Consider the following 56,027-nt stretch of genomic DNA (forward strand, 5'->3'; position numbering starts at 1 on the left):
CAATAAAGGAAGTTTCTGACATTGGAAGAAAATATAACATTCCGCTAATAATGGATAACACAGCTGCACCAGTAATATGCAGACCGATTGAACATGGAGCTGCTGTAGTAATTCACTCACTTACAAAATATATAGGTGGACATGGTACAGCCGTTGCAGGAAGTATAGTTGATAGTGGAAACTTTGATTGGACCGCAGATCCCAAAAGACAACCTTTATTTAATGAACCTGATAATAGTTATGGTGGTGTAATTTGGGGAAAAGCTGTGCCAGAACTAACTGGTGCCAATGTACCATTTGCAGTTAGGGCAAGAGTTTGTTTATTAAGAGACTTAGGGTCAGCTCTGGCTCCAGATAATGCTTTTGCAATAATTCAAGGACTTGAAACTGTTGCTCTCAGAATGAGACAACATTGTGCTAACGCTGAGTATGTTGTAAATTTTCTCAAAAAACATAAAGAGGTTACAAATGTTATTTATTCTACAGAACACGATAAACCAATTGCTGATAGAGCAAAAAAATATCTTAAAGGTGGAAATGGACCAATGATTGGTATCGAGCTTAAAGGTGGAATTGAAGCTGGTAAAAAATTTATAGAGTCTTTAAAAATGTTCTATCACGTAGCTAATATTGGTGATGCTAGAAGTTTAGCAATTCATCCAGCAAGTACAACTCATAGTCAATTAAATGAGAAAGAGCTAGCTGCATCAGGTGTTACTCAAAGTTATGTAAGACTTTGTATCGGTATTGAACACATTGATGATATTATTGAGGATCTTGATCAAGCATTGAATAAATCTTCAAAAGGTAATTTAAAAGCTGTAAGCTAATTTGGCTTTTAATGTTTACAAATATGAACTAATAATTGGGCTCTTTATGTTTTACAATATAAAGAAAATACAATGTTGAAAGTATTATTAAGATAGAATTTATTTGGTGTAGAGATGCATAAATCATTTTTACTCCAGATAAAATTGTAAGAACTCCCAAAATAATTTGAAACAATAAAGAAATTCCAATAATGAAGATTGGAATTCTTAAATTTATATTTCCATTCTTTAAAACAAAATAAAGCATGTATAAATATATTATGACAATTAAATATGCTAAATTTCTATGAATAAATTGAACAAGTGATTGATCATCAAATACTTTGAGATTAAACAAATCATTGATTACACTGTCATCTGGGAAATATGATGAGCCCATTAAAGGCCAAGTATTATAAATTTTTCCTGCATCCATCCCGGACACAAATGCTCCAATTATTAATTGTAAATATAATAATAAAAGAAAAAATTTAACTGGGTTTAATTGAATATAAATATGATTAATTTTTATATCATTTAGATTTAAATATTTCCAAAAAACTATAGACAAAATAATAAAAGCTGTAACTAAGTGTAGTGATAATCTGTAATGACTAACATCAATTCTATCAACTAATCCACTTGACACCATGTACCATCCAATGAATCCTTGAAAACACACTAAGAAAAAAATAATTGAATATTCTTTCAAAATCCAAAAACCATTTTTAATTGTAAAATAGATCATTGGAAAAAGAACAGTTAGACCAATTAATCTCCCCAATTGGCGATGCGCCCATTCCCACCAAAAAATAATTTTAAATTCATTTAAAGTCATATTAAAATTTTGCATTTTATATTCAGGTATTGTTTTATAGAGATCAAAATATTCTATCCATTTATCATTTGTTAAAGGGGGTAATGATCCAATAAAAAGTTCCCAACTAGTAATAGATAGTCCAGAGTCTGTTAATCTAGTTAGACCCCCTACTAAAATAATAAGCACGATCATCACTAATAAAGTGATCATCCATATTTTTAATTGATAATTTAAAGAATAATTCTGACTGTACATGATTAAATAAATATAATAATTATTAATTAAACCAATAAATTAAATGTCGCCTAAAAACAAAAAAAAATTAGGAATAATAAGATCTAAATTAGATATGTTAGATAATAAGTTGTTATCCTTGATTAAATATAGAACAAATCTTGTAAAAGAAGTTTTAAAACTTAAAGAATTTAAAAAAGAAATAGTAGATAAAAAGCGTATCAATTTTATACTTAAAAAAATTCACTCAAAATCTAAAAAACTAAAGATTGATCCTAAAATTACTAATCGTATATGGAAAAATATGATTTTGTCTTATATCGATTACGAAAAGAGAAACTTTAAAAAAAAATAATTACTTACTGTGTGGTGGTAGCTTTTTTTCCACAAACATTTCGTGTTTTCTAGTATCCGGATTGTATTTCTTTGCTGAAAGTTTAACTTTAGCCTTCTCTCCTCCAGCAGGTTTTTTTACATAGTAGAAGTAAGGGCTATCTGGTTTGGCCTCTGGAACCATTCTTACTTTAACGTGCGTTTTTTTTGCCATTTTTTAATTCTTTTAATTTATTAGAAATTTTTAATAACTTATTTTTTAAATTTTCAGTTCTTATAGATTTATCTGCAATTTCGTCAAGCTTTAAAGAATCTTCATTATTTAATATTTTTTTTACACCCTTTATTGTCATACCTTGATCTTTAAGTAAAAATTTAACTTTTTTAAGAAGATTTATTGTTTTTTCATCATAATATCTTCTATTAGAATTTAATATCTTAGGTTTAATTTGTTTAAATTGACTTTCCCAAAATCTAATGACATGTGTCGGTAGAGCTCCTTTATCATTTGATTTAAGATTTAATATTCTAGCTACTTCACCAATAGTTTTGTATGCGCTATTTGATTTATCCATTATCTTTTAAATTAACAAATTCCTTAAATTCCTTTGATGGCTTAAACAATACGACATCTCTGCTTGAAATTACTTTTGTTTCTTTAGTTTTAGGGTTTCTACCAATCCTAGATTTTTTTTGTCTAATAGAAAAAGTTCCAAATTTAGATAATTTTAATTTTTTTTCGTTTTTGATGTTAGTAACTATAGTTGATAAAAAATCCTCAATTAAATTTTCTGATATTTGTTTTGAAAAACCAAGCTGCATATAAACTAAATTAACTAAGTCTTTTTTAGTTAAATTAATTCTCATATTAAATATTTTGCTTAATCTTTTCTATCAAATTACCTTTTACAATTCTATGACAAACATCTAGAGAGTTTGAAAAGCCAATATGGTCAGTGCCTCCATGACTTTTAACAACTGGAGAGTCTAAACCAATAAAAATTGCTCCATTATATAGTCTTGGATCTAGTCTTTTCTTAAATTTTGTTAAGTTTGATATATTTAATAAAGATGAAATTTTACCTATTAATGTACCTGTCATCGCATTTTTTAACTCACTAGTTATAAAATTCGCAGTTCCTTCTGCTGTTTTTAATGCAACATTTCCTGTAAAACCGTCTGAAACTATTACATCAACCTCTCCATCCATAAGATGGTTTCCCTCAATATAACCAGCAAAATTATAATTATCTGATTTTCTTTCATTTAATAATTGATAAGTTTCTTTGATAGTCTCATTTCCTTTTAATTCTTCTGAACCAATATTTAATAATGCTACGTTTGGTTTGTCATTCGGATAAAGTGAAGTATATAAAGAAGCTCCCATAATTGAAAAGTCTGATAAATTTTTAGAACTACATTCAATGTTGGCACCTAAATCTAATACAACACTCATACCCTTTTTATTTGGCCATAAGGCAGATAAAGCTGGTTTATCTATATTTTCTATCATTTTTAAATTCAATTTCGATACAACTAACAATGCACCCGTGTTACCTGCTGATATAACTATATCTGCTTCTTTTTCTTTCACACTTTGAATGGCAAGCCACATACTAGTATCTTTCCCTCTTTTTGCACCCTCTAGAGGACTATCGGTGCTTTCAATTTTTTTTTCAGTATGAATTAATTCAAAAAATTCTGTGGGTATTTTTCCTATAATTAATGGATCTATTTTATTTTTGTCCCCAAAAATTTTAAAAAAATTATTTTTATTAATAGAATGATTTAAAATAATACCATCTATTATTTTCTTTGGTGATCCATCACCACCCATTGCATCTACTGCAATTTTAATCAAATCTGACATTTTTATAGATTATAATATACTATTCTTTTGGGTCTAAAACTTGTCTTCCCTTATACATACCAGTTTTAAGGTCTAAATGATGAGATAGCCTGTATTCACCTGATTTTTTATCTTCAACTATATTTTTAGTTGAAAATTTCATTGTTTGAGCTCTTCTCATTCCAGTTCTGGAAGGGGTTTGTTTACGTTTTGGTACAGCCATAATTATGGGTTACTTACACTTTTTAAATAAGAATTCAAAGTTTTTTTTGATAAATTTTCATTAAATTCCTCAAAATAATCAAGTAAATGATCAATATTTTCAAAATCACTCAAAAAAATTGAAATTTTATTTATTTTTTCATTTTTAGAAAGATTGTCCCAAAAGTGAATTTCTGAAACCATAGAATGAAATAAATTAATATAATCTTTCATTTTCTTATTTATTGATTGATCACCATATCCAATTTCTCTGATACTTAATTCTAATTGTCTAAAATTAAAGTCATAAATTTCCTGCAAAATTTTCTTATTATTTTCATTTTTGAAGTTTTTTAAGAAAAAAGAAAAATGTAATAAAAACAATGTTAATCGATCGGAAAAGTTATCAGGTCTATTAAGATTTTTATATAAGTCTTTATTTCTAGTGTAATTTATAAAATTGTTATAAATATTAAGATAATTTTTAGTCATGATTAAAATATTATATATAATTTTATTCTCTTTAGTAATTTCAAATTGTTCATTTAAACCTGTTGTAAAACACCACGGTGTACCATTTTTAGAAAAAAAACAATCAAAATTAATTATAAATAAAAGCAACAAAAATGATATTATAAAAATTTTAGGTAGTCCATCAACTAAAAGTAAATTTGATAATCAGGTCTGGATTTACATTGAAAGAAAACAAACTCAATCCAAACTTAAAAATTTGGGTAAAATGAAAATTTTTAAAAATGATGTTTTAGTTTTAGAAATTAATGATTATGGAATTTTAAAAGATAAGAAATTTTATAATAAAGATGACATGGAAAAAATTAAAGTTGTTGAGGCAGAAACAGGTGCAATTTATAAAAAAAATTCATTTATTTATGATTTTATGTCTAGTATGAGACAAAAGATTAATGACCCTCTTGGACAGAGGGCCAAAAAGCGCGAAAAAGCTAACCAGCAATAACAGCTAATAATAATAAAGCTACAATATTAGTAATTTTAATCATTGGGTTTACAGCTGGTCCAGCAGTATCTTTATATGGATCTCCTACTGTATCTCCAGTTACAGCAGCTTTATGAGCCTCTGAACCTTTACCACCGTGATTACCGTCTTCTATATATTTTTTAGCATTATCCCAAGCTCCACCTCCAGCAGTCATTGATACCGCAACAAACAAACCGGTGATTATAACACCAAGTAACATCGCACCCACTGCAGCTAGAGCAGCAACTTGTCCACCAATAGATAAAATTACAAAATAAAGAACTACAGGTGATAAAACTGGAAGCAATGATGGTATAATCATTTCTTTAATTGCAGCAACAGTTAACAAATCTACTAACTTAGCATAATCAGGTTTTTGTTTTCTTTTCATTATACCTGGAAATTTTTTAAACTGTCTTCTTACCTCGACTACAACAGCTCCACCAGCTCTTCCAACAGCTTGCATTCCCATTGAACCAAAAAGATAAGGTAACATTCCACCAATTAATAAACCCACAACAACAAACGGGTTAGATAAATCAAAAGTTACAACAATACCTTCTAATGCAGATCCAGCTTCTTTTGAAAAATGCTTGATATCCTCTGTATAAGCAGCAAATAAAACTAAAGCGCCCAAACCAGCAGAACCAATTGCATAACCTTTTGTAACAGCTTTAGTTGTGTTACCTACTGCATCTAAAGCATCTGTTGTTTTTCTAACTTTCTTATCAAGATTAGACATTTCAGCAATACCACCAGCATTGTCAGTAACTGGTCCGTACGCATCTAAAGCGACAACCATCCCCGCTAATGCAAGCATTGTAGTTACTGCAATAGCAATACCAAAAAGTCCTGCAATAGAATTTGTTATAAGAATTCCTGCAACAATTATTAATGCTGGTATTGCAGTTGCTTCCATAGAAACAGCTAGCCCTTGAATAACATTAGTACCATGACCAGTTGTTGATGATAACGCAACAGATTTAACTGGTCTATAACTTGTTCCTGTATAGTATTCAGTAATCCAGATTAATAATCCAGTAATAACTAATCCTATCACACCACAATAATATAGATCCATTCCATTAAATGTTTGATCATTTATTGTATACTCATTTGTAAAACCAATTACATGATCTGTAACAGGCCATAATATTACTAAAGATGCTACTGCAGAGACAACAAATCCTTTATACAAAGCATTCATAACGTTATTACTTTTTCCAAGTTTAACAAAAAATGTTCCAACAATAGATGTTAACAAGCATGCAGCACCAATAGATAAAGGATAAATCATCATATTTAAATCTCCAACAAAGAAAATTGAGGATAAAACCATTGTTGCAACAATTGTAACAGCATATGTTTCAAACAAATCAGCAGCCATACCAGCGCAATCTCCTACATTGTCACCAACATTGTCTGCTATTACTGCAGGGTTTCTAGGATCATCCTCTGGAATTCCAGCTTCAACTTTTCCAACTAAGTCAGCACCTACGTCTGCACCTTTTGTAAAAATTCCACCACCTAATCTTGCAAAAATAGAAATTAGGGAGGCACCAAAACCTAATGCAACTAAAGCATTAACTATTTCTCTTTCTTCAACATTAGATTTTAATAATATATAATAATAAACAGCTATAGCTAATAAGGCCAAACCAGCAACCAACATTCCAGTTACAGCACCAGATTTAAAAGCAACTGAAAGACCTTGAGCTAAACCTTTTCTAGATGCTTCTGCTGTTCTGACGTTAGCTTCAACAGAAACTAACATTCCTACGTATCCCGCGATACCTGATAAGGCAGCACCAATTAAATACCCAAGACCTACTAGTGGACTAAATGCAATACTTACGATTACTAAAACTACAGCACCAACAATAGCAATAGTTTTATATTGTCTTGATAAATATGCCTTTGCACCGATTTGAATTGCAGATGCAATATCTTGCATTTTTGCATTTCCTGCACTTGAATTAAGAATATTTTTTCCAGTTAAAAATCCATAAACGATAGATAATAAACCAGCTCCAATTGTATATAATAGTATTGTTTCGACTGTTCCGCTCATATTAACCTTAAGTTATTGGTTGTTAAATTTTAAGCCCGCACAATACAAAAAAAGATAAAAAAGACAACGATTAACTTCTAAAACCGATGAATATAACCTTTTGATTTAGCTTGTATTTGCTTGCCTTTTTCATCGAATATCAATGATCTATCTTTACCAGATACAATTTTACCAATTTTAGTTATTTTAATTCCAGTTGCTTTAGATGCGTTTTGAATGATTCTAGCTTTCTTAATATGTGCAGTAAATAAAACCTGATAATCATCTCCATTAGAAATTAGATTAATTTTATTTAATCTTTGTTTTTTAATAAAATTACTCAATTTATTAGAAACAGGTATTTTATTTTCAAATAAGTGAAATGATAAGCTTTGTTTATTAATCATTTTTGTCAAATCATCAATTAATCCATCTGAAATATCGATAGAGCTATTAGCAAATTTAAATAAATATTTTGTTAAATTTAAAGCTAACTCTGGTTTATAATATTTTTCTACAAAGAATAATTTGTCTTTATTTTTAAATTTAGCTTTATCGCTTAATGCTTTAAGTCCTAAATAACTATCTCCCAAATTTCCAGTAACATAAATATCATCATTTAATTTAGCTTTATTACGATAAATTATTTTATTCGAATATCCCATTGATATGATTGTAAAACTTAGTTTGTTTGAAAAAGTTGTGTCTCCACCACATAAATCAATATTATATTTATTTTGTTCTGATTTAAGTGATTTTGAGATTTTATATAAATTTTTTTTTGTAAATGTTTTTTTATTACCAGAGCCAGAAATAAAATAAAACTTTGGTGAAACACCTTTACAAATTAAATCGGAAATTGATGATCTTAATATTTTTTTAATTACTAAATCTGGGTATTTAAAATCAATAAAATGAGTACCAATATTATATGTGTCAACAGATATAACAACACCTCTTTTTTTATCAAAAAACACATCATCATTAAGATTAAGAGCAAATTTATTTTTTTTTAGCTAATTTAAAAAAATAACTATTTATTAAATCAAATTCATACATTGTTAGATCTTAATTTTTTTCCAACATTATCTAATAAAGCATTAAGGTATTTTGTTTGTGAGTCTTCAAGAAAAAAATTAGATGAATTTAAATATTCTTTAATGATTATATTTATAGATAAATTTGGTTTGTACATAAATTCATAAGTTGCTGCTTTTAAAATTGTTTGAAAAACTTTATCTAATTTTTCAAATACAAATTCATCACCTAATTTATTATTTAATTCATCTAAAATAAGATCGTTTCTTTCTATAGTTCCTAAAACGATATCTTTGATGAATTTTTTAAATCTATGTTTTGGAAAATTTAAATCATCATCTTCATTATAAAATTTCCCATATAATTTCTGTATAATTATAACTCTAGGGTTATTTTTTGGGTTAAAATGAGTTCTCATTTTTGAGACAAAACTGAAATCACAGCTTCTGCAGCTTCAGCACCCTTTTTTCTTCTAGCTCTCGCTTGAGCCATATTTAGACAGGTAATTATTCCATTTCCAATAGGTTTTTTACTATCTATAGATAATTTCATTATGGCATCTGTTGATGCTTGAGAAATAAAATCAAAGTGTGGTGTTTGACCTTTAATTACACATCCTAGAGCTAAAAAACCATCAAATTTTTTTAAATTTTTGGAGATTGTAACTGGAATTTCAAAAGCACCAGGTACTTTAATAATTTTTATTATATTTTTTTTTGGAATTATTTTTAAAGCACTCATTATTAAGCCATCGGCAATTTCTTTGTAATAATCTGCTACAACAATTAAATATTTTTTTTTCATCAAATTAATTCCTGTTTTGTAATTTTTATACCATAACCATCAAGACCAATAACTTTTTTTGGTGATTTTGTAATTAATATCATGTTTTTAATTTTTAAGTCTTTAATAATTTGAGCTCCAATACCATAATTTCTTATTAACTTGTCATTCCCCTTTTTATAAAAGTCTTTGTTTTTATAATCCTTTAAAGTCTGAGTTACTGATTTTAGATTTGAGTCTTTAATAAAAACTAAAACGCAATTTTGATATTTTTTAAAATAATTTAAAGTCTTATTAAATGAATTTGGTAGTGATTGATTTATTAGATAGTTTTGGACGACATTAGATGAAATTACTCTTACTCTTGGAGTAATACCTTTTTTTATTTTGCCTTTTATTAATGCGAAGTGTTCTGAACCATCTAAAAGATTCTCATAAATTCTTATGTTATATTTTTGATTTTTTACATCAATCTTGCTTTGCTTTTTAAGTTTAATAAGTTTTTCTTTTTTAAGTCTATATGCGATCAGATCTTCTATCTTTCCAATTTTTAATTTATGTTTTTTTGCAAAATTGAATAAATCGTGGCCTTTAGCCATTGTACCATCTTCATTCATAATTTCACAAATTACAGCAGAGTTATTTTTTTTTGCTAATTTAGATATATCAACTGAAGCTTCAGTGTGCCCTGCTCTAACAAGCACTCCGCCATCTTTGGCTATAATTGGAAACACGTGACCAGGGGAAACAATTTCATTTTTATTTGCTTTTTTTTTTGAAGCAATTTTAATTGTTCTAGCTCTATCTTTAGCAGATATACCTGTAGTTATCCCTTTTTTTGCTTCAATAGAAATTGTGAAGGCAGTTTTGTTTCTTGATTGATTTACTGGAGACATTAAAGATAAATTTAATCTTTTTGCTTGAAGTGAATCAAGTGCTAGACAAATTAAGCCTCGCCCGTATTTTGCCATGAAGTTAATGTTCTTCGCATTTGAGTCTGATGTTGAAATAACTAAATCTCCTTCATTTTCTCTTTTTTCATCGTCAACTAAAATAAACATACCTCCTTTTTTGGCTACACTTATAATTGACTCGATTGATGCAAAATTATTTTTTCCCATGGAAATAATTCCTAACGTATTTAGACAAGATATCTATCTCTATGTTAACTAAACTAGATTTTTTTAAAGTTGATAAATTTGTCTCTTTGTAAGTATGAGGAATTATCCATATCTGGAAACCTTTTTTAGTTACTTTTGAAATTGTGAGGGAAATTCCATTTACACAGATTGATGCTTTTTCTATTAAGTGTTTTCTTTCCTTTTTAGATAAGACAAAGTCAAAAAGGAATGATTTATCTATTTTATTAATACTTAAGACTTTGCCCACAGTATCAACATGACCTTGACAAATATGTCCTGAAATTTTTGTCCCATATTTTAAAGGTAATTCTAAATTTATTTTATCTCTTATTTTCAAAAATTTAAATTTTGAACGAATTATCGTTTCTTTAGATAGGTAAAATTCCATAATTTTTGATTTATATGAGATTAAAGTTAAGCAGACACCATCACATGCAACTGACAAGCCCATATCTTTTTTGGAGACTTTAAGATTACTTTTTACAAAAATATTAAGACCTTTGGGTCTTTTAATAATTTTAGTAATAATACCTTGGTTATAAATTATTCCATTAAACATAATTTCTATCTATATAGTGTTATTCTGTCTTTTCGCAAATTCAGATTTAAATTAATTTTTGTTTGATACTTTTGATTTAATGTATTCAGACCACTAAATTTTAAATATTCTGAGCTTTTAGGAAGATTTTTAGGACTTTTGAATAAATAAAATTTATTAAAAATTTTATTTTTGATTAGAGAATTAGTTAGATCATTTCCACCCTCTATTAATAAATTCCTACAGCCAAAATTATATAGTTTTTTTAAAATTTTACTCATATCAAATTTGTTATCTCTATCAACTTTACATTTAATGAGAATAATCCCATTTCTTTTAAATTTAGAAATTTTTGATTTATCAGCTTTATTATAAAAAATTAAAGTTTTTTTATTTTTAGCTGTTTTAATTATATAACTATTTATTTTGCTATTAAGTTTACTGTCTAAAATAATTCTTTTTGGTGAAAAATTTTCTAAACCTTTTAAACGACAATTTAATCTTGGATTATCTTTGTTTAGTGTTTTATATGTAATCATCAAACCATCGTTTTGATATCTCAAAAGATGTGAAAACTGATCTGAATAAATATTTGTGATTTTTTTTTGATAATTAGTATAAATAATATTGTTTTTTGAAATTGCTATTTTGCCAGTAACATAAGGTAATTTTTTCTTTCTATTAATAAAATAAGGATGATAAAAGTTTTCTATTTTATTTTTTAACAAACCTTTTTTTACAACTATTTTATTTGAATTTAAAATTTTAAAACTTTTATTACTAACTCTTTTATCTATATCTGTTACAGAATATATAACCTCAGAAATTTTTGATTTAATTATCGAGTCAGTGCATGGTGGTGTTAAACCATGATGACAACATGGTTCAAGGGTAACATACATTTTTGAGCCTTTTAAATCTTCGAAACTATTTTTAATTGCATTAGATTCAGCATGTGGTCTTCCATTAAATGAAGTTTGACCTATTGAGATTATTTTGTCATTTTTAACAATTACACACCCTACTGAAGGATTTGATCCAGTAAGGCCATGCCGAGCTCTAGCCAGATCCAAGGCTATCTCCATGTAAAATTTATCTTTTAATGTAAATTTATGTTTTTTTGTAGACATTAAGTTTGTCCACGAATTGCACGAAATCTTTTTCTTCTCTAAAGTTTCTATAAACTGAAGCGAACCTTACATAACCAACAGGATCTAAATCTTTTAAACCATCCATAACCATTGTACCAATTGTATTAGTTGATACCTCACCTTGACCAAGTTCCTCTAAAGACCTTGATATATGACTTATAAATTTTTCTATTGTCTCAGTATCAATTGGTCTTTTCTTAAGTGCAATATAGATCGATTTAGACAGTTTATCGCGGTCAAAAACTGACTTTCTTCCATTTTTCTTAACAACCATTAATTCACGAATTTGAATTCTTTCAAAAGTAGTAAAGCGTTCACCACAAATACAAAGTCTTCTTCTTCTTATAGCTGTTCCATCTTCTGTAGGTCGTGAATCCACTACAGATGTATCACCCTTTTTTTCGCACGGACAAATCATTTGCTAAAGGTTCTTATATATCGGAAATGACGAAGTTAAAGAAATAACTTCATTTTTTACTTCTTCTTCTATTTTGCTATTATCTGACGGGTTTTCAGATAAACCTTTTAAAGTTTTTGTGATTAATTCACCTACAGTTTTAAACTCATTTAATCCAAATCCTCGTGTTGTAGCTGCTTGAGTACCTAATCTAATACCTGAGGTAATCATCGGTTTTTCTGTATCAAAAGGAATGCCATTTTTATTACACGTAATATTTGCTCTAGACAAACTTTCAGCTGCAAGATTACCTTTTACATTATAAGGCCTTAAATCTACCAACATCAAATGCGTATCTGTTCCATCAGAGTATATTTTGAATCCGTTATTTTTTAGTGTCTCTGCAAGCATTTTAGCATTTGCTAAAACAGATTTAATATAATTTTGAAATTCTGGCTGTAAGGCTTCCAAAAAACCAGCAGCCTTAGCAGCAATGATATGCATCAAAGGTCCACCCTGATAACCAGGAAAAACTGCTGTATTAAATTTTTTAGCAAGATCTTCATGATTGGTTAAAATTATTCCTCCTCTTGCACTTCTAAATACTTTATGTGTTGTTGAAGTAACTACATGCGCGTAATCACAAGGGTTTGGATATCCTTTACCTGCAACTAAACCTGAGAAATGTGCCATATCTACCATTAGATAAGCTCCAACTTTATCTGCTATTTCTCTAAATCTTTTAAAATCTATTACTCTAGAATATGCACTTCCACCAGCAATTATTAGTTTAGGCTTATGTTCTAAAGCAAGTTTTTCAACATTATCATAATCAATTAATTCAGAATCTTTATCTACATCATATCCTATCGCATTAAACCATTTACCCGACATTGAAATTTTTAATCCATGAGTAATATGACCACCTGAATTTAAACTCATACCCATGAAAGTATCACCTGGGCTTAACAAAGCTAAAAATACTGCGCCATTTGCTTGAGCACCTGAATGTGGTTGTGCGTTTGCATATTTACAATTAAATAATTTTTTTAATCTTTCAATAGCAAGATTTTCTGCAACATCAACATGTTCGCAACCATTGTAGTATCTTTTGCCAGGATAACCCTCAGCATATTTATTAGTTAAAACTGAACCTTGTGCTTCTAATACTGCTTGAGATACTATATTTTCAGACGCAATTAGTTCAATATGTTGTTGTTGTCTGATTAATTCATCTTTAATAGCTTTATAAAGGTCTGGATCTTTTACAGATAAACTGTCCTCAAAAAAACTTTTATAACTATCATTTAAATAATTTTTTTCACTAGACATAATTATATTTTTTTAACTCTTTTTAAATGTCTCCCACCATCAAATTTAGTATTTAAAAAAACACTAATAAACTTTAAAGCATTTTTTTTGGATATCAATCTTGAACCTAATGTAATGATGTTTGCATCATTATGCAATCTGGATAATTTTGTTGATTTTAGATTAAAACATTGCGCTGCACGCACATTTTTATGCTTATTTGCCGCAATATTCATGCCAATCCCAGATCCACACACTAAAATACCAACATTTCTTTTATTAAGTTTGACTTTTTTTGCAACTTTATGTGCATAGTCAGGATAATCAACACTACTATCATCTTTTGGACCAAGGTCCTCAAATTTTACTTTTTTATTTTTTAAATACTCTTTGATTGACTCTTTTAATATAAATCCAGCGTGATCTGATGAAATAAATATTTTTTTCAAATTAATTAAATTTGTAATCTAAAACACAAGCAACTAAATGTATTCTATTCTCTTCACCACCATTAAATGCATTGTGATACTTCGTGTTATTTGTGACCCATACTGACCCATCCGCAGGCATGTGCTTTGCGACATTATCAATAACCATGATGCAGCCAGGGTTAGTAATTATAGGTATATGTAATCTTGGCTCAGGATCTCTATGCCAACTCAAAGTTGATCTTGGTTCTTTTAAAAGAATTCTAACTCTTCCTAATTTATATTTAGATGACAGAGCATCATATACATCTTTAAAGTAAGTATTTTCATAATCTTTTATAAATTCCGAATATTGTGACTCATCAAGAGACTCATCTCTGACTACTTCTTTTCCCGATTTATCAGGTTTTGTCCAATATACTCCTCTAGCCTTGTTACCTTTGATTGAGTCTGGATCACCAGGTATTTGGGTTAATGATATCGCTCCAAAGTGAGTTACACCAGCATCTTCAAATTTTTTAATCTTAACTATTTGATGATAAGCTTCTTGCAACTTTTCAATATCAAACTTAATTTCTTGTTTCTGAAAATCGCTAAAGTCTAATACTCTATCTTCTTTTTTAATATTTAAGTCTATTACTTTTGAATTTTCTATTGTCATCTTGATTGCTTTCTACCTTTTTTTTTGTATATGTGTATATTACATTTGTCGCAATTTAAAAGTAAATTAAAACATGATTATTGGTAAATATCCCAATCTTAGACTTAGAAGAACTAGAAAAGAATCTTGGTCAAGAAGACTGATTCAAGAAAATACCTTAAGTCCAAATGATTTTATATTACCTATTTTTTTAATTGAAGGATCAAATAAACGGCAAAAGATTTCATCAATGCCAGGTGTATACAGATATACAATTAATCGATTGAGCCAAATAGTAGATAGAGCAATAAAAAAGAAGATACCAATGGTTGCACTTTTTCCAAAAACCCAAAATGTACGTAAAGATGAATTGGGTACAGAATCACTTAACGAAAAAAATTTAGTTTGTAGAGCAATTAAAGAAATTAAAAAAAGATACAAAAATCAAATAGGTATTATGTGTGACGTAGCATTAGATCCCTATACATCACATGGTCATGACGGTTTAATCAAATCTAACACAATACTTAACGACGAAACAATTGAGGTTTTGATTAATCAATCATTACTTCAAGCAGAGATGGGTTGTGATCTACTGGCTCCATCAGACATGATGGATGGCAGAATAGGTAAAATCAGAAAAGCTTTAGATAAAAATAAATTCCAAAATGTTCAAATATTATCTTATGCAGCAAAATATGCTTCAAGCTTTTATGGCCCTTTTAGAGATGCAGTAGGTTCTAAAGGTTCGTTAAAAGGAGACAAAAAAACTTATCAGATGGATTATAGAAATTCTGATGAAGCTTTAAGGGAAGTTGCATTAGATATTAAAGAAGGTGCCGATATGGTAATGGTTAAACCAGGTATGCCCTACTTAGACATAATAAAGTCAATAAAAGAGAAATTTAAATTACCTGTATTTGCCTACCAAGTATCAGGAGAATATAGCTTGATTGAAACAGCTATAACGAAAAAATTAATTAATAAAGATGCTATATATGAAAGCTTGGTAGCTTTTAAGAGAGCTGGTGCCAATGCTATAGTAAGTTATTATGCTGATAGAATTGATAAAATAATAAAATAATTATTTTAACGTATTTAAAAATAACAACCTACTATTTGGATAACTTAAATTATTTGGTCTTAAGATGGTTTTATCCAAATAATCTCCTACTAATTTCAAACCGTTCAATAAGGTGCCAAGATCATTAACCTCTATATCTCTTTCAATCAAAAAATTAGGTACATATTTTTTTTCATTTAAAGAATTAGCGTAATATACAGTTTTGTTACCTTCCAAATCTTTTTCAACTAAATTTTCGAGCGATAAGTCATATCCTAATATTTTAAGTAACTCTAATTCCCAAAATATATATTTTTTTAACCAATCTTTTTCTTTTAAAATTAAAAATAAATTTTGAATTATAAAATAAACTTTATCATTAGATTGAGATTCTGCTGTTAATATTTTGATTAAATTCATAGCAGATGTAATACAGGATAACTTTTGCTTATGATCAAAATATAATGGGGTATAGGCATTTAAAATTTCAATTTTAAAATAACCTATTCTGTTTTCATTTTTAGAATTGTAATTAACATGGAGTTTGTTACCAACTTGAAGGTAATTTTTAATTTTTTTGGAAGTACCACCAAATATAATTCCAGATATCTTTCCTTTATCTTTTGTAAATAATTCAGCAATTAATGAATTTTCATTATATCTTGTTTTGCTTATTAAAAACCCTTCGTCTGACCAATTCATTTTTTATTTATTTTTTTTAAACATTCGATAGCAGCATTTTGTTCTGCTTCTTTTTTTGATTTTCCAGTAGCTATGAAATATTTTGTATTGGGCAATTTTACTCCAACTTTAAATATAGGTTTGTGTCTTGGTCCTGTATTTGAAATTAATTTATAAGTAGGTAATTTTTTGAAGTTTTTTAAAGTTAATTCCTGTAACTTTGTTTTTGCATCTATTTCTGTAACTACACTTTTTTCAATATGATCTTGCCACAAGTTTAAAATTGTTTTTTCGACAATTATAAAACCTTTATCAAGATAAATAGCACCAATTAATGCTTCACAACTATCAGATATAATTTTGTCTTCAATTTTTATTTTTTTATTGTTGGGATTAAATGTTTTAACATAACTAGCTAAGTTGATTTTTTTTGCTATATCCAGACACGTTTTTTTATTCACTAGCGATGCAAATTTTTTATCAAGAATTCCTTCTTTTTCACCTGGATAAATTTCTAAAAGTTTTTTTGCTATAACTAAACCAAGAACTCTATCACCCAGAAACTCTATCTTTTCATTATTTTCATTTGGATTAAAGCTTTTATGTGTAAGAGCTTGGATAAGTAGATCTTTATTTTTAAATTTTACATCAATTTTTTTTTCTAAACTTTGATAGTTAATTTTCATTAATTAATTTTATTAAAGGTTCTATTAAATCTTATTGACTTATGCCATTTCCAAAATTCAATAAAACTTCCTATTCTTTTATCTGAAGAGAAAAATATAAATTGAGCTTTTCCTACTAAATTATCTTTATGTACATATCCAACACTTGTTAAGTACCTGCTATCTTTAGAACAGTCTCTGTTATCTCCTAAAAAGAAATAATGATCTTTTGGTACAGTAAACACATCAGAATTTTGATAGGTGTAATCTTTTAAATAAACAGTGTGAAATTTTTTACCATTTGAAAGTTTTTCTTCAAATCTATAAACATCAATATTTTTGTTGCCACAGAAAATTGTAGTTTTGTTATTAATTTTAGATTTAAGAATTTCAGAATTATTTAAATATAAATTAGAATCTATAAATTGAATTTTATCACCAGGTAAACCAATTAATCTTTTAATGTAATCTGTTCGATTATCTGCTGGAGTTTTAAATACAATTACATCACCTCTTTCTGGACTACTAAACATAATTCTTTTGTTTAATATTGGAGGGCTAAAAGGAAATGAATGTTTGCTATATCCATAGGTATATTTTGTTACAAACAACCTATCACCTACTAATAAAGTAGGTTCCATGGATGATGATGGAATATAAAATGGTTGTACTAAAAGGGATCTAATTATAACTGCAATTATTAATGCATAAATTAAAGTTTTTATATTTTCTGAAAAAAAATTTTTATCTAATTTCATGATGTTTGAATAATTGCAAATGCAGTTGAATAATTTTTTTCATCCGAAATTGATAAAAAACATTTAAAATTTTTGATTTTAAAGTTCTTTTGTATGATTTTTGTAATTTTTTTATTTTTAACGTAATAAGGCTTTCCCTTTTTGTCATTAACAACTTCTATATCTTTAAAATTTAAATTCATACGAAAACCTGTGCCAAGAGCTTTAGAAAATGCTTCTTTTGCAGCAAATCTCTTTGAAAAATAAGCTGCTTTATTGTTTGCTGCATTAGATTGTTTCAATTCTTTAGATGAGTAAATTCTTTTTTTAAATAAAGGATTTTTAATCGATTTTTGAATTCTTTTATTTTCAACAATATCAACTCCAATACCTAGAATTTTCATTTATTTTTTTATAATTTTTTTAAAGTTTTTAATTACTTTTGAAAGTCCATCAAATATTGACTCTCCGATTATAAAATGTCCAATATTATACTCCTCAATATCTATTATTTTTATTAACATTTTCGTGGTTTTATAGTCTAAACCATGACCAGCATGAACTTCTAAATTTAAACTTGATGCCAATTTTGCACTTTTTTTAATTCTGTTAAATTCACTAGAATAATTTTTTTTTGATTTAACTAGGTTTGCTAGTTTTCCGGTATGTATTTCAATACAATCAGCATTTAATTTTTTAGCAAGTCTAATGTCATTTGGGGAAGGATTAATGAATAAACTTGTTCTTATCTTTGCTTTTTTAAATTTTTTAATTATTTTCTCTAACTTATTAAGATTGTTTTTTATATTTAAACCTCCCTCGGTAGTAATTTCTTTTCTATTTTCTGGAACTAAACAGATAAAATTTGGTTTTATCTTAAGTGCTTTATTAACAATTTCTTTATTCATAGAAATTTCAAGGTTTACAGGTACATTTCTTAAACCACAGATTTTTTTTGCATCAATATCATTTATATGTCTTCTATCTTCTCTTAAATGTATTGTTACGGAATCAGCTCCATAACTAATAACTTTTTTGGCTGCATATAGTGGATCTGGATGTTTCTCTCCACGAGCGTTTCGTAGAGTTGCAATATGATCTATATTTACACCTAACCTTTTCACTTAATAAATCTGCTTCCTGGGGTTGTTATTGGTATAGATTTAAGTTCTGGAGGTAATTTATTTGCTTTATAAGTTGGAACATCAATTTTTAAATGAGATGTTATTCCAGTTTTTATTTTTAAAGATTGTTTGGTTGATCGATCAATAATAGATGCAAATCCAATTAATTTTGCTTTTGATTTTTTAATCAATTTAACACACTCCAAACTTGATTTTCCTGTAGTGATTACATCTTCTATAATTAATACTCTTGCACCTTTTTTAATATGGAAACCTCTTCTAAGAGTAAATTTACCATTTACCCTTTCACAAAAAATTGTTTCTTTTTTTAGTAGTTTTCCTATTTCATATCCAATAATTACTCCTCCCATTGCAGGAGCTAGTATTAAATCAATTTTTTTAAATTTTTTTTTAATTTTATTTGCTAAAGATTTACAAATTTTATCAGCTAAATTAGGGAAGCTTAAGAGTTTTGCGCACTGAATATATTTTGAAGAATGTAGACCTGAGGATAAAACAAAGTGACCTTCTAATAATGCATTAGTTTTTTTTAAAATATTTAAGGATTTTTTGTGTGAAAGCATTTCTTTTTTCTTCGTGTCTAATTATCTTAAATTTTATACTCTTTTGTTTTAGCTCTGCAATAAAATTAGTAAAATTCTTAAGGTTTCTAATAATTAATTTAAATTTAAAATTAATATAATTGGGATTTTTACCAACCATTTCTAAGCTCGATATATTTAATTTGTGACTTCCAATGAGTGAGCTTATATCTCCTAATTGACCTGGCTTATCAGGTAATGACATCCATAGAGTGGTATTATATTTTTTTGTTTTTTCCTCTTTTTGCTCTCCTTTATCATGCCAATATCTTCTTATTGCTGCTCTAGCTTTGCCTGTTTTAGTAGTTGGTATCCAGTGAAGTGATGGTGAATTATTTTTAGATGTTATTATATTTACTCGATCACCATTTCTTAAAATAGTTTGTAATTCGCTTTTGTTTCCATTAATTTCACAACCAACTGCTGAATTACCAATTTTAGTATGAACAGCATATGCAAAATCTATAGCAGTTGCATCTTTAGGTAATTTAATTACTGAACCTTTTGGTGTGAAACAAAATACGTTTTCTTGAAACATTTGTAGTTTTGTATACTCATATGAGTCTTCAGGGTTTTCATTTTTTTCTATAATCTCAACAAGGTCTTTCAACCAATCATACTCCTTCCAGCTTAAAGAATTAAATTTTTCAGAAGATTTATACTGCCAATGAGATGCAACACCTCTCTCGGCAAATTCGTGCATTTCATGTGTTCTAATTTGAATTTCTATTGGTTTTTTATTTGAACCAATTACAGAAGTATGAATAGATTTATAACCATTTATTTTTGGAGATGAAATATAATCTTTAAATTTTCCCGGTATACAATTCCATTTTTTATGAAAAATACCAAGCGTTTTGTAACAATCGTCTACGTTTTTTAAAATTATCCTAAATCCAATAATGTCTGTTATTTGTTCAAGGGAAACTCTTTTTTTTTGGACTTTTCTCCAAATTGAAAAAGGTGTTTTTTCTCTACCATGAATCTCTGCATTAATCTCATTATCATTCAATATTTCACTTAACTCAAAAGATTGTTCTTCAAATAAATCTTTTCTATCCAATTTTATTTCATCAAGTCTTTTTTTTATTAATTTTCTTGCATCGTTATTTAAAATTTCAAAAGATAAATCCTCAAGTTCGTCTCTTATTCTATGCATTCCCATTCTATCAGCTAATGGGGCATAAATTTCCATAGTTTCTTGAGCTATCCTTTTTCTTTTATCTTCTTTTGTAATTGCTTTAATGGTTCTCATATTATGGAGTCGATCGGCAATTTTCACTAACAGAACTCTGATATCTTTTGATGTTGCTAAAATTAATTTTCTGAAATTCTCAACTTTAGAATTAGCTCCAGCTGAATTTTCAAATGCAGAAATTTTAGTTACACCGTCGACTAAATCAGCAACCTCATCACCAAATTCTTGTTTGATAGTTTCATAAGTTGCAAAAGTATCTTCTATAGTGTCATGCAACAGACCCGTTGTAATTGTAGCGCTATCTAATTTTAATTCAGTTAAAATATTTGCAACCTCAATTGGGTGAACAGAATAAGGATCACCCGAAGCTCTTTTTTGACTCTTATGAGCTTTAACAGCAAAATTATATGCTTTATCCAATTTTTCAGGATTAAGAAATTTATTATAATTCTTAACTTTATTTATAAGTTCATTTGAATTAAGCATAATTGATATTATACCACTATATCAAATTTGTTTAATAGATCTAATGTCTCTATCAGGAAGTAGAGAAATCAAGGTTTTAACATCAATTTGTTTATCAGGATGGATCCAATTCTTTTGAATCTCAAATAATGGAAATAATACAAAGTTCCTTTTGTGCATCATTTTATGAGGTAAATTAATCTTAGAGTTTTTTTTTGATACCAAATTATTAAAATCGATTATATCTAAATCACATGTACGAGGAGCATTTTTTTTTGCTTTCTTTCTACCTAATTGATTTTCTATAGATTTACATATTTTTAATAGTTCTCGAGGACTGTAATAACATTTTAATTTTAAAATTATGTTTAGGAACTTAGGTTTTCGTGGGTCAGGCCAGGAAGGGGTTTCATAATAACTGGATACTGCGAGAACATCTAAGCTATGTTCTGCTAATAAAAATTTTGCTTTTTCTATATTTCTTTTCCTTATACCTAAATTTGAACCTATTCCTAAAAAAACAATTTTAGCTTGATTTTCTAATATATCTTGCCTTTTCACGGTTCCAATCTCTACTTTTTTTTGTTGCTCTTTTATCATATTGCTTTTTCCCTTTTGCAACAGCTAGTTCTATTTTAGCTTTTCCTTTTTTAAAATACATTTTTGTTGGAACTAATGTGAAACCATCTCTTTGCATTTTACCTATCAATTTATTTATTTCTTTTTTGTTAAGAAGCAATTTTCTATCATCTGTTGGGTTGTGATTAGAGTAACTGGCTTGCTTGTATGGAGATATATGTGAATTAATTAAAACAATTTCACCTCCCTTTTCAACAGCATAAGACTCAGCGATATTGACCTTGCCCTCTCTTACTGATTTAATCTCTGATCCCTTTAAAACAATTCCAGCTTCAAAAAGATCTTCAAAAAAATAGTTAAAACTAGCTTTTCTATTTAAACAAATGATTTTCAAACCAGGATTGGTTTTTTTGTTCATTAAATTAACTTAGCAGACTGAAGAGCTTTTTTTACAATTTCTTTTGTTGTGTCTGTTACTTTTACAAGTGGTAGTCTCACATTGTCATCACAAAGTCCTAAAAGTTTTGCAGCATATTTTACAGGACTAGGATTACTCTCAACAAACATTGAATGATGAACTGGTTGTAATATTTTATCTAATCTTTCTGCTTCTTTCATTTCGTTATCGGTGTCTGATTTAGAGAATTTTTGAAAATCTGAACAAAGTTTAGGTGCAATGTTAGCTGTTACACTAATAGTACCTACTCCACCACGCTTATTAAATTCAAATGCATTATCATCATTACCTGTTAATTGAATAAATTCTTTACCCATTTTTTCAAGTGTCTGATTAACTCTATCTAAATCACCTGTTGCATCTTTAACACCAACTATATTTTTTAATTCATACAGTCTGGCCATTGTATCCACTGACATATCAATCACAGATCTACCAGGAATATTATAAATTATAATTGGTATGCCACAATTATCATTAATTGCTTTATAATGTTGATACAATCCTTCTTGAGTTGGTTTATTGTAATAAGGTGTAACTATCAAAGCGCCGTTAGCTCCTACTTTTTCAGCATGTGTGGTTAAAGAAATAGCCTCCTCAGTTGAGTTGGAGCCCGTACCAGCAATAACTGGAATTTTTCCATTACTTTCTTTTATACATAAATCTATAACTCTTTGATGCTCATCATGACTCAACGTAGGAGATTCACCTGTTGTACCCGCTGGCACAAGTCCATTAGTACCATTATCGATGTGGAAATGGATTAATTTTATATATGCTTCCTCATCTAGACCATTATTTTTAAATGGTGTAATTAAAGCAACATTTGATCCTTTGAACATAAATACTTATAACATAGTTTAAAGATTCATATACTAAAAGATTATGCTCAAAAAAATATTATTTTTAGGTTTCGCCGTATCTATATTAATATTTTCAAATAATCTCTTTGCTGAAATCAATTCAGTTGTACCTTTAAAAAAACCTGTTTTAAGTAAAGAAGAAATTCAAAAGAAAATATCTATAAATATTCTTAAGCCATTAAAGAAGCCCACGAAAACCAAAGAAATTAAAATCGAAGAAGTAATTGTTAAAAAAGAGTTGGTTTTAAAAGAAAAAAAATTAAGTTTTAAAATACCGAAGAAAAAACCAACTGTGGCTGGCATTAGCTCAGCAATGAATATAAAAATTTCAAGATATTATAGTAAAAGAGACTTCGGGTTAGCTAAAAAAGCCATTTCAGAAATGCAGAAAAGTAAATGGTCATCTGCACTAAAAATTGCAAAAAAAGCAAAAGACAAGTCAATTTATAATTTTATACAATGGAGACATCTTTTAACCTCAGGTAATCAAGCTTCCTTTTTCGATTATCAAGTTTTTTTAAATAAAAATTCAGATTATCCTAGAATAAGCAGAGTTAAATATCTTGCTGAGCATAAATTATCCACAGAAAGTGTCTCACCTAAAAAAATAATAAAATGGTTTGGAGAAAATGATCCATTAAGTGGTTATGGAAAAATGATACTTGGAGAAAGTCATATTTTAATTGGAGACAAAAATAAAGGTACAAAATTAATTAAAGAAGGTTGGGTCACAGCAGATTTATCCAAAAATGAATTAAAATATTTTAGAAAAAAATATAAAAAATATTTAAATGCAGATGACTATATTAAACGAGCTGATTATTTAGCATGGAATGGGGATCGTTGGGATTTACGAAGATTAATAAGGTATCTGCCAAAAGATTACGAACTTTTATATAATGCAAGACATCTTTTAATGAGTAAAGGTTATGGGGTTGACCAAGCCATAGCAAATGTTCCTCAAAAATTTAAGAATGACGCTGGGTTAAATTATGATCGATTGAAATGGAGAAGAAAAAAAGGACGTGTGGATTCTTCAACAGAAATCTTATTGAAAATAAGAAATGATAAAGAGTATTTAGTTAGGCCTGACAAATGGTGGAAAGAAAGAGAAATTATCTCAAGGGCATTGCTTTATAAAAAGAAATATGAAATTTCATATAAAATTTCAAGCAATCATGGAATGACTGAAGGATCTGAATATGCAGCTGCTGAATGGATGAGTGGATGGATAGCATTAAGTTTTTTAAATGATCCATTAACTGCTAAAGATCATTTTAAAAATTTTTATGAAAATGTTAGTTATCCAATAAGTTTATCTAGAGGTGCTTATTGGCTTGGAAGAACATATGAAAAAATAGGCGAAAGAGAGCAATCAAATAATTGGTACAGAGAAGCCACAAAATATCTTACTACTTACTATGGTCAGCTAGCTTTTTTGAAATTAAATCCAAATGGAAAATTTGAATTAGAAAAAGATATGGAAATTGATCCAAAATATAGAATTCAATTTTTTAATAAAGAGCTTGTAAAAATTTCTTATCTTCTAGATGAATTAAAGAAAGACAAATATACAAAACATATTTTAAGGCATTTAGCTAACGACAATATAGCCAAGGGTAGTGAGGTTTTGGCTGCAGAATTAGCTACAAGTATAAACAGATATGATTTTGCTATTCAGGTTTCAAAAATTGCTTCTTATCAAAAAAGATTTCATAATAAATACAATTATCCAATAATTAGTACTCCTAAATATATTAATAAAAGAAAAATTCCAGAAAGTGCTTTGATCTTATCCATAATTAGACAAGAAAGTGAATTTGATTTGGAAGCTAATAGTCATGCTGGTGCAAAAGGATTAATGCAATTAATGCCATACACTGCAAAATTAGTTTCAAAACAAGCTAAACTTCCTTATTCAAAATCAAGATTAACTACTGATCCAGAATATAATATTAATTTAGGTTCACATTATATTGCAGGTTTAATTCTACAATATGATGGTGCTTACCCTTTTGCAGTCGCTGCGTATAATGCTGGACCCAACAGAGTTAAATATTGGAAAAAAATAAATAAAGATCCACAAAAAAAACAAGTTGATTATGTTGATTGGGTTGAATTAATAAAATTTAGAGAAACAAGAAATTACGTACAGCGCGTAATGGAAAATTATAATGTCTATAGATATATTTTGGAACAACGTCCTGTGACCATGAAAAACTTTTTTAAAGATCAGCCTCTATTTTAGTGGCGGAAGAGGAGGGATTCGAACCCTCGGTACAAGTTTCCTCGCACGGTCATTTAGCAAACGACTGGTTTCAGCCTCTCACCCACTCTTCCGTATGACATTGTGTATTAAGCGATTGTATTGAAAATTCAATATATATAAAGTAATTATTCAATTATTATGAGAAATAAGTACTCGGTATTTTCGTTAATTAAAAATGCTCTTTCATATCATGAAAATTGGCAAAGAGCGTGGAAAGATCCTACTCCTAAAAAAGAATACGATGCAGTTATTGTTGGTGGTGGTGGCCACGGATTAGCAACAGCCTACTATTTAGCGAAAAAACACAATATGAATAATATTGCTGTTGTCGAGAAAGGTTGGATTGGTGGTGGAAATACTGGACGGAATACTACAATTATTAGATCAAATTATTTATGGGACGCAAGTGCGGGATTATATGATCATGCATTAAAAATTTGGGAAGGTTTATCTCAAGAACTAAACTACAATGTAATGTTTAGTCAAAGAGGTGTAATGAACCTTGCACATAATTTACAAGATGTTAGAGATTTAAAAAGACGAACACATGCGAATAGACTAAATGGAATTGATGCAGTCTACTTAAGCACTGAAGAAGTTAAAAAATTTTGTCCAATTATAAACACATCACCAGATATTAGATACCCTGTTTTAGGAGGAACTTTACAACGAAGAGCTGGTACAGCAAGACATGATGCTGTTGCTTGGGGGTATGCAAGAGGAGCTGATGCAATGGGTGTTGATATTATTCAAAATTGTGAAGTTAAAGGAATTAAAAGAAATGGAGATAGTGTTGAAGGAATAGAAACTACAAAAGGATTTATAAAAACTAAGAAAGTTGGTGTAGTTGCAGCTGGACATTCTAGCGTAATAGCTAATATGGCTGGTCTAAGACTTCCACTTGAAAGTAAACCTTTACAAGCTTTAGTTTCTGAACCTGTAAAACCAATTATTGATACAGTTGTAATGTCTAACGCAGTGCATGCTTATGTTAGTCAATCTGATAAAGGAGAATTGGTTATTGGTGCTGGAACAGACGACTATGTTTCTTATACTCAAAAAGGAAGTCACCAAATAGTTGAAGGAACATTAAATGCTATTTTAGAATTATATCCAATTTTTAGTAGAATGAGAATGTTAAGACAATGGGGAGGAATAGTAGATATTTGTCCTGATGCTAGTCCAATTTTAAGTAAAACTTCAATTAAAGGTTTATACTTCAATTGTGGTTGGGGTACTGGAGGATTTAAAGCAACTCCTGGATCTGGAGATTTGTTTGCACATACTATTGCAAATGATGAGCCACACAAACTTAATGCTGCATTTAATTTAAATAGATTTGTAAGCGGAGACCTTGTTGATGAACATGGCGCTGCAGCGGTTGCTCATTAATGTTTTTAATAAACTGTCCATACTGTGGAGAACGAGATCAGCAAGAATTTAAGGCTGGTGGTGAAGCTCATATCGAGAGACCTAAACAGCCAACAGAATTAAGTGATGATGAGTGGGCAGAATATTTATTTATGAGAAAAAATATTAAAGGTGTTCAATTTGAAAGATGGAACCATGCACATGGTTGTCGTAAATGGTTTAATATGGTTAGAGACACTTCTAACGATGAAATAAAAGCAATTTATAAAATGGGTGAAAAACCACCTTCTCAATAAAATGACTAAAAACTTAAGAGTAAAATCGAGTGAGTACATTGATGAAACTAATAGAATTTCCTTTAAATTTAATGGCAAAACTTACCATGGATTTAAAGGCGATACTTTAGCATCAGCATTACTTGCAAACGATGTTCATTTAGTTGGAAGAAGTTTTAAATATCATAGACCAAGAGGAATTATGACTTCTGGTTCTGAAGAACCAAATGCTATAGTTCAAGTAAATCCTGGTACCAACAGAACAGAACCTAATGTTAGAGCGACAGAAGTCGAGATTTACGAAGGTTTAGAGGCATCCAGTCAAAATTGTTGGCCAAGTGTAGAATTTGATATTGGTGGAATAAACAATTTTCTCTCCCCTTTTTTTCCAGCAGGTTTTTATTACAAAACATTTATGTGGCCTGCTAGTTTCTGGGAGAAATATGAATTTTTCATACGACACTCAGCCGGTTTAGGAAAATCACCAACATCAAATGACCCTGACATTTATGACCACCGAAATATTCACTGTGATGTATTGGTTGTAGGTGCAGGTATATCTGGAATATTAGCAGCAAAAAATGCAGCTAAAAATAATTTAAAAACGTTGTTAGTTGATGAAAAAAATGAACTTGGTGGATCAACTATTTATGAAAATAATGAATTTAACAAAATTGATAACAAAGCCCCTTCAGAGTGGTTAAAAAAAGAAATAGAGGAACTTAAAAATATTAAAAATCTTGAAATAAAAACTAGAACAAGTGTAGCTGCTTATCATCAATATAATTATCTTTTGGCTAGAGAAAATCTAACCGATCATTTAGAGGCAAAAGATAAAACAAATAAAATCAGACAAAGACTTCTTAAAATTAGAGCTAAGAAAGTTATTTTAGCTACAGGTGCATTAGAAAGACCTTTAATATTTAATAATAATGATAGACCAGGAATAATGCTTTCATCTGCTATAAAAAAATACAGTGAATTTTATGGAGTTGCATGTGGTAGTAAAAATGTATTTTTTACTAATAATGATAGTGCTTACGAAAGTGCTTTGTCACTATATAACAAAGGTATAAATGTTGAGGCAATTATTGATATAAGAGAACAATCTGAAAGTAAAATTGTTAAAAAAGTAAAAGAAGCAGGTATTAAAGTTTACTGGTCACATACGATTGTTGATACAGCTGGTTATAAAAGACTAAATAGTGTTTCAATCATGAAACTATCTAATGATGGTACTTCAGTGACTGGAAGTAAAATTTCTATTTCATGTGATTGCTTAGGAGTTGCTGGCGGCTGGACACCTGCAGTACATTTATATACTCAATCAGGAAACAAACTTAAATTTGATGAAGAAAAAAAAGTTTTCTTACCAAATCAGAACACATCTGAACAAATAAGTGTAGGATCTTGTGGTGGAGATTTTAAAATTGATGAAATCATTAAAAATTTAAATCAAAAACTTAAGGATACTCTAAATATTAATGAAACAGATTTAGATGGTATTAAAGTTGAGATTGATCAAGAAAATTCAAAAAGAAATATTTGGTTACTACCTTCCGATAAACCTTTGGGCAAAACTAAACCATTTGTAGATTATCAAAACGATGCAACGGCTAAGGATATAAAATTAGCATTAAGAGAAGGTTTTAGATCTATTGAGCATGTTAAAAGATACACGACTACCGGTATGGGAACTGATCAAGGTAAACTTGGAAATATGCATGCATTGGGAATAATTGCAGATACAGCTGGCGTTAAAATGGGAAAATTAGGAACAACTACGTTTAGACCTCCTTACACACCATTAACATTTGGAACTATTGTGGGTCGAAATGTAGGAAAGTTTTTTGATATTTTTAGAAGAACGCCAATGAATGATTGGCATGTTGAAAATAAAGCTGAATTTGAAAATGTCGGACAATGGAAGAGAGCATGGTACTACCCTATTAACGGAGAAACTATGCATCAAGCAGTTCAAAGAGAAAGTAAAGCTGCTAGAGAAAGTGCTGGTATGCTGGATGCCTCTACTCTTGGTAAAATTGATATTCAAGGAAGTGATGCTTCAGAATTCTTAAATAGAGTTTATACAAATGCTTGGTCAAAATTAGCAGTAGGAAAATGTAGATATGGGCTAATGCTAAATGAAGATGGTATGGTTTATGATGATGGAGTTACAACAAGATTAGGTGAAAATCATTACATTATGACCACAACAACTGGTGGAGCAGCAAATGTTTTAGGTAAACTTGAAGACTATCTTCAAACAGAATGGCCTGAGCTTGATGTTTATTTAACCTCTGTAACAGATCATTATGCTACAGCTAGTTTATGTGGACCTAATAGTAAAAAAATTCTTAAAAAAATAATTCCCGATTTAGATTTATCAGATGAAAACTTTCCTCATATGTCTTTTAAAGAAGCGAAGATCGGACATATCCAATGCAGAATAATGAGAATTAGTTTTACTGGAGAACACAGCTACGAAATAAATGTTCAAGCAAGTTATGGAAAAGATTTATGGGAAAAATGTATGGAGGCAGGTCAAGAGTTTAACATTACACCTTATGGAACTGAAACAATGCATTTATTAAGAGCAGAAAAAGGTTTTATTATTGTTGGTCAAGATACAGATGGAACCATGACCCCTATCGACCTTCAAATGGATTGGATAGTAAGCAAGAAGAAATACGATTTCATAGGAAAAAGATCTCTTTATAGATCTGATACAATGAGAGAAGATAGAAAGCAATTAGTAGGTTTATTAACTGATGATCCAAATATTGTTTTAGAAGAAGGAGCACAAATAGTTTCTGAATTAAATCAAAGTCCAGTAGAAATGCTTGGACATGTAACTTCAAGTTATTTCAGTCCAAACCTAAAGAAATCAATAGCACTTGCAGTAGTTAGAGGTGGAAAAGATATGATGGGAAAAAAACTTTTTGTGCCCATGGAAAATAAAAATATTAATGTCACTGTTGCGAATCCAGTATTTTATGATGAGAAAAATGAGAGGTTAAATGCTTAACTATAATTCAGTTATTAAAAATGAAATTAAGCAAGAAAGTATTTCTGTAAAAGAAATCTCTCCAGTAACAAAAATTAATTTGAGAGGTAAAAAAAGAGAATTTTTAACAAATGTTGGTAAAAATCTTAATATGATCTTGCCTACTGAGGCAAACACTTCAACAACGAGTGATAAATTAACAGCAATATGGCTTAGTCCAGACGAATGGATGATAATCTCAAATGAGCTGGCAAGTAAAGAAACTAATAAATCCGATCTATATGAAATGTTATTTAATAGTATTTCAAAAACAAATTTAGGTGCTGTTATAGATGTAACAGATCAATTTGTTCAATTAGAACTTAAAGGTGAAAATGTCTATGAAATCTTTTCAGCAGGATCTCCCTTTAATTTTAATGAATTTAAAGAAAAAAAAGGATCAACAACTCAGACTGTTTTAAATCATGTAGATGTAATTCTGCACCATAAAGATGAAAATATTTTAAATCTGTTTGTTAGAAGATCTTTTGCTGAACATCTTTGTTCTTGGATTGAAGACTGTGCTTCAAGATTATAAACTTATTTTTTTCTTCTAAAGTCCCATGGCATTTCAAATTTACCTTGCCAAAGGCCTTTTTTTTCATTTTTAGCATTAATTTCGTTTGATATATATTTTTTTGAGTATTTTCTATAAGCTACTGCATAACCGTTTGAAACTAGCCAAGAATTCAGATTTAAATTTCTTTTATAACATTCTCCAATAAATCTTTTGTATCTATCAACATCCAAAATTTTACAAGTTATTACTTTGTTATTTATTTTATTTTGTAATTTTTGAGTTGAAATTTTTCCACATGGATAATCTTTAGTAAAAGTAAAAAAAATTATTGTTAGATACGGTTTTTTACACGTTTGCTTGAATTCAGGTGCATCAATTCCGTATAATCTTATCTTTTTTGAATTTATTTTTATTGTATCACCATCAATAATTTGAGCATTTCCAGAAATTTCTTTAATCTCTTCAGACCTAACATCGTTATATGTGAGAATAAAAAAAATCGAACAAATTATAATTAAAATTATCGCTTTTCTTTTTGTAAAAAACATATTTAAAAAATATTAAATATTAGCTAATTTATGTTTAATATAATATTTGACATAAAAAAGTAACATCAATGATATCAACCATTGAAAGATGGCCCAAATATAAAAAAAAGTTTTAAAATCTGCATTTAAATACTTTGCAATGTAAAAACATAAAACTGGTACTATAACATTTCTGGCAATATTATTAACCATGGCTTTTTCAGATTTTTTTAAAGCCATAAAGAATCCATTTGATAAGAAAAATATTGGATAAGCAGGTAAAATAAATGCCGAAATCTTAAGGTACATCGAGCCATGCATAATTACCTCTGGGTTTGAAGAAAAGAATTTAGGAACAAAGTCAGCACTTATAAAAATAACTACACCAGCGATTAACATTATAATTAGACCGTATTTTATTGAAGTAAAATAGGATTGCTCCACTCTATCGTAATATTTTGCACCAATATTTTGCGCTATTATAGAAATTATTGCTGTATTAATTCCTAATATTGGTAACAAAACTACTTGCTCAATTCTTGTGGCAGATCCATACCCTGCAACAGCATATTCACCAAATAACCCAACATATGTAAAAACAATTGTTGCAGCAATAGAATACCCTAATATGGCAATTGTAATTGGCATTGATTGAAAAAAAATATTTTTTAAGAAAAAAAATTTAGTTTTGAAATGGTCTAAAGTTATTTGTTTAATTCTTTGATTATTTAATATTTTTATCAAAATAACCAAGAAAGATACAAATTGAGCAATTAAAGTTGCTATCCCAATACCAGTTATTCCTAATGGTGGTATAAATAAAAAACCAAATATAAAAATTGGATTTAAAATAATGTTTAAGAAAAAAGAAAATATTAGAACATTTCTGTAAGTTTTAGTATCTCCTTCTGCGTGTAAGAATGAATTTAATGCTACTACTAAAATAAATAATATCGTACCTAAAAAAATTACATTTATATATTCGAGTCCAAGAATTGTTACTTCTTGAGAGGAATTCATTAATAAGAATATCTTTTCACCAAAAGCAAATCCTAAAATAGATACAACTATCGAGATTATAATTGAATAAATGATTACATTTCCAAAATAACTTAAAACATTTTTTTCGTTTTTTTCTCCGATACTACTGCCAATCAATGATGTTCCTGCTACGGTAACTCCAATTGATGTCGCAATAATCAAAAAATATATCGGAAAAGACTTGCTCAAAGCAGATAAGGCTTCTGGCGATATTTTTCCTGCATAAAAAGTATCTACAATTGTATAAAGTGTTTGGAATAAGGTTCCTACACTTGCTGGTACAGCAAGTTTTCTTACTAACAACGAAACTTTATCTTTTAATAAATTCATTAATTTAAGATTTATTAATACTCTTTTTGGAAGATATGTCTTTTTCCTGCTTCTTTAGCAAGATTAATTTGTTTTTGTCTCATCCTAAATCTTGATTTTTGATGATCTGTTAGATTGTCGTGACAATTTGGACATGAAACACCCTCTTCATATTTTTTTGATTTTTTATCCTTACGAGATACAGGCTTCCTACAACCGCTACACATTGAATAAGAACCAACTTTTAGACCATGTTTTAAACTAATCCTGTTATCAAAAACAAAGCATTCACCTTTCCATAAACTTTTTTTCTTATTTGTTTTTTTAAGATAATTTAAAATTCCACCATTTAACTGATAAATGTTATTAAACCCTTTATTCTCCAAATAAACAGATGCCTTTTCACAACGAATTCCACCAGTACAAAACATAGCTATAGGTTGATTTTTTTTTAATTTTTTTAGATATTTTGGGAAATCTCTAAAGTTATCAACATCAGGATTGATTGCTCCCTTAAATGTTCCAACATCATACTCAAATGGTTTTCTCGCATCTATAAGAACAGTATCCTTTTCTTTAATCAGCTTATTCCATTTGATTGGATCTACATGGCTATCCTTTTTCTTTATTCTTTTGTTTAAAATTAAATTCATAGGAACAACTTCATTTTTAATTTTTACTTTAGGTTTATGAAATGGTTGGAATGAGCTTTTAGAGACATTGCTGCTGTTAAATTCTTTAAATTTAAGAGTTTTTTTTAAATTATTAATAGTGAATTTAATGTCTGCAGTTTTGCCAGAAATAGTTCCGTTTACCCCTTCTTTAGAGATAATTATAGTGCCTCTAATATTTTTCTTTTTTAAAGTTTCTAATAAAATTTTTTGATTTTTCTTTAGATAAGAAATTTTAATAAATTTATAAAAACCAACTACTTCAAACATTATAATTTTCTACAAACAGTCATTCCATCTCCAAGAGGAATTATTAATTTTTCGACCCTTGTATCCTTTGAGATATGACTATTAAACTCTCTAATATTTTTAGTAAATTTATCATTATTGTTTTCATTCACAACTTCTCCATACCATAAAACATTATCGATGATTATTAGACCATTTTTATTCAATAATTTTAAAGAACGCTCATAATATTCAAAATAATTCATTTTATCAGCATCAATAAAAACTAAATCAAACTTTTCATTTTTAATTTCATCTAAACTTTCTAAAGCAGGTTTAATTAATGTTTTTATTTTATGATCTTGATTAGCTTTTTTAAAAAAATCTAATGCTACTTTATTAGTTTCTTCATTTTTATCTAAAGCAATTATTTTGCCGTCATCTGATAACGCCAAAGCCATAGATAATGTACTTAATCCTGTAAATGTACCTATCTCTAAAATTTTTTTGATATTTGAAATTTTTATAATTAAATGCAGAAATTGACTTTGTGAAATTGAGATTTGCATTCTTTTGATATCACCAAGAGAAGTATTGTAATCAATTATTTCTTTTTGAACTGGATGTAAGTTAAATCCATGACTTAAAATATACTCTTGGATTTCTTTAGTTATATTTAGGTCTGAACCCATAAATTCTAAAGTTTTTTCTTTAAAATCTCATTAACTAATTGAGGATTTGCTTTTCCACCAGAAACTTTCATTACTTGACCTACAAAGAAACCAAATAATTTAACTTTACCTGATTTATATTCGGTAGCTTTGTCTCTGTTATCATCAATAACCTTGTCTATCAGTGCCTCAAGTGCTTTTGGATCACTCTCTTGTTTTAAACCTTTTTCTTCAACAATTTTCTGAGGATCTTTGTCACCTTCCATCATTTGTTCGAAAACTGTTTTTGCAATTTTTCCAGAAATTGTTCCGTCTTTAATTAAATTAATTAATTTTGATAAGTTGCCTGCGCTTATAGGGCTTTCAGTTATTTCTAAATTTTTTTCATTTAATGCTGCAAATAATTCACCAATTATCCAGTTTGTTGCAAGTTTTACATCAGACTTCTTAATTACATTTTCAAAGTAATTTGATGTTTCAATATCAGAAACTAAAATGTTTGCCTCATAAGGAGATAACTTGAATTTTTCTATAAATCTTTTTTTCTTTTCATCTGGTAGCTCTGGAATTTCTGATTTTAAGTTTTCAATAAAATCATCTGAAACTTCTAATGGCAATAAGTCTGGATCTGGAAAATATCTATAATCATGAGCATCTTCTTTTGATCTCATTGATCTAGTTTCATTCTTTTTAGTATCAAAAAGTCTTGTTTCTTGATCAATCGTTTGACCATCCTCAATTAAATCGACTTGTCTATTAGCTTCGAACTCAATTGCCAACTGCATGAATTTTATTGAGTTAACATTTTTGATCTCACATCGGGTTCCAAACCCTTTTGAACCTTTTTTTCTAACAGATACATTTACATCGGCTCTTAAAGATCCTTCTTGCATATTTCCATCACAGGTGCCTAAATATCTCATTATAGATCTTAATTTTTTAATATATGCATTTACTTCATCTGGGGATCTTAGGTCAGGTTTACTTACAATTTCCATTAAAGCCACACCTGATCTATTTAAATCTACAAAAGTATTTTTAGGATCTAAATCATGAATGCTTTTGCCGGCATCTTGCTCCAAGTGTAATCTTTCTATACCTACCTCTTTTTGACCATCTGGCATATCAAGTATTACTTTACCCTCACCTACAATTGGATCTTTGAATTGTGAGATTTGATATCCCTGAGGTAAGTCTGCATAAAAATAATTTTTTCTATCAAAGACAGATCTCTTATTGATTTTAGCTTTTAAACCAATTCCTGTTTTGATAGCTTGTTTTACGCAATACTCGTTTATTACTGGCAACATTCCAGGGAATGCTGCATCAACTAAACTTACTTGAGTATTTGGCTCAGCTCCAAATTTGGTTGCTGATGTGGAGAATAATTTCGACTGTGATGTAACTTGTGCATGAACTTCTAAACCAATGACAACTTCATATTGATTATCATGTCTATTAATTAGATATTCAGATTTGTTCTTACTCACTTTATCCACCAATCAGTAATATTATTTTTAAAATTAATTTTTTCTTCCATAGCATATGCAATGTTTAAAATATTTTGTTCATCAAAAGCTTTACCAATTATCTGTAATCCTAATGGATATCCTTTAGCATCATGGCCTGCGGGTATAGAAATTCCAGGTAAACCTGCTAAATTTACAGGTACAGTAAAAATATCATTTAAATACATTGAAACCGGATCATTTGTTTTTTCACCAATTTTAAACGCAGAACTTGGAGTAGATGGGGTTAGAATTGCATCAACTTTTTTATAAGCATCATCAAAATCATTTTTAATAAGTTTTCTTACTTTTTGAGCTTTAAGATAATAAGCATCATAATATCCAGAAGATAAAACATAGGTTCCAATCATTATTCTTCTTTGAACTTCAGCACCAAATCCTTCAGATCTAGTTTTTTCATACATATCAATAAGATTTTCCCCTTCTGCTCTAAAACCATATTTAACACCGTCGTATCTAGCCAAATTAGATGAAGCCTCTGCTGGTGCTACTATGTAATATGTTGGTAGTGCATAATTAGTATGAGGTAGAGATATATCGATAATCTCAGCACCACAATCTTTTGCATATTCAATACCTTTTTTCCATAGATCTTCTATTTCTTTAGGCATGTCATCTACTCTATATTCTTTGGGTATTCCTATTTTTTTACCTTTAATATCTTTTGTTAATTCTTTGCTGTACTTGTTTCTTTTAAAATCTATTGAAGTAGAATCTTTTTCATCATAAGTGCTAATAACTTCCTGCAACAATGCGCAATCTTTAACATTTTGTGCCATTGGACCAGCTTGATCTAGGGATGATGCAAATGCTACAATTCCGTATCTAGAGCAACTACCATAAGTAGGTTTTAATCCGACAGTTCCAGTAAATGAAGCAGGCTGTCTTATAGATCCACCTGTATCTGTTCCAATAGTTATTGGTGTTAATTGCGCTGCTACAGCAGACGACGATCCACCTGAAGAACCTCCTGGAACTAAATTCTTATCAATTGGGTTTTGTACATTACCAAAAAAACTAGTTTCATTAGATGAACCCATTGCAAATTCATCACAATTTAATTTTCCCATTAGGATAGCTCCATCATTCCAAATGTTTTGTGTGACTGTTGACTCGTAAGTTGGAACAAAGTTATTTAAAATCTTACTACCCGCCGTAGTTCTTAAATCTCTTGTACAAAATAAATCTTTTACAGCCATTGGAATACCCGGTAATTTCAAATCAAGATTAGGTTTTTCATCAAACTTTTTTGCTTTATTTAAAGCATTTGCATAATCTTCAGTTATATATGCATTTAATTCTTTTGATTTTTCTGATCTTTCAACAAATGCTTTAGTAACTTCACTTGAGGAAAGTTTTTTACCTTTTATATTTTCTACTAACTCAGATAATGATTGTTTAGTTATATCTGACATTATTCAATTACCTTTGGTACTACAAAATAATCTTCATTTTCCTTAGGAGAATTTTTTATTACTTGATCTCTTAAATTTTTACTTTTTACTTCATCTGACCTTAGTTTTAGAGTTGTTTCAGCAACAGAAGTTAATGGTTCAACATTGTCAGTTTTTAATTCGTTAAGTTTTTCAATAAAATCGAAAATTGAATTTAAATCTCCTGCAAGTTTTTCTGCTTTTTTCTCATCTACAGAAATTCTTGATAGTTTAGATATGTGCTTTATTGTTTTAAGATCGATGCTCATATGGTATTTAAATATGTCGCAAACTATCACTTAAGTTTAAAATATACAATATGATCACTATTGAAGAATTCAAAAAAAAAACAGTCTGAAACCTCTAGATTGATTGGTTTAGATCTTGGTTCAAAAAGAATCGGTGTATCAATTTGTGATGAAAAACAGTCAATAGCCACACCTTTTAAAACGATCAATAAAACCAATAATGATGATCTAATCAACGAATTAAAAAAAATAATAGAGGAAAACAATATTAAAGGAATTATCATTGGATATCCAATTAACATGGATGGTTCATTAGGTCCTTCTGCTCAATCAGTAAGTGATGTATCTAAAAATATAGACCAAAATATTGATGTAGAAGTTTGCTTATGGGATGAAAGACTTTCAACTGTTGGGGCATTTAATCTATCCAGTCAGCTTGATATTAATGTCTCTAAGCGTGAAAAAAACATAGATCAAAATGCAGCTGCATTTATTCTTCAAGGAGCTATAGATTATTTAAATAATTAATCCTTGCCATTTAGGAGCTTTATAGCTATAGAGTTAATTTTAATGGCAATTAAAACCAATAAAGCTGTTAAAATCTCACAAAAACATCTGTTAGGTATCCAAGATTTATCAGTTAATGATATTAATTATATCCTGGATGAGTCAGAAGCTTTCATAAAATTGAATCAGAGTAAAAATAAAAAAATTGATGTGTTAAGAGGTAAAACACAAATAAATTTATTCTTTGAGCCATCAACTAGAACTCAAAGCTCATTTGAACTTGCTGGAAAAAGACTTGGTGCAGACGTCATGTCAATGAATATGGGTAACTCTGCAATTAAGAAAGGTGAAACTTTGATTGATACGGCAATGACCTTGAATGCAATGCATCCTGATATAATTGTGATCAGACATCAAGACTCTGGTGCATGTAATCTATTATCTCAAAAAGTTAATTGTGTCGTATTAAATGCTGGTGATGGTAGACGCGAACACCCTACCCAAGCATTATTAGATGCATTAACAATTAGAAATCGAAAAAAAAAAATTCAAGGATTAAAAATAGCAATATGTGGAGACATACTTCATTCGAGAGTTGCTAGATCAAATATTTATCTTCTTACAATGTTGGGAGCAGAGGTAAATATAGTCGCACCATCCAATCTTATGCCAAAAGAAATTGAAAAGTTTGGTGTTAACACTTTTACTGATATGAAAAAGGGTCTCAAAGATTGTGATATTGTGATGATGCTTAGATTACAAAATGAAAGAATGACCAGTTCATATCTTTCATCAAATAGAGAATACTATGAATATTATGGATTAACGCCAGATAAACTTGATCACGCAAAGTCAGATGCTTTAATTATGCATCCTGGTCCAATGAATAGAGGAATAGAGATTGATACAAGATTAGCAGATGACATAAACAAAAGTGTAATTAAGGAACAAGTTGAATTAGGTGTTGCTGTAAGAATGGCATGTTTAAAAATATTTTGTGAATAAATGAAAAAACAATACTTTATAAATGCAAACATTATAGACCCTCATAATTCCATAAACGAAAATGGTGGATTAATAATTGGCGAAGACGGAAAGATAGAAGCAATAGGAAAAAAGGTAAATACAAATAATTTACCAACTAGAGAAAAACCTACTGACTTAAAAGGTAAATATATATTTCCTGGTATAGTAGATATGAGAGTTTTTGTAGGCGAGCCAGGATATGAATATAAAGAAAATTTTAGGACTTTAAGTAATGCAGCATTGTCTGGAGGAGTAACTTCCGTCGTAACCATGCCTAATACAGATCCAATTATAGATAATGTATCAATTGTAGATTTTTTAAAAAGAAGAGGACGTGATAAGTCTAGAATAAATATCTTTCCTTGCGCTTCATTAACTCAAAACACTGATGGCACCAATATGACTGAATTCGGTTTGCTAGCTAAAAAAGGAATTATTGCATTTACCGACGGAGTAAAAACCATTCAAAATACTAGACTTATGTCTAGAATTATGAATTCAGCTAAAGATTTGGGATGTCTTATAATGCAACATGCTGAAGATTATAATTTAGCTAAAAATGGCATGATTAATTCCGGTATTATTGCAACAAAACTAGGCTTATCAAGCATACCAGATATTGCTGAAAGAATTATAATTGAAAGAGATCTTACTCTCTTAGAAAAAACTAAATGTCGATATCATATATCTCAACTATCAGCAGGAAAATCTGTAGATATAATTAAGGAACGTAAACAAAATGTTAAATTTACTTGCGGTGTATCAATAAATAATCTTTCATTAAATGAAAATGATATTGGAGATTTTAGAACATTTTTAAAATTATCACCTCCACTGAGAAGAGAAGAAGATCGAGAAGCTTTAGTTCAAGGATTAAAAGATAAAACTATTGATGTAATTGTTTCTGACCATAAACCTGAAGATGAAGAATCTAAAAGATTAACTTTTGCACAAGCTGCAACTGGTGCATCTGGTATTGAAACATTGTTATCCTTAAGTTTAGAATTATTTCACAATGGATCTGTAAAACTTGAAACCATAATTCAAGCTTTAACATCTAACCCAGCAAAAATATTAAATATAAACAAAGGAAATCTGTCTATTGGTAATGATGCTGATTTTTGTATAGTAGATATCAATAAACCATGGATTGTAAAAAAAGAAAATTTAATCTCTAAATCTAAAAATACTTCAATTGAAGATAAGAAACTTCAAGGAAAAGTAACCAATACATTTGTAAAAGGTATAGAATTATTTAAAATATAAAAATGGAACTTTTTATAATAGGTATAATCTCATACCTAATGGGATCAATTCCTTTTGGATTAATTTTAACTAAAGTATTTTTAAAAAAAGATATTAGAGAAATCGGTTCAGGTAATATTGGCGCAACAAATGCTTTAAGAACTGGTAACAAGTTAATTGGTTATTCAACACTAATACTTGATGTGTTAAAGGCAGTAATACCTGTTTTATACGTTAAAATTAATTTTACTGATGCAGTATATATATCAGCTTTATGTGCTTTTATAGGTCATGTGTTTCCAGTATGGTTAAAATTTAAAGGTGGTAAAGGTGTAGCTACATATGTTGGGATACTTTTTTCTTTAAATATTATTTTTGGATTAGTGTTTGGTATTTGTTGGTTAATAATTTTTTTTATTTCTAAATATTCATCTTTATCTTCCTTGATAGGATCACTTTCTACACCTGTTTATATTTTAATTTTTGAGGGTTCTGAAAATGTATTTTTTTACGTAATAATGTTTATTTTAATATTTTTTACCCACAGAGAAAATATTAAACGCTTGAAAAATAAAGAAGAAACTAAGACAAAAATTTATTAATTTGACTATCAAACTCTTTTGAGTAGTTTGTTATTTTATGAATCTAGTCATAGTTGAAAGCCCTGCTAAAGCGAAAACAATTAATAAATATTTAGGTGATAACTATACCGTTTTAGCTAGCTATGGTCATATTAGAGATCTTCCTTCAAAAAATGGATCAGTTGATCCTGATCAAAATTTTAAAATGGAATGGGAAGTTGATAGCTTTTCAAAAAAATATTTAAAAGAAATTACTGATGCTGCGAAAGATTCTTCAAAAATAATTCTTGCTACCGACCCAGACCGTGAGGGCGAAGCAATAGCATGGCATGTAAAAGAATATTTAGATGAAAAAAAACTTTTAAAGGATAAAGAAATTGAACGTGTGGTTTTTAACGAAATAACAAAAAAAGCTGTGACACATGGTATTGAAAATCCAAGACAGATAGAGCCCTTATTAGTCGATGCATACATGGCTAGAAGAGCACTAGATTATTTGGTGGGATTTAATATATCACCAATACTTTGGACTAAGTTACCTGGTTCAAAATCAGCAGGCAGAGTTCAATCTGTTGCACTAAAATTAATTACTGAAAGAGAACATGAAATTGAATTATTCAAACATGAAGAGTTTTGGACTTTAAGTATTAATTTTCAGGATAAAAACAAAAACAAAATTACAGCAAGTATTTCTCAACTTGATGGAGAAAAAATTGAAAAATTCTCATTTAAAAATAAAGAGGAAATTGAAAAGGCAATTTCAAATATTAAGACCAAAAAATTTAGCATAACTGATATTTCCTCAAAAGTTGTTAGCAGAAATCCCTCGGGACCCTTTACTACTTCAACACTTCAGCAAGTTGCTTCTAGTAGATTGGGTTTTGGTGCATCAAGAACAATGCAAATAGCACAAAAACTTTATCAAGGAATAGAAATTGAGGGAGATACAGTTGGATTAATTACTTATATGAGAACTGATGGAACTAATTTATCAGCTGATGCTGTCTCTGATATTAGAAATTTTATTAAAAAAGAATATGGAAATGAATACTTGCCAGAAAATGTAAATAATTACTCAGGGAAAAAAGCAAAAAATGCTCAGGAAGCGCATGAAGCAATAAGACCAACTGATATTAATAGAAATCCAGATTCTGTTAAAAAGTATTTAAGTTCTGATCAGCAAAAATTATATTCTTTAATTTGGTCTAGAGCTCTGTCGTCTCAAATGGAAACAGCAAAATTTGATAGAAATACTATAACGATTGAGTCTGAAGACGGTAAAACTATATGTAAATCAAGCGGATCAGTTTTGAAATTTGATGGATTTTTAAAAGTTTATTCAAATCAAAGCAAAGATGATGATGAGCAAATTTTACCTGAGATGTCAAAAGGACCAATTAATATAGAAGCTCTTATTGATGAACAACATTTTACACAGCCTCCCCCACGTTACTCTGAGGCGAGTTTGGTTAAAAAATTAGAAGAGTTAGGAATTGGAAGGCCTTCAACTTATGCAAGTATCATTTCAACAATAGCAAATAGAGGTTATGCAGAAATAGTTAGTAAAAGATTTTTTCCAACTGATAGAGGTAAATTAATTTCTGCGTTTTTAGAAAAATTATTTTCAAAGTATGTGGATTATAACTTTACAGCTGGACTAGAGGATCAGCTAGATGACATAACTTCTGGAAAAGAAAGTTGGTTAAAAGTCTTAGAAATGTTTTGGAAAGATTTTAATAGTAATGTTTCAGAGGTAAAAGAAAAAAGAACTAGAGAGGTTTTAGATCTTTTAAATGAAAGTTTGGGAGCATTGATATTTGACACTGATAAAGAAGGAAAGATAGTTAGAAAATGTCAGTTATGTGACACAGGTTCTCTTAGTTTAAAAAATAGTTTTAGAGGAGGTGCGTTTATTGGATGTTCAAACTATCCAGAATGTAAATTTACAAGACCACTATCAAAAGCTAAAGCGGCTGCTCAATCACAACTCGCTGAACCAAAATTTCTTGGAAAACATGAAAATGGAAATGATATTTTTCTAAAAAATGGAAGATTTGGTCCTTATCTCCAGTATGAGAAAATTCTGGAGGAGAATATTGAAAAAGAAAAACCTAAAAAAAGAAAAAAAACTAAGAAAAAGAAACCTGAGGTAAATGAACTATTAAAAAATGTATCTATACCAAAAGGTATTGAATTAGAAAGTATTGATTTAGATAAAGCAAAATTTTTATGTTCGCTTCCTAAATCATTAGGCATTAATCCAGAAAATCAAAAAGAAATCACTTTAAACACTGGTAGATTTGGACCATATTTAAAATGTGAAAATAAATCCGCTAGAATAGAAAATGTCGAAGAAATTTTCTCTATAGGATTAAATAGAGCTATTACGCTCATAGCTGAAGCAAAACCTGGAAGGATGTCTTCTTCAATTATAAAAGATTTAGGGGAGCATCCTGAAGATAAAAAGCCAGTCCGAATCATGAAAGGTCAATATGGACCATACATTAAATACAAATCTCTAAATGCAACAATTCCAGAGGAAAAAGACCCAGTAGAGCTAACAATGGAAGAGGCTCTTATACTAATTGAGAAAAGAAGAGAATACGATAAAAATAAAAAATCTAAAAAAAAGAAAAAATGAAAATAATTAATATCATAATTACAGTTTTATTCATTTATTTATTTAGCTATACATTTTCATCTGCTGAGGATTGTTCAAAATATGACAAATTAAGTAAAGATTATGCAAAATGTACATCTGATAAATTAAAGAAAGAAACCTCACAAAAAGCAGAGGAAATAAAATCTAAAACTGCAAAAAAGATAGAAGAAGGTAAAAAAAAATTAAAAAACTTTAATTTAAAAGATAAGCTAAATAAATTTAAAAATAGTAAAACGCATAAGGAGTTTTCTGAAAAATAGAATGGATTATGAAAAAAAAATTAAAGAATTAAAAATTAATCTTCCAGAGGCAAAACCACCTGTTGGTTCTTATGTTGCAACAAAAATTGTTGGCAATTTACTTTATATTTCAGGACAAATTTCTATTTTGGAAAATGGTGAATTAATAAAAGGAAAAATTGGAAAAGATCTATCTGTAGATGACGGCTACAAAGCAGCTGAAAGATGCGGTTTAAGTATTATATCTCAAGCAAAAGTAGCTTGTAATGGAGATCTTTCTAAGATTAAATCGTGCGTAAAATTAACAGGTTTTGTCAATTCAATTGATAACTTTACAGAACAACCAAAAGTAATCAATGGTGCTTCAGATTTAATTGCATCAGTTTTTGGTGAGGCCGGAATGCATACTAGAGCAGCAGTAAGCACCAATAGCTTGCCTCTTGGAGTCTCTGTTGAAGTTGATGCTATTTTTGAGTTAAACTAAATTATCTTCCAATACCGAAATATTTCAAACCTAACTTTTTAATTTTATTTGGTGAATAAATATTTCTCATATCGAAAATAATAAGTTTTTTATTTTTAGAAAATTTTTTGAAATTAATTGATTTAAAATCATTCCATTCAGTATGTATAATTACAATATCTGATCCTTTTATTGATTCCTTTATTGAATTAGAAAATTCGACATTTTTTAATTTTTTAAATTCTTTTTTTGATCCAGTCGGATCATAATATTTAATTTTAGCACCTTTTTTGGATAAAAAAGGTATTAATTTTAGGCTAGATGAGTCTCTCATATCATCTGTATTTGCTTTAAAAGTTACACCTAAAAAAGATACAACTTTATTTTTAATTTTATTTTTTAAAATTAAATTTATTCTTTTAGATAATAAGTCAGACCTTTTGTTGTTTGATTTAATAACACTTTTTATAATTGATAAGTTGGTTTTAAATTTTTCAGCAGTAGAAACTATGGCTTTAGTATCTTTTGGAAAACAAGATCCACCATATGAAGGGCCGGCTCTTAAAAATCTGCTACCAATTCTTTTATCAAGCCCAATGCCAATTGAGATATCTTCAACATCAATACCCGTTTTTTCACATAAATTTGCAATCTCATTTATAAAGGTAATTTTCGTTGCTAGGAAAGCATTTGAGGCATATTTGATTAATTCAGCAGCTCTTCTTTTTGTGGAAATAAATTTTGCACCTTTAGAAATTAATGGTGAATATAAATTTTTTAGTATTTTTTGAGATTTATCATCATCAGATCCTACTACTATTCTGTCAGGATAGATAAAATCCCTAATAGCCTCACCTTCTCTTAAAAATTCAGGATTAGAAACTACTGAAAAATATTTTTTATTTACTTTTTTTGATATAATTTTTTCAAGTTCATCACCTGTAGTAACAGGTACTGTAGATTTGTTTATTATAATTTTAAATTTATTTATAGATTTTGATATTTCATTTCCGGCCGCATATACTTGACTTAAATCGGCACTATTACCATTTTTTTTTGTTGGGGTCCCTACACAGATAAATATGATATCTGATTTTCTTACAGAGTCTTTTATATTTGTTGAGAAATTTAATCTTTTATTCTTATAATTTTTTAAAACTAACTCTTCTAGACCTGGTTCATAAATTGGTATTATGCCATTTTTCAAATTATTAATTTTATTAATATCTTTATCAACACATATTACATCATTACCTAAATCTGAAAAACAAACTCCACTGACTAGACCAACATAACCAGTGCCAATCATGCATAATTTCATATCTTACCTATTTCTTTTGAGGAGTTGATATAGCCACTCATTGTTCCACAATCAAGATACTTACCTTCAAAATTATGAGCTATGAATTTTTCTTTATCATTAATTAATAGTTGTATTGCATCAGTGATATGTATCTCTTTACCTTTACCAGGTTTAAGAGATTTTATTTTTTTAAAAATTGTGCGCGGTAATATATATCTTCCAATAACAGCATTGTTAGATGGTGCTTTTTTTACTGATGGTTTTTCAACTACACCATCTATAACATAATTTCTTTTATTTAATTTTTTATTAATTTTATATATTCCCCATCTTGAGACATTATTTTTTTTTACTTTCATAGATGCCATAACTGAAGCTTGATATTTTTTATGAACCTTAATCATTGACTTAGAACAATTTTTTCTAATTATTAAATCATCTGGTAACAACATTAAAAAATATTTATTCTTAATATATTTTTCTGTCTTAAGGACAGCATCACCTGTGCCCTTTGGAATATTTTGAAAAACAAACTTAATTTTATTCTTATATTTAAGTATTTTTTTATATTCATTAATTATTCTAGGATCTTTTTTTTTTTTAATAATATTTTTATAAAACTGATCACTATAAAAATATTTTTTAATCATTAATTTTTTAGTAGAGATAATAAACACAATCTCTTTAATACCTGCATCAATACATTCATCTATAATATATTCAACTCCAGGTCTTCCATTAATGGGTAAAAGCTCTTTAGCAAAAACACTTGTTAAAGGTAGTAACCTAGTTCCAAGTCCAGCTAAAGGAATAATTGCTTGTTTAATCATTTAAATGTTTTACTTATTAAATATTTTTATACAAATGAAAATTTTATTAAACAATACGACATTATTTGAATCATTAAGGCCATTTAATGACCTAGGTTTTGTTCCTACTATGGGTGGAATACATAAAGGTCATTTATCATTAATAAATAAATCAAATAAACTTTGTAAAAAAACAATTGTAAGTATTTTTGTTAATCCAAAACAATTTAATAACAAAAAAGATTTAAATTCCTATCCACGAAATATCAAGAAAGATTTAAAAATTCTTAAAAAAAGCAAAAAAGTTGATTTTGTTTATCTTCCTAAATTTAAAGACATATACAAAGATAAAAAAAAATCAAAAATTACATTGCTAAAAAAAGATAAAATTTTGTGTGCTAAATTTAGAAAAGGTCATTTTGAAGGTGTTTTAGATGTAATGAGTAAACTAACTAAAATTGTTAAACCTAAGAAGATATTTATGGGAGAAAAAGATTTTCAACAACTATATTTGGTAAAAAATGAATTGGAAAAAAAATATAAAACTAAGGTTATTCCTTGCAAAACAGTTCGAGATAAGGATAATGTGGCTCTCTCATCAAGAAATCTTCTTTTAAATAAATCTAATTTAATCATCGCAGCAAAGATTTATGAAACACTAGTAGATATTAAAAAAAATACTAAAAATAAGAAAAATATTCCAAGCTTTTTAAATCTTAAAAAAAAAGAATTAAAAAATAATTATAAAATTAAAATTGATTATTTAGAGCTAAGAAACATAAAAAACCTAAAACTTTCAAATACAAAAAATAATTCAAGATTGTTTATTGCTTATTATTTAAAAAACGTCAGATTAATTGATAACCTGTAATTTTATAAAAAATATGCTCCTACACCTAAAAAAGAAACAAAACCTATTACATCTGTAATTGTTGTCACAAAAACACTTGAAGCAATTGCTGGGTCGATGTTCATTTTTTTTAAAGTAAAAGGAACTAGTATTCCAAATAATCCAGCTATTATCATTGTTAGTACCATTGATATTGCGATTATTAATGAAAGGATGCTGTCTTGAAACCATATCTGTACAATTAATGCACTTATTGCTGCAAATATAATCCCATTTAAAATACCAATAGAAAATTCTTTAAATACATTAGATGAGAAATTATTTTGAGTTAAATCATTTGTAGCTATAGTTCTTACTGTAACTGCAAGTGTTTGCATTCCAGCATTTCCACCCATTGAGGCTACGATAGGCATTAAAAAAGCTAATACCACCATTTGTTCAATTGTTGCTCCAAATAAACTAATACACCATGTTGCTAGAAAGGCAGTAAATAAATTAAGTAAAAGCCAATTGAATCTTCTCTTTGTTTTTTTTACTACACCATCAGTAATCTCTTCATCTCCTACCCCTGCTAATCTTAAAGCATCTTCCTCAGCTTCCTCTTTCAAGACTGTTAAAACATCATCGTTCATAATCATGCCAACTAATTTATTATTTTTGTCTACAACAGCAGCGGAATTTAAATTATAATTTTCAAATAAGTTGGCAACTTCCTCTTTATCCATTTCAACAGGAATTAATAATTGAGATTCTGACATAATTGTTGCCATTTTAGTATCTCGAGGTGTTGTTAAAACTCTAGAGGAAGGAACAGTTCCTATTGGTTTAAAATCTTCATTAACAATAAAAATTTCTAAAAACTCTTCTGGTAAATCTTTGTTTTCTCTTAAATAGTCAATTGTTTGACCTACAGACCAATTACTTGGTATGGCTGTAAATTCACGCTGCATAAGTCTAGCAGCAGTATCCTCTGGATAACTTAAACTTTCTAGTAGAGCAAATCTATCTTTAGGGGGTAAAGAGCTAAGGATTGCATTTTTATCCTCTTCAGGAACATTTTCCAATATAGATATAGCATCGTCTGACTCTAAGCCTTTTAGAATACTTACTATAGATTCTGAAGATAAAAAGGTAATAATTTCTGATTGAATAGACTCGTTTAATTCAACAAAAACCTCCGGATCAATATTGAAATTATTTAGTTTAATTAAACTTTCTCTATCCCCTTCGCTAAGGTGTTCGATAATATCTGCAGCATCAGCAGGGTGCATTTCGTTAAATGAATTGGTAATAAATTGAGCATCATTGTTAGCTATTTTGCTAGTAACAACTCTTATATATTCTTTATTAAACTCAAAATTTACTTTTTTATCTTTAGTTTTTTTAGTTAAAGACATAAATCTACCTATAATTTAGATTTGCACTATTAATACATAATAAAGATAATACAAATTATAAATGAACATAGAGATCAAAAAGTCAATAAAACCAGTAAATTATTTTGATGCTATTAATATACTAGAGTCAAGATTAAAGGATTTATATGAAAATAATGAGCAAGAATTAATTTGGACTTTGGAGCATAATGAAGTTTTTACAGCAGGAACTTCTTATAAAGAGAATGAGATTATTGATAAATCCATTAATATATTAGAAACGAATAGAGGTGGTAAAATTACTTACCATGGACCAGGTCAATTAATTTGTTATTTTGTTTTAGATTTAAGGAAAAAAAAAGATATCAGAAAATTTATAACAACTATTGAAAAAACAATAATTCAAACTTTAAAATTTTATAAAATAGAAACTTTTCCAGATAAAGATAATATCGGTATATGGTATAAATATAATAATGAAGTTAAAAAAATTGCTGCAATAGGTATTAGAGTTAGCAAATGGATTGCCTATCATGGTTTTGCAATAAATATAAATAATGATCTAGAAAATTATAAAAAAATTATACCATGTGGTATTTCAGATAAAGGAGTAACTAATTTAAAAAATATTTTAGATCAGGATTACTCAAATCTAAGTGATATATTAATTAAAAATTTTATTTCAAATTTGAAAATCTAAGTCTTTTAGATTTTAAAAGTTTTTTAAAATAATCAGGTAACAATGCTGAATAAGTATGTTTTATGTCATTAATTTTAAATTTAATTTGATATGAATGTAACATTAAATTTTTATTAATTCCTTTATTGGAATTTGATAATTTATATTTTGTATCTCCAAATATAGGATTTCCAATTCCATATAATTGTTTTCTTAACTGATGTTTTCGTCCAGTAATAGGTTTTAATTCTAATAAACTTGCATCAGAATTTTTATCAATAACTGTAAAAATTGTTTTTGCTCTTTCAATTATTTTTTTATCGCCGTCATACCTAATTAAATCATCATCCCATACACCTGATTTTTTATTAATTTCACCTTGGCAAATCGCTAAATAAGTTTTGTGTACTTTTCTCAGTCTAAATAAAGAAGTAAGCAATTGAGCGCTCTCTCTGTTTTTGGCCATTATAAAAACTCCAGAAGTATCTTTATCTAATCTATGAACAGAATATGGTTTTGTTCCTTCAAAAATTTCACTTTTAGCAAAAATATCAACTAGATTTTTTTTTGATTTAGTTCCACCTTGCACTGATATGCCTGATGCTTTGTTTAAAACAACAAAATTGTCATTGTTGTCAATAATTTGATCTTCATTTGATTTTATAATTTCTTTTGATGGTAAAAACTTAATTTTTTTTTGTTGAATTGTTTCCTTAAATTCAATGTTGAATATATTTATTTCATCTTTTGTTTTTACTTTAAAAGAGCTTTTGACTTTTTTTCTATTGAGTTTTATTTTTCCTGTCCTTAAGTATTTCTCAACAAGGCCTTGTGGAATTTTACCAATTTTTAATCTTAACCATCTGTCCAAACGCATATCATTACACGTTGAATCAACGATGTAAGATTTCTTCATGATTTAAGATTTAAGCTGTAGCTTGTTTTTTCTCTTCCGTTTTAGGAGATTCTTTAGTTGTGTCTTTTTTTGGTTTATCAACTCTCTTGGCTTCAACGTCTCTATCAACAAATTCAATTATTGCCATTGGAGCATTATCTCCATATCTAAATCCAGCTTTAATTATTCTTGTGTAACCACCTTTTCTATCTTGATATCTTTTAGAAAGTGTTTTTTTAACTTTGTTAGCTGATTTAATATCTTGAAGTTTAGAAACTAACATTTTGGTTGTCTGCAGAGTTTCTTTTTTACCTAATGTTATTATTTTATCCGCTTGAGGTTTTAAAAATTTTGCTTTTGGCAAAGTAGTTTTAATCTGCTCATACTTAATCAAAGAATTGAGCATGTTTTTAAGCAGAGCCTTTCTGTGCTCTGATGTTCTATTTAACCTCTTATTTGCCAAACCATGTCTCATTAAATTGCTTCCTCCAATTTCTTAGACATTTCTGCAATATTGTCTGGTGGCCAGTTAGGAATTTCCATTCCTAAATATAGAGACATACCTGTTAAAACTTCTTTAATTTCATTTAATGATTTTCTTCCAAAATTGGGTGTTCTCAACATTTCACCTTCAGATTTTTGAACTAGGTCCCCGATATAAATAATATTATCATTTTTTAGGCAGTTCATTGATCTAACTGATAATTCTAATTCATCTACTTTTCTTAGTAAGTTTTTGTTAAATTCGGGTTCAGTAGAAACTTCTTTTACAGGAGCTTCAACTGGCTCATCAAAGTTTACAAACATTTTAAGTTGATCTTGGAAAATTCTAGCTGAATAAGCTACAGCATCTTCAGCAGAAATTGATCCATCAGTTTCAACTTCCATTATTAATTTATCATAATCTAATGCTTTTCCTTCTCTAGCAGTACTTACTGAATATGAAACTTTTTTAACTGGACTATAGAGTGAGTCTATAGCAATAAGACCTAATGGCGGCTCTTCAGGTTTATTTAACTCTGCAGGAACATATCCTTTACCTGTATTAACATTCATCTCCATATGAAAAGTAGTATTTTCATCTAGATTACAAATAACTAAATCAGGATTTAAAATCTCAACATCTGCAACTGGAGCTATATCTGAAGCTTTAATTTCTCCAGGTCCTTTTGCGTCTAAAATTAATTTTTTTGTGCCTTCAGAATTGCTTTTCAAAGCTAAAGATTTTACGTTTAAAACAATATCGGTCACATCTTCTCTAACACCTTTTATTGAGGTGAATTCGTGTAAAACTCCATCAATTTGAATGGATGTTACAGCAGCACCTCTTATAGATGACAATAAAATCCTTCTTAGAGAATTTCCTAAAGTTAATCCATAACCTTTTTCTAGAGGTTCAGCTACAATTTTTGCATGAGTTAAGTCATCACTTATTTGAACATCTAATTTAGATGGTTTTATTAATGACTTCCAATTTTTTACATTAACATTTTCGACTTCCATTAAACTCTCCTTTTTTTTGGTGGTCTAGTTCCGTTATGAGGCATAGGCGTAGTGTCTTTGATTGACAAAATCTTAAATCCTCTAGCTTGCAATGCTCTTAAAGCTGTTTCTCTTCCTGATCCAGGTCCTTTGACTTCAACGGATAATGTTTTCATTCCGTACTCAAGAGCTTTCGAAGCTGCAGCATCAGCTGCTATCTGTGCAGCGTAAGGTGTAGATTTTCTTGATCCCTTAAAACCTTTTTGTCCAGCAGATGCCCAGGAAACTACATTTCCATTTGTATCAGCAATAGATATAATAGTATTGTTAAATGTTGATTGCACATATGCAATTCCATTTAAAATATTTTTTTTAACTTTCTTTTTTTTTGAATAAGAACTTTTTACACTTTTCTTAGAAGACTTTTCTAACTTCTGATCTTTATTCTCAACTTTATCAGTTTTAGCCATTACTATTTTTTAGTTGGTGTTAATTTTTTTCCAGCAATAGCGATTGCTTTACCTTTTCTCGTCCTAGCATTACATCTAGTTCTTTGTCCTCTAACAGGTAATTTTTTTCTATGTCTTGTTCCTCTGTAACAAGCTAGATCAATTAATCTTTTTATACTTAATGAATAATCTCTTCTTAAATCACCTTCAACTTTAAAGTTTTGATCAATGTACTCTCTAATTTTTAAAATCTCTTCATCTGTTAATTCATTTACTCTTTTAGCTGTTGGAATTTCTAAAGATGAACAAATTTGCTGAGAGAATTTATCACCTATTCCATAAATATAAGTTAAACCTATGTGAACGAGTTTATTTTGTGGAATGTTTATACCTGCGATACGAGCCATAATTTTTGTGATAAATTGTGACTTTTATATAAGAAGATTAATCAAAGTCAACTTCTTAAACATTGATAAAAGTGTCTATTTTCCTTGTTATTTCTTCAATTTCTAAGCTTCCATCAATCTCTTTAAAATTTGGATTCCTAGAGTAGAAATTTAGAACTGGTTGGGTTGTTTCCATGTATTTCTCATACCTTGAAATTATCGTATGAGCATCATCATCAGACCTATTTTCTACAATTTTTCTCTTCTCAAGTCTTTTGAGAATTGTTTCTTTATCGACGTTTAAAAATAAAATTAAATCTATGTTCTGATTTGAACTTTTTAGTAACATTTCTAAATTTTGAGCCTGACTTAATGATCGAGGATATCCATCAAAAATTAATTTGTTTTTTTTTTGAGGATCAGATATTAATTTCTCTATAAGTTTATTAACAATATCATCACTTACAAATTTTCCATTCTTCATATCATTGATTATAACTTTACCAATGTCTGAATTTTTTTTGATTTCTTCTCTTAAAAGATCACCTGTTGAAATTTGAAAAGCATTTAATTTATTTACAAGATATTTAGACTGAGTACCTTTTCCAGCACCAGGAGGTCCAAATAAAATTATATTCACTTACTTACCAAATTTAGTTTTTTTAATCAGTTGTTCGTATTGTGAGCTCATTAATCTTGTTTGTATCTGTGTTACAGTATCAATGGCTACTACAACAACAATTAATATAGATGCACCACCTAAATAAAAGGGTATTGGATAGTTTGCAATTAAAAATTCAGGCATTAAACAAACTAACGTTAAATATAAAGCACCAATTGTTGTTAACTTAATTGAAATATTCTGAATATAAAAAGCTGTACTTTCACCTGGTCTAATTCCTGGAACAAAACCTCCATACTTTCTTAGATTCTCAGCAGTTTCGGTTGGATTGAATGTTATAGAGGTATAAAAAAAAGTGAAAAATATTATTCCTGATGCATATAACAACATATAAAGAGGTTGTCCTTGAGTAAAATAGGAACTCAAATTTAAAAATGTTTCGTTATTTGAAAATGAAAAATTTGAAAATGTTACTGGCAGTAATAGAAGTGCAGAAGCAAAAATTGCAGGAATTACTCCAGCTTGATTTATTTTTAAAGGTAAATGCGATGACTCTCCACCATACATTTTATTACCCATTTGTCTTTTAGGATAATTAATTAGAATTTTTCGTAAGGCTCTTTCCATAAAAACTACAAAAAGAATTGTGACTATTAATAGAACAAATATAGCTAGGATCATAAATGTTGAAACTGCTCCCGTTCTACCTAATTCAAAAGTTGTAACTAAAGCTCTTGGTATTTCAGCCACGATACCAGCAAAAATTATTAACGATATACCGTTACCAATACCTCTTTGAGTGATTTGCTCTCCCAACCACATTAAAAATATTGTACCCGCAACAATAGTTGTAACAGTAGTTATTTTAAAAAAAGCTCCTGGATTAATTACCAGATCAGCAGATGACTCTAAACCAACAGATAAACCATATCCTTGCACAGTTGCAAGTAACACTGTTCCATATCTAGTAATTTGTGTAATTTTGGCTCTTCCTGTCTCACCTTGAGCTTTAAGGTTTTTAAAATAATCAGAAACCCCTGTCAAAAGTTGAACTATAATTGCCGAAGAAATATAAGGCATTATACCTAATGCAAATATAGCCATTCTACTAACTGCACCTCCTGCAAAAACATTAAACATGCCTAACAATCCTTTTTGATTGCCTTCCATCATTATTCTCAATTGTTCTGGGTCTATACCTGGCAAAGGTACAAAAGTTCCAAATCTATAAACGGCTAAAATTAAGATAGTAAATATAATTCTATTTCTTAAATCATTTGTTGATGATGATGCACTCATATAAACAAACTATTTTTTTAATTGAATAGATCCACCAACTTTTTCTAGTTTTTCTATTGCTGATTTAGAGGCTAGGTCAGCTTCAATATTAATTTTATCTTTTACTTCACCAGAACCTAAAATTTTTAATTTTTTTGAGTTTTTATTTATTAATTTAAGTTTTTTTAATAATTCTGAGTTTAATACTTCATTTGGATTAATATTTTTTTTGTCTATGTAAGATTGAATTTTATCTAGATTTAAAATTGCAACATTCTCTTTTAATATCGGGTTAAAACCTCTTTTTGGAAGTCTTCTGTATAATGGCATTTGACCACCTTCAAAACTTTTTATAGCTACCCCAGATCTTGATTTTTGACCTTTAACTCCTCTGCCTGATGTTTTGCCTTTTCCAGAGCCAATTCCTCTTCCAACTCTTATTTTAGATTTATTGATTTTTTCTCTATTATTTAAAGTAATCATTATCCTCTTTTTTCAATTATATCAGAAATTTTTTTATTTCTAATTGCTGATATTTGTTTTGGTGAACTTTGTTTCATTAATGCTTTCATTGTAGCTCTAATAACATTGTGTGCATTAGAAGTTCCCATAGATTTTGCAACAATATCTTTTACTCCTAAAACTTCACATACTGCCCTAATAGGACCTCCTGCAATAATACCTGTCCCTTTTGAAGCAGCTCTTAGAACTATTCTACCCGAGCCATCTTTTGCCTTAACGTCATGATGTATCGTTCTGCCTTCTCTTAATGGTATATGGGTAAGTTTTCTTCTTGCCATCTCATTTGCTTTTTTTATAGCATCAGGTACTTGTTTAGCTTTTGCGTGAGCTATACCAATTTTACCTGCTTGATTTCCAACAACTACAAGCGCTGAAAATCCAAATCTTCTTCCACCTTTAACAACTTTAGTAATTCGATTTATGTGGACTAATTTTTCTAATATATCGTCAGTTTTTTTATCTTTTAAATTTTCCATAATTAAAATTCCATTCCATTTTCTCTTAGAGTTTCTGCAAAAACTTTAATTCTACCGTGATATTTGTAAGAACCTCTATCAAAGTAAATTTTAGTAATTTTTTTCTCTTGAGCTTTTTTAGCTAATTTTTGAGCAACCAATTTAGATAGTTCAGTTTTATTAACTTTGTCTGCTGATCTAAGATCTTTTTCTATAGATGAAGCAGATAATAATGTTACTTTTTTTGTATCATCAATTATTTGAGCTGAAATATTTTTTGATGATCTAGAAATACTTAATCTAAATCTATCTTTTGAAGCAACCTTTTTAACTTTATTGCTAACTCTAAATCTTTTTCTTATACTAGTGTTTAATTTCATTACTTCTTCTTACCTTCTTTTTTTAAAACATACTGTCCTTTTTCTCGAACACCTTTTCCTTTATATGGCTCAATTTTTCTTAGTGTTTTGATTTTAGAAGCAACTTCACCAACTAGCTGCTTATCAGAGCCTGTAATTTTTAAAGTTGTTTGCTTTTCAACCACAATTTTAATGCCTTCTGGTATGTCAAAATTGATATCATGACTATAACCTAATTGTAAGTTTAACTGATTTCCTTTTAACGCTGCTCTATAACCAACACCAACTAATTCTAAGGTTTTTTCATAACCTGTGCTGGATCCAATAACAGCATTATTGATTAAACTTCTATTCATTCCCCAAAGTCTTTTTGAGTTTTGATCTACTTTTTTTGGTTTAATAGAAATTTCTTTACCCTCAATTATGTCTAAATTAAACATATCTAGATCAACATTGATTGATTTTTTCCCTAGAGGTCCCTCTATATTTATAATATTTCCAGCTAAAGCAACTTTTACTTTTTCTGGGATCGATATGTTTATTTTA

The 56,027-nt window shown here is 28.7% G+C and carries 67 protein-coding genes and 1 tRNA gene (1 of these 68 running past the window's edge); 18 read left to right on the top strand and 50 right to left on the bottom strand.

All coding sequences use genetic code 11. From position 1 onward, the window contains the following. The coding region (locus tag AMO08_RS03230; protein WP_143323809.1) for a PLP-dependent transferase at nucleotides 1-830 on the top strand (830 nt) is incomplete at its 5' end. 28 nt (nucleotides 831-858) lie between these two features. Here AMO08_RS03230 and AMO08_RS03235 read toward each other — a convergent pair. After that, nucleotides 859-1,839 carry a COX15/CtaA family protein gene (locus AMO08_RS03235; RefSeq protein WP_256997650.1) on the bottom strand — a complete coding sequence of 327 codons (981 nt, stop codon included), beginning with the start codon at nucleotides 1,837-1,839 and terminating at the stop codon, nucleotides 859-861. Between the two features lie 88 nt (nucleotides 1,840-1,927). On the opposite strand from AMO08_RS03235, the gene AMO08_RS03240 reads away from it, so the two are divergent. Beyond that, complete coding sequence (locus AMO08_RS03240) at nucleotides 1,928-2,218, top strand: chorismate mutase (protein ID WP_075485091.1); 291 nt, start codon at nucleotides 1,928-1,930, stop codon at nucleotides 2,216-2,218. Here AMO08_RS03240 and AMO08_RS03245 read toward each other — a convergent pair whose 3' ends face one another. From AMO08_RS03245 to AMO08_RS03270, 6 genes are read right to left on the bottom strand one after another with little or no spacing between them, the layout of a single operon-like run. Beyond that, nucleotides 2,219-2,410: a 50S ribosomal protein L33 gene (locus tag AMO08_RS03245; RefSeq protein WP_023853780.1), complete on the bottom strand. Its 192-nt coding sequence runs from the start codon at nucleotides 2,408-2,410 to the stop codon at nucleotides 2,219-2,221. Next, nucleotides 2,388-2,771 (bottom strand): MerR family transcriptional regulator, encoded by a 384-nt coding sequence (locus tag AMO08_RS03250; protein ID WP_075485094.1) that lies wholly within the window; start codon nucleotides 2,769-2,771, stop codon nucleotides 2,388-2,390. The genes AMO08_RS03245 and AMO08_RS03250 overlap by 23 nt, the downstream gene beginning before the upstream one ends. Then, nucleotides 2,764-3,063: an integration host factor subunit alpha gene (locus AMO08_RS03255; RefSeq protein ID WP_075485097.1), complete on the bottom strand. Its 300-nt coding sequence runs from the start codon at nucleotides 3,061-3,063 to the stop codon at nucleotides 2,764-2,766. Before AMO08_RS03255 ends, AMO08_RS03250 begins: the two co-directional genes overlap by 8 nt. A 1-nt stretch (nucleotide 3,064) precedes the next feature. After that, nucleotides 3,065-4,066, bottom strand: coding sequence for a phosphate acyltransferase PlsX (gene plsX / locus AMO08_RS03260; protein ID WP_075485100.1), 1,002 nt, complete (start codon nucleotides 4,064-4,066; stop codon nucleotides 3,065-3,067). Between the two features lie 19 nt (nucleotides 4,067-4,085). Next, nucleotides 4,086-4,268, bottom strand: a complete 183-nt coding sequence (gene rpmF / locus AMO08_RS03265) for a 50S ribosomal protein L32 (RefSeq protein WP_023853776.1) — start codon at nucleotides 4,266-4,268, stop codon at nucleotides 4,086-4,088. Nucleotides 4,269-4,270: 2 nt separating this feature from the next. After that, the gene (locus AMO08_RS03270; RefSeq protein WP_075485103.1) at nucleotides 4,271-4,738 is read right to left on the bottom strand and encodes a ubiquinol-cytochrome C chaperone family protein; all 468 of its coding nucleotides are present in this window, start codon (nucleotides 4,736-4,738) and stop codon (nucleotides 4,271-4,273) included. Here AMO08_RS03270 and bamE point away from each other — a divergent pair. After that, nucleotides 4,737-5,222: an outer membrane protein assembly factor BamE domain-containing protein gene (gene bamE, locus AMO08_RS03275; protein ID WP_075485106.1), complete on the top strand. Its 486-nt coding sequence runs from the start codon at nucleotides 4,737-4,739 to the stop codon at nucleotides 5,220-5,222. The two genes, AMO08_RS03270 and bamE, sit on opposite strands and share 2 nt — an antisense overlap. Here the strand turns inward: bamE and AMO08_RS03280 are convergent. The 11 genes from AMO08_RS03280 to AMO08_RS03330 all read right to left on the bottom strand — a co-directional run bounded on the left by AMO08_RS03280 (nucleotide 5,209) and on the right by AMO08_RS03330 (nucleotide 14,742). Then, a complete protein-coding gene (locus tag AMO08_RS03280; RefSeq protein ID WP_075485109.1) occupies nucleotides 5,209-7,314 on the bottom strand; it encodes a sodium-translocating pyrophosphatase in 2,106 nt (701 codons plus the stop codon). The genes bamE and AMO08_RS03280 overlap by 14 nt on opposite strands. A 77-nt stretch (nucleotides 7,315-7,391) precedes the next feature. Beyond that, nucleotides 7,392-8,270, bottom strand: coding sequence for a thiamine-phosphate kinase (gene thiL, locus AMO08_RS03285; RefSeq protein ID WP_256997651.1), 879 nt, complete (start codon nucleotides 8,268-8,270; stop codon nucleotides 7,392-7,394). Nucleotides 8,271-8,344: 74 nt separating this feature from the next. Next, nucleotides 8,345-8,749: a transcription antitermination factor NusB gene (locus AMO08_RS03290; protein ID WP_075485112.1), complete on the bottom strand. Its 405-nt coding sequence runs from the start codon at nucleotides 8,747-8,749 to the stop codon at nucleotides 8,345-8,347. Then, the gene (gene ribH / locus AMO08_RS03295; RefSeq protein ID WP_075485115.1) at nucleotides 8,746-9,135 is read right to left on the bottom strand and encodes a 6,7-dimethyl-8-ribityllumazine synthase; all 390 of its coding nucleotides are present in this window, start codon (nucleotides 9,133-9,135) and stop codon (nucleotides 8,746-8,748) included. The genes AMO08_RS03290 and ribH overlap by 4 nt, the downstream gene beginning before the upstream one ends. Next, on the bottom strand, nucleotides 9,135-10,235 hold the full coding sequence (ribB, locus tag AMO08_RS03300) for a 3,4-dihydroxy-2-butanone-4-phosphate synthase (protein ID WP_075485118.1): 1,101 nt from the start codon (nucleotides 10,233-10,235) through the stop codon (nucleotides 9,135-9,137). The genes ribH and ribB overlap by 1 nt, the downstream gene beginning before the upstream one ends. Continuing rightward, nucleotides 10,222-10,815, bottom strand: coding sequence for a riboflavin synthase (locus AMO08_RS03305; RefSeq protein ID WP_075485120.1), 594 nt, complete (start codon nucleotides 10,813-10,815; stop codon nucleotides 10,222-10,224). Before AMO08_RS03305 ends, ribB begins: the two co-directional genes overlap by 14 nt. Before the next feature lie 5 nt (nucleotides 10,816-10,820). Continuing rightward, nucleotides 10,821-11,924 carry a bifunctional diaminohydroxyphosphoribosylaminopyrimidine deaminase/5-amino-6-(5-phosphoribosylamino)uracil reductase RibD gene (gene ribD, locus AMO08_RS03310; protein ID WP_075485123.1) on the bottom strand — a complete coding sequence of 368 codons (1,104 nt, stop codon included), beginning with the start codon at nucleotides 11,922-11,924 and terminating at the stop codon, nucleotides 10,821-10,823. Further along, entirely contained in the window at nucleotides 11,905-12,363 is a 459-nt protein-coding gene (gene nrdR / locus AMO08_RS03315; RefSeq protein ID WP_075485126.1) for a transcriptional regulator NrdR, read from the bottom strand. The genes ribD and nrdR overlap by 20 nt, the downstream gene beginning before the upstream one ends. 3 nt (nucleotides 12,364-12,366) lie before the next feature. Next, the gene (gene glyA, locus AMO08_RS03320) at nucleotides 12,367-13,674 is read right to left on the bottom strand and encodes a serine hydroxymethyltransferase (protein ID WP_075485128.1); all 1,308 of its coding nucleotides are present in this window, start codon (nucleotides 13,672-13,674) and stop codon (nucleotides 12,367-12,369) included. Nucleotides 13,675-13,676: 2 nt separating this feature from the next. Beyond that, nucleotides 13,677-14,102 carry a ribose 5-phosphate isomerase B gene (rpiB, locus tag AMO08_RS03325; protein ID WP_075485131.1) on the bottom strand — a complete coding sequence of 142 codons (426 nt, stop codon included), beginning with the start codon at nucleotides 14,100-14,102 and terminating at the stop codon, nucleotides 13,677-13,679. Between the two features lies 1 nt (nucleotide 14,103). Beyond that, nucleotides 14,104-14,742, bottom strand: coding sequence for an aspartyl/asparaginyl beta-hydroxylase domain-containing protein (locus tag AMO08_RS03330; RefSeq protein ID WP_075485134.1), 639 nt, complete (start codon nucleotides 14,740-14,742; stop codon nucleotides 14,104-14,106). Between the two features lie 73 nt (nucleotides 14,743-14,815). On the opposite strand from AMO08_RS03330, the gene hemB reads away from it, so the two are divergent. Next, entirely contained in the window at nucleotides 14,816-15,805 is a 990-nt protein-coding gene (gene hemB / locus AMO08_RS03335) for a porphobilinogen synthase (RefSeq protein WP_075485137.1), read from the top strand. Here the strand turns inward: hemB and recO are convergent, their stop codons facing one another. The 10 genes from recO to dapA are packed head-to-tail and all read right to left on the bottom strand — an operon-like array spanning nucleotide 15,806 to nucleotide 23,134. Further along, the gene (gene recO / locus AMO08_RS03340) at nucleotides 15,806-16,486 is read right to left on the bottom strand and encodes a DNA repair protein RecO (protein WP_075485140.1); all 681 of its coding nucleotides are present in this window, start codon (nucleotides 16,484-16,486) and stop codon (nucleotides 15,806-15,808) included. Beyond that, the gene (gene rnc, locus AMO08_RS03345; protein ID WP_075485142.1) at nucleotides 16,483-17,151 is read right to left on the bottom strand and encodes a ribonuclease III; all 669 of its coding nucleotides are present in this window, start codon (nucleotides 17,149-17,151) and stop codon (nucleotides 16,483-16,485) included. The genes recO and rnc overlap by 4 nt, the downstream gene beginning before the upstream one ends. Then, nucleotides 17,151-17,888 carry a signal peptidase I gene (gene lepB / locus AMO08_RS03350; protein WP_075485144.1) on the bottom strand — a complete coding sequence of 246 codons (738 nt, stop codon included), beginning with the start codon at nucleotides 17,886-17,888 and terminating at the stop codon, nucleotides 17,151-17,153. The genes rnc and lepB overlap by 1 nt, the downstream gene beginning before the upstream one ends. Beyond that, nucleotides 17,885-18,271, bottom strand: coding sequence for a holo-ACP synthase (gene acpS, locus AMO08_RS03355; protein WP_075485146.1), 387 nt, complete (start codon nucleotides 18,269-18,271; stop codon nucleotides 17,885-17,887). The genes lepB and acpS overlap by 4 nt, the downstream gene beginning before the upstream one ends. After that, on the bottom strand, nucleotides 18,272-18,991 hold the full coding sequence (locus AMO08_RS03360; protein WP_075485148.1) for a pyridoxine 5'-phosphate synthase: 720 nt from the start codon (nucleotides 18,989-18,991) through the stop codon (nucleotides 18,272-18,274). Continuing rightward, nucleotides 18,988-19,575, bottom strand: coding sequence for an orotate phosphoribosyltransferase (gene pyrE / locus AMO08_RS03365; protein ID WP_075485150.1), 588 nt, complete (start codon nucleotides 19,573-19,575; stop codon nucleotides 18,988-18,990). Before pyrE ends, AMO08_RS03360 begins: the two co-directional genes overlap by 4 nt. Next, nucleotides 19,532-21,277, bottom strand: coding sequence for a RelA/SpoT family protein (locus AMO08_RS03370; RefSeq protein ID WP_075485152.1), 1,746 nt, complete (start codon nucleotides 21,275-21,277; stop codon nucleotides 19,532-19,534). Before AMO08_RS03370 ends, pyrE begins: the two co-directional genes overlap by 44 nt. A 21-nt stretch (nucleotides 21,278-21,298) precedes the next feature. Next, entirely contained in the window at nucleotides 21,299-21,856 is a 558-nt protein-coding gene (gene folK / locus AMO08_RS03375) for a 2-amino-4-hydroxy-6-hydroxymethyldihydropteridine diphosphokinase (protein WP_256997652.1), read from the bottom strand. Next, nucleotides 21,783-22,253, bottom strand: a complete 471-nt coding sequence (gene smpB / locus AMO08_RS03380) for an SsrA-binding protein SmpB (protein ID WP_075485158.1) — start codon at nucleotides 22,251-22,253, stop codon at nucleotides 21,783-21,785. The genes folK and smpB overlap by 74 nt, the downstream gene beginning before the upstream one ends. After that, nucleotides 22,253-23,134 carry a 4-hydroxy-tetrahydrodipicolinate synthase gene (gene dapA, locus AMO08_RS03385; RefSeq protein WP_075485161.1) on the bottom strand — a complete coding sequence of 294 codons (882 nt, stop codon included), beginning with the start codon at nucleotides 23,132-23,134 and terminating at the stop codon, nucleotides 22,253-22,255. The genes smpB and dapA overlap by 1 nt, the downstream gene beginning before the upstream one ends. Nucleotides 23,135-23,177: 43 nt before the next feature. On the opposite strand from dapA, the gene AMO08_RS03390 reads away from it, so the two are divergent. Beyond that, nucleotides 23,178-25,403 (top strand): lytic transglycosylase domain-containing protein, encoded by a 2,226-nt coding sequence (locus AMO08_RS03390; RefSeq protein ID WP_075485164.1) that lies wholly within the window; start codon nucleotides 23,178-23,180, stop codon nucleotides 25,401-25,403. Here AMO08_RS03390 and AMO08_RS03395 read toward each other — a convergent pair. Then, nucleotides 25,404-25,495: transfer RNA gene (locus AMO08_RS03395), tRNA-Ser, on the bottom strand. It abuts the gene before it with no gap. A 67-nt stretch (nucleotides 25,496-25,562) separates the two neighbouring features. Between AMO08_RS03395 and AMO08_RS03400 the strand changes: the two genes are divergently transcribed. Genes AMO08_RS03400 through AMO08_RS03415 form a run of 4 tightly spaced genes read left to right on the top strand, consistent with a single transcriptional unit; the run spans nucleotide 25,563 to nucleotide 30,654 of the window. After that, nucleotides 25,563-26,816: a sarcosine oxidase subunit beta family protein gene (locus AMO08_RS03400; RefSeq protein ID WP_075485167.1), complete on the top strand. Its 1,254-nt coding sequence runs from the start codon at nucleotides 25,563-25,565 to the stop codon at nucleotides 26,814-26,816. Next, nucleotides 26,816-27,091 (top strand): sarcosine oxidase subunit delta, encoded by a 276-nt coding sequence (locus AMO08_RS03405; RefSeq protein ID WP_075485176.1) that lies wholly within the window; start codon nucleotides 26,816-26,818, stop codon nucleotides 27,089-27,091. Before AMO08_RS03400 ends, AMO08_RS03405 begins: the two co-directional genes overlap by 1 nt. Before the next feature lies 1 nt (nucleotide 27,092). Beyond that, nucleotides 27,093-30,098, top strand: coding sequence for a sarcosine oxidase subunit alpha family protein (locus AMO08_RS03410; protein WP_075485178.1), 3,006 nt, complete (start codon nucleotides 27,093-27,095; stop codon nucleotides 30,096-30,098). After that, on the top strand, nucleotides 30,091-30,654 hold the full coding sequence (locus AMO08_RS03415; protein ID WP_075485180.1) for a sarcosine oxidase subunit gamma: 564 nt from the start codon (nucleotides 30,091-30,093) through the stop codon (nucleotides 30,652-30,654). The genes AMO08_RS03410 and AMO08_RS03415 overlap by 8 nt, the downstream gene beginning before the upstream one ends. A 2-nt stretch (nucleotides 30,655-30,656) precedes the next feature. Here the strand turns inward: AMO08_RS03415 and AMO08_RS03420 are convergent, their stop codons facing one another. The 7 genes from AMO08_RS03420 to gatC are packed head-to-tail and all read right to left on the bottom strand — an operon-like array spanning nucleotide 30,657 to nucleotide 37,314. Beyond that, nucleotides 30,657-31,184: a thermonuclease family protein gene (locus AMO08_RS03420; protein WP_075485182.1), complete on the bottom strand. Its 528-nt coding sequence runs from the start codon at nucleotides 31,182-31,184 to the stop codon at nucleotides 30,657-30,659. A gap of 12 nt (nucleotides 31,185-31,196) precedes the next feature. Then, on the bottom strand, nucleotides 31,197-32,534 hold the full coding sequence (locus AMO08_RS03425) for an MATE family efflux transporter (protein ID WP_075485185.1): 1,338 nt from the start codon (nucleotides 32,532-32,534) through the stop codon (nucleotides 31,197-31,199). Between the two features lie 14 nt (nucleotides 32,535-32,548). Beyond that, a complete protein-coding gene (locus AMO08_RS03430; RefSeq protein ID WP_075485188.1) occupies nucleotides 32,549-33,454 on the bottom strand; it encodes an oxygen-dependent tRNA uridine(34) hydroxylase TrhO in 906 nt (301 codons plus the stop codon). After that, entirely contained in the window at nucleotides 33,454-34,104 is a 651-nt protein-coding gene (locus AMO08_RS03435) for an O-methyltransferase (protein ID WP_075485191.1), read from the bottom strand. The genes AMO08_RS03430 and AMO08_RS03435 overlap by 1 nt, the downstream gene beginning before the upstream one ends. 5 nt (nucleotides 34,105-34,109) lie before the next feature. Then, nucleotides 34,110-35,573 (bottom strand): Asp-tRNA(Asn)/Glu-tRNA(Gln) amidotransferase subunit GatB, encoded by a 1,464-nt coding sequence (gene gatB / locus AMO08_RS03440; RefSeq protein ID WP_075485281.1) that lies wholly within the window; start codon nucleotides 35,571-35,573, stop codon nucleotides 34,110-34,112. Further along, nucleotides 35,570-37,027: an Asp-tRNA(Asn)/Glu-tRNA(Gln) amidotransferase subunit GatA gene (gene gatA, locus AMO08_RS03445; protein WP_075485194.1), complete on the bottom strand. Its 1,458-nt coding sequence runs from the start codon at nucleotides 37,025-37,027 to the stop codon at nucleotides 35,570-35,572. Before gatA ends, gatB begins: the two co-directional genes overlap by 4 nt. After that, complete coding sequence (gene gatC, locus AMO08_RS03450; RefSeq protein WP_075485199.1) at nucleotides 37,027-37,314, bottom strand: Asp-tRNA(Asn)/Glu-tRNA(Gln) amidotransferase subunit GatC; 288 nt, start codon at nucleotides 37,312-37,314, stop codon at nucleotides 37,027-37,029. Before gatC ends, gatA begins: the two co-directional genes overlap by 1 nt. 60 nt (nucleotides 37,315-37,374) lie before the next feature. On the opposite strand from gatC, the gene ruvX reads away from it, so the two are divergent. From ruvX to AMO08_RS03485, 7 genes are read left to right on the top strand one after another with little or no spacing between them, the layout of a single operon-like run. Next, nucleotides 37,375-37,821, top strand: a complete 447-nt coding sequence (gene ruvX, locus AMO08_RS03455; protein WP_075485202.1) for a Holliday junction resolvase RuvX — start codon at nucleotides 37,375-37,377, stop codon at nucleotides 37,819-37,821. 42 nt (nucleotides 37,822-37,863) lie between these two features. After that, nucleotides 37,864-38,805: an aspartate carbamoyltransferase catalytic subunit gene (locus AMO08_RS03460; protein ID WP_075485284.1), complete on the top strand. Its 942-nt coding sequence runs from the start codon at nucleotides 37,864-37,866 to the stop codon at nucleotides 38,803-38,805. Next, nucleotides 38,806-40,092 carry a dihydroorotase gene (gene pyrC / locus AMO08_RS03465; protein ID WP_075485205.1) on the top strand — a complete coding sequence of 429 codons (1,287 nt, stop codon included), beginning with the start codon at nucleotides 38,806-38,808 and terminating at the stop codon, nucleotides 40,090-40,092. A 2-nt stretch (nucleotides 40,093-40,094) separates the two neighbouring features. After that, the gene (gene plsY / locus AMO08_RS03470) at nucleotides 40,095-40,673 is read left to right on the top strand and encodes a glycerol-3-phosphate 1-O-acyltransferase PlsY (RefSeq protein WP_075485207.1); all 579 of its coding nucleotides are present in this window, start codon (nucleotides 40,095-40,097) and stop codon (nucleotides 40,671-40,673) included. A gap of 37 nt (nucleotides 40,674-40,710) precedes the next feature. Next, nucleotides 40,711-43,293, top strand: coding sequence for a type I DNA topoisomerase (topA, locus tag AMO08_RS03475; protein ID WP_075485210.1), 2,583 nt, complete (start codon nucleotides 40,711-40,713; stop codon nucleotides 43,291-43,293). Continuing rightward, a complete protein-coding gene (locus AMO08_RS03480; protein WP_075485211.1) occupies nucleotides 43,290-43,574 on the top strand; it encodes a hypothetical protein in 285 nt (94 codons plus the stop codon). Before topA ends, AMO08_RS03480 begins: the two co-directional genes overlap by 4 nt. Nucleotide 43,575: 1 nt before the next feature. Beyond that, nucleotides 43,576-44,037 carry a RidA family protein gene (locus AMO08_RS03485; protein WP_075485213.1) on the top strand — a complete coding sequence of 154 codons (462 nt, stop codon included), beginning with the start codon at nucleotides 43,576-43,578 and terminating at the stop codon, nucleotides 44,035-44,037. 1 nt (nucleotide 44,038) lies between these two features. Here the strand turns inward: AMO08_RS03485 and AMO08_RS03490 are convergent, their stop codons facing one another. Together AMO08_RS03490 and AMO08_RS03495 are read right to left on the bottom strand one after the other, a co-directional pair. Next, entirely contained in the window at nucleotides 44,039-45,337 is a 1,299-nt protein-coding gene (locus AMO08_RS03490) for a UDP-glucose dehydrogenase family protein (protein WP_075485216.1), read from the bottom strand. After that, complete coding sequence (locus AMO08_RS03495) at nucleotides 45,334-46,149, bottom strand: sugar phosphate nucleotidyltransferase (RefSeq protein ID WP_075485219.1); 816 nt, start codon at nucleotides 46,147-46,149, stop codon at nucleotides 45,334-45,336. Before AMO08_RS03495 ends, AMO08_RS03490 begins: the two co-directional genes overlap by 4 nt. A gap of 4 nt (nucleotides 46,150-46,153) precedes the next feature. On the opposite strand from AMO08_RS03495, the gene panC reads away from it, so the two are divergent. Next, nucleotides 46,154-46,999, top strand: a complete 846-nt coding sequence (panC, locus tag AMO08_RS03500) for a pantoate--beta-alanine ligase (RefSeq protein ID WP_082255018.1) — start codon at nucleotides 46,154-46,156, stop codon at nucleotides 46,997-46,999. A 2-nt stretch (nucleotides 47,000-47,001) separates the two neighbouring features. On the opposite strand, the gene mgtE is transcribed toward panC, so the two are convergent. Further along, nucleotides 47,002-48,375, bottom strand: coding sequence for a magnesium transporter (gene mgtE / locus AMO08_RS03505; RefSeq protein WP_075485225.1), 1,374 nt, complete (start codon nucleotides 48,373-48,375; stop codon nucleotides 47,002-47,004). A 61-nt stretch (nucleotides 48,376-48,436) separates the two neighbouring features. Between mgtE and lipB the strand changes: the two genes are divergently transcribed. After that, nucleotides 48,437-49,054, top strand: a complete 618-nt coding sequence (gene lipB, locus AMO08_RS03510; protein WP_075485227.1) for a lipoyl(octanoyl) transferase LipB — start codon at nucleotides 48,437-48,439, stop codon at nucleotides 49,052-49,054. Here lipB and AMO08_RS03515 read toward each other — a convergent pair. The 11 genes in view from AMO08_RS03515 to rplF are tightly spaced (at most 55 nt apart) and all read right to left on the bottom strand, a layout consistent with a single transcriptional unit that may run on beyond the window. Then, a complete protein-coding gene (locus AMO08_RS03515) occupies nucleotides 49,032-49,949 on the bottom strand; it encodes an RluA family pseudouridine synthase (protein ID WP_075485230.1) in 918 nt (305 codons plus the stop codon). The genes lipB and AMO08_RS03515 overlap by 23 nt on opposite strands. A gap of 10 nt (nucleotides 49,950-49,959) precedes the next feature. Next, nucleotides 49,960-50,403, bottom strand: coding sequence for a 50S ribosomal protein L17 (rplQ, locus tag AMO08_RS03520; protein WP_075485232.1), 444 nt, complete (start codon nucleotides 50,401-50,403; stop codon nucleotides 49,960-49,962). Further along, entirely contained in the window at nucleotides 50,403-51,431 is a 1,029-nt protein-coding gene (locus AMO08_RS03525; RefSeq protein WP_075485234.1) for a DNA-directed RNA polymerase subunit alpha, read from the bottom strand. Before AMO08_RS03525 ends, rplQ begins: the two co-directional genes overlap by 1 nt. Beyond that, nucleotides 51,431-51,880, bottom strand: a complete 450-nt coding sequence (rpsK, locus tag AMO08_RS03530) for a 30S ribosomal protein S11 (RefSeq protein ID WP_075485236.1) — start codon at nucleotides 51,878-51,880, stop codon at nucleotides 51,431-51,433. The genes AMO08_RS03525 and rpsK overlap by 1 nt, the downstream gene beginning before the upstream one ends. Nucleotides 51,881-51,882: 2 nt before the next feature. Continuing rightward, nucleotides 51,883-52,266, bottom strand: a complete 384-nt coding sequence (rpsM, locus tag AMO08_RS03535) for a 30S ribosomal protein S13 (protein WP_075485238.1) — start codon at nucleotides 52,264-52,266, stop codon at nucleotides 51,883-51,885. A gap of 55 nt (nucleotides 52,267-52,321) precedes the next feature. Then, nucleotides 52,322-52,885, bottom strand: coding sequence for an adenylate kinase (locus AMO08_RS03540; protein ID WP_075485240.1), 564 nt, complete (start codon nucleotides 52,883-52,885; stop codon nucleotides 52,322-52,324). Further along, a complete protein-coding gene (secY, locus tag AMO08_RS03545) occupies nucleotides 52,886-54,166 on the bottom strand; it encodes a preprotein translocase subunit SecY (protein ID WP_075485241.1) in 1,281 nt (426 codons plus the stop codon). Between the two features lie 9 nt (nucleotides 54,167-54,175). After that, the gene (gene rplO, locus AMO08_RS03550) at nucleotides 54,176-54,628 is read right to left on the bottom strand and encodes a 50S ribosomal protein L15 (protein WP_075485243.1); all 453 of its coding nucleotides are present in this window, start codon (nucleotides 54,626-54,628) and stop codon (nucleotides 54,176-54,178) included. Continuing rightward, entirely contained in the window at nucleotides 54,628-55,143 is a 516-nt protein-coding gene (gene rpsE, locus AMO08_RS03555; RefSeq protein ID WP_075485245.1) for a 30S ribosomal protein S5, read from the bottom strand. Before rpsE ends, rplO begins: the two co-directional genes overlap by 1 nt. A 2-nt stretch (nucleotides 55,144-55,145) precedes the next feature. After that, nucleotides 55,146-55,502 (bottom strand): 50S ribosomal protein L18, encoded by a 357-nt coding sequence (gene rplR / locus AMO08_RS03560; protein WP_075485247.1) that lies wholly within the window; start codon nucleotides 55,500-55,502, stop codon nucleotides 55,146-55,148. Continuing rightward, on the bottom strand, nucleotides 55,502-56,027 hold the 3' portion of the coding sequence (gene rplF / locus AMO08_RS03565) for a 50S ribosomal protein L6 (RefSeq protein WP_023853715.1). It continues 14 nt past the right edge of the window; 526 of the gene's 540 nt are visible here — the last part of the coding sequence; its start codon lies beyond the right edge, outside the window — the gene reads right to left on this strand; the stop codon is at nucleotides 55,502-55,504. Before rplF ends, rplR begins: the two co-directional genes overlap by 1 nt.

Origin of the sequence: Candidatus Pelagibacter communis, assembly GCF_001180205.1 — a bacterium.
GTDB classification, from domain to species: domain Bacteria; phylum Pseudomonadota; class Alphaproteobacteria; order Pelagibacterales; family Pelagibacteraceae; genus Pelagibacter; species Pelagibacter ubique_O.

Bases quoted from the DNA above. Each gene is read 5' to 3' on its own strand.
- AMO08_RS03235 (WP_256997650.1), bottom strand. From the start codon at position 1,839: ATGATCACTTTATTAGTGATGATCGTGCTTATTATTTTAGTAGGGGGT.
- AMO08_RS03240 (WP_075485091.1), top strand. From the start codon at position 1,928: ATGTCGCCTAAAAACAAAAAAAAATTAGGAATAATAAGATCTAAATTA.
- AMO08_RS03245 (WP_023853780.1), bottom strand. From the start codon at position 2,410: ATGGCAAAAAAAACGCACGTTAAAGTAAGAATGGTTCCAGAGGCCAAA.
- AMO08_RS03250 (WP_075485094.1), bottom strand. From the start codon at position 2,771: ATGGATAAATCAAATAGCGCATACAAAACTATTGGTGAAGTAGCTAGA.
- AMO08_RS03255 (WP_075485097.1), bottom strand. From the start codon at position 3,063: ATGAGAATTAATTTAACTAAAAAAGACTTAGTTAATTTAGTTTATATG.
- plsX (WP_075485100.1), bottom strand. From the start codon at position 4,066: ATGTCAGATTTGATTAAAATTGCAGTAGATGCAATGGGTGGTGATGGA.
- rpmF (WP_023853776.1), bottom strand. From the start codon at position 4,268: ATGGCTGTACCAAAACGTAAACAAACCCCTTCCAGAACTGGAATGAGA.
- bamE (WP_075485106.1), top strand. From the start codon at position 4,737: ATGATTAAAATATTATATATAATTTTATTCTCTTTAGTAATTTCAAAT.
- AMO08_RS03270 (WP_075485103.1), bottom strand. From the start codon at position 4,738: ATGACTAAAAATTATCTTAATATTTATAACAATTTTATAAATTACACT.
- AMO08_RS03280 (WP_075485109.1), bottom strand. From the start codon at position 7,314: ATGAGCGGAACAGTCGAAACAATACTATTATATACAATTGGAGCTGGT.
- AMO08_RS03290 (WP_075485112.1), bottom strand. From the start codon at position 8,749: ATGAGAACTCATTTTAACCCAAAAAATAACCCTAGAGTTATAATTATA.
- ribH (WP_075485115.1), bottom strand. From the start codon at position 9,135: ATGAAAAAAAAATATTTAATTGTTGTAGCAGATTATTACAAAGAAATT.
- ribB (WP_075485118.1), bottom strand. From the start codon at position 10,235: ATGGGAAAAAATAATTTTGCATCAATCGAGTCAATTATAAGTGTAGCC.
- AMO08_RS03305 (WP_075485120.1), bottom strand. From the start codon at position 10,815: ATGTTTAATGGAATAATTTATAACCAAGGTATTATTACTAAAATTATT.
- ribD (WP_075485123.1), bottom strand. From the start codon at position 11,924: ATGTCTACAAAAAAACATAAATTTACATTAAAAGATAAATTTTACATG.
- nrdR (WP_075485126.1), bottom strand. From the start codon at position 12,363: ATGATTTGTCCGTGCGAAAAAAAGGGTGATACATCTGTAGTGGATTCA.
- glyA (WP_075485128.1), bottom strand. From the start codon at position 13,674: ATGTCTAGTGAAAAAAATTATTTAAATGATAGTTATAAAAGTTTTTTT.
- AMO08_RS03330 (WP_075485134.1), bottom strand. From the start codon at position 14,742: ATGACAATAGAAAATTCAAAAGTAATAGACTTAAATATTAAAAAAGAA.
- hemB (WP_075485137.1), top strand. From the start codon at position 14,816: ATGATTATTGGTAAATATCCCAATCTTAGACTTAGAAGAACTAGAAAA.
- recO (WP_075485140.1), bottom strand. From the start codon at position 16,486: ATGAATTGGTCAGACGAAGGGTTTTTAATAAGCAAAACAAGATATAAT.
- rnc (WP_075485142.1), bottom strand. From the start codon at position 17,151: ATGAAAATTAACTATCAAAGTTTAGAAAAAAAAATTGATGTAAAATTT.
- lepB (WP_075485144.1), bottom strand. From the start codon at position 17,888: ATGAAATTAGATAAAAATTTTTTTTCAGAAAATATAAAAACTTTAATT.
- acpS (WP_075485146.1), bottom strand. From the start codon at position 18,271: ATGAAAATTCTAGGTATTGGAGTTGATATTGTTGAAAATAAAAGAATT.
- pyrE (WP_075485150.1), bottom strand. From the start codon at position 19,575: ATGCTTTCACACAAAAAATCCTTAAATATTTTAAAAAAAACTAATGCA.
- AMO08_RS03370 (WP_075485152.1), bottom strand. From the start codon at position 21,277: ATGCTTAATTCAAATGAACTTATAAATAAAGTTAAGAATTATAATAAA.
- folK (WP_256997652.1), bottom strand. From the start codon at position 21,856: ATGATAAAAGAGCAACAAAAAAAAGTAGAGATTGGAACCGTGAAAAGG.
- smpB (WP_075485158.1), bottom strand. From the start codon at position 22,253: ATGAACAAAAAAACCAATCCTGGTTTGAAAATCATTTGTTTAAATAGA.
- dapA (WP_075485161.1), bottom strand. From the start codon at position 23,134: ATGTTCAAAGGATCAAATGTTGCTTTAATTACACCATTTAAAAATAAT.
- AMO08_RS03390 (WP_075485164.1), top strand. From the start codon at position 23,178: ATGCTCAAAAAAATATTATTTTTAGGTTTCGCCGTATCTATATTAATA.
- AMO08_RS03400 (WP_075485167.1), top strand. From the start codon at position 25,563: ATGAGAAATAAGTACTCGGTATTTTCGTTAATTAAAAATGCTCTTTCA.
- AMO08_RS03405 (WP_075485176.1), top strand. From the start codon at position 26,816: ATGTTTTTAATAAACTGTCCATACTGTGGAGAACGAGATCAGCAAGAA.
- AMO08_RS03410 (WP_075485178.1), top strand. From the start codon at position 27,093: ATGACTAAAAACTTAAGAGTAAAATCGAGTGAGTACATTGATGAAACT.
- AMO08_RS03415 (WP_075485180.1), top strand. From the start codon at position 30,091: ATGCTTAACTATAATTCAGTTATTAAAAATGAAATTAAGCAAGAAAGT.
- AMO08_RS03420 (WP_075485182.1), bottom strand. From the start codon at position 31,184: ATGTTTTTTACAAAAAGAAAAGCGATAATTTTAATTATAATTTGTTCG.
- AMO08_RS03425 (WP_075485185.1), bottom strand. From the start codon at position 32,534: ATGAATTTATTAAAAGATAAAGTTTCGTTGTTAGTAAGAAAACTTGCT.
- AMO08_RS03430 (WP_075485188.1), bottom strand. From the start codon at position 33,454: ATGTTTGAAGTAGTTGGTTTTTATAAATTTATTAAAATTTCTTATCTA.
- AMO08_RS03435 (WP_075485191.1), bottom strand. From the start codon at position 34,104: ATGGGTTCAGACCTAAATATAACTAAAGAAATCCAAGAGTATATTTTA.
- gatA (WP_075485194.1), bottom strand. From the start codon at position 37,027: ATGTCAGATATAACTAAACAATCATTATCTGAGTTAGTAGAAAATATA.
- gatC (WP_075485199.1), bottom strand. From the start codon at position 37,314: ATGAGCATCGATCTTAAAACAATAAAGCACATATCTAAACTATCAAGA.
- AMO08_RS03460 (WP_075485284.1), top strand. From the start codon at position 37,864: ATGGCAATTAAAACCAATAAAGCTGTTAAAATCTCACAAAAACATCTG.
- pyrC (WP_075485205.1), top strand. From the start codon at position 38,806: ATGAAAAAACAATACTTTATAAATGCAAACATTATAGACCCTCATAAT.
- plsY (WP_075485207.1), top strand. From the start codon at position 40,095: ATGGAACTTTTTATAATAGGTATAATCTCATACCTAATGGGATCAATT.
- topA (WP_075485210.1), top strand. From the start codon at position 40,711: ATGAATCTAGTCATAGTTGAAAGCCCTGCTAAAGCGAAAACAATTAAT.
- AMO08_RS03480 (WP_075485211.1), top strand. From the start codon at position 43,290: ATGAAAATAATTAATATCATAATTACAGTTTTATTCATTTATTTATTT.
- AMO08_RS03485 (WP_075485213.1), top strand. From the start codon at position 43,576: ATGGATTATGAAAAAAAAATTAAAGAATTAAAAATTAATCTTCCAGAG.
- AMO08_RS03490 (WP_075485216.1), bottom strand. From the start codon at position 45,337: ATGAAATTATGCATGATTGGCACTGGTTATGTTGGTCTAGTCAGTGGA.
- AMO08_RS03495 (WP_075485219.1), bottom strand. From the start codon at position 46,149: ATGATTAAACAAGCAATTATTCCTTTAGCTGGACTTGGAACTAGGTTA.
- panC (WP_082255018.1), top strand. From the start codon at position 46,154: ATGTTTTACTTATTAAATATTTTTATACAAATGAAAATTTTATTAAAC.
- mgtE (WP_075485225.1), bottom strand. From the start codon at position 48,375: ATGTCTTTAACTAAAAAAACTAAAGATAAAAAAGTAAATTTTGAGTTT.
- lipB (WP_075485227.1), top strand. From the start codon at position 48,437: ATGAACATAGAGATCAAAAAGTCAATAAAACCAGTAAATTATTTTGAT.
- AMO08_RS03515 (WP_075485230.1), bottom strand. From the start codon at position 49,949: ATGAAGAAATCTTACATCGTTGATTCAACGTGTAATGATATGCGTTTG.
- rplQ (WP_075485232.1), bottom strand. From the start codon at position 50,403: ATGAGACATGGTTTGGCAAATAAGAGGTTAAATAGAACATCAGAGCAC.
- AMO08_RS03525 (WP_075485234.1), bottom strand. From the start codon at position 51,431: ATGGAAGTCGAAAATGTTAATGTAAAAAATTGGAAGTCATTAATAAAA.
- rpsK (WP_075485236.1), bottom strand. From the start codon at position 51,880: ATGGCTAAAACTGATAAAGTTGAGAATAAAGATCAGAAGTTAGAAAAG.
- rpsM (WP_075485238.1), bottom strand. From the start codon at position 52,266: ATGGCTCGTATCGCAGGTATAAACATTCCACAAAATAAACTCGTTCAC.
- secY (WP_075485241.1), bottom strand. From the start codon at position 54,166: ATGAGTGCATCATCATCAACAAATGATTTAAGAAATAGAATTATATTT.
- rplO (WP_075485243.1), bottom strand. From the start codon at position 54,628: ATGATTACTTTAAATAATAGAGAAAAAATCAATAAATCTAAAATAAGA.
- rpsE (WP_075485245.1), bottom strand. From the start codon at position 55,143: ATGGAAAATTTAAAAGATAAAAAAACTGACGATATATTAGAAAAATTA.
- rplR (WP_075485247.1), bottom strand. From the start codon at position 55,502: ATGAAATTAAACACTAGTATAAGAAAAAGATTTAGAGTTAGCAATAAA.